Genomic DNA, 56,273 nt, shown 5'->3' with positions numbered 1-56,273 from the left:
GATACGGCCGTGGCCGAGCAACAGGCGATCGAAGACGCGGGAGGCGTGCAGGAAAGCCATCGTCTGTCGCCGGAAGAGATCGAGGCCCTCCGCGCAGCGAAGATCGCAAATGCGGCGCCCATCGGCACCGGGCTTGCCGTCTTTGCGGTGATGTTCGGACTGATCCTGTCGGTGGCGCGCGGGGTGTCGCCCTCGGCGAACCCGCTGCCGTTGCAGATCGGCGCGGCTGGCATCGTGCTGGGCCTCGTGGTCGACTGGCTGCTGATCGGGCCGACCTCTTCGTCGTCCTGGACAGTCGTTGCCATGCTGATCCCGTGGATCATCACGCTTTATGGGGTCGTCTACGCGTTCAAGCTTTTGGCGAAGAACGAACTTCTGCGCGTGGTCTTCCCGCCGCTGGTTCTGATCGTTGCGGTTCTGGGGTCCATCCTTGGTGGTATCACCAACCCGACGCCTGCGGCGGCACTGGGTGCAGCGGGTGCCATCATGCTTGCGGCCTATCGCAAGCTGGGGGATCAGGGACAATCGCCAAAGGTCATCATCTGGTCGACGCTGGCGACGATCGTGATGATCCTGATGGGCGTCAACTTCGACCTGCGGATTAACACCGACACCGTCAGCGTGGAAAGCTGGATCGCCTTTGTCTTTACCTATGCGCTGTGGCTCTATGCCCTTTTCGGGTTGTTCTTCAGCTGCTGGGTGCTGTTCAAGGCGGGCGTACTGACCCCGGCAGTGCGGGAAACGGCCAAGGTGACCTCGATGGTCTTCACCATCCTGATCGCCTCGCAGCTGCTGAACCTCGTGGTAATCTCCTTCGGGGGCGAAGAGTACATCCAGGACTTTCTGCGAAGCTTTGACGACGTGCGGACGGTCTTCATCATCGTGATGCTGGTGCTGTTCGTGCTGGGTTTCGTCCTCGACTTCCTCGAGATCGTGTACATCGTGATCCCCATTGTGGGTCCGGTGATCTACGGCGCGCATTTCGATCCGAAATGGGTGACGATCATGATCGCGGTGAACCTGCAGACGTCCTTCCTGACACCACCCTTCGGCTTTGCGCTGTTCTATCTGCGCGGTGTTGCACCGAAGGAAGTCACGACAGGCCACATCTACCGCGGCGTCATCCCGTTCGTGCTGATCCAGGTGGCCGCGCTGTTGCTGCTCTCGGTCTTCCCGGGGATTGTCACCATCGTGCCGAGCCTGCTGGGCGGCTAAGCGCCCCGTGGACCATGTAGCAAGGGCCGCGTCCGGTTGGGCGCGGCCTTTGTGGATCCGGGGCGGGGTCAGGCCGCCTTCATCAGGGCGGTGTCGATCCCGTCGAACATCTCTTGCAGCGTGGCGAATGTCTCCCCGCCTCTGAGGCCATCCTCGGCTTGCACGGTTTCAGCGATATGAACCAGGAGCGGCAGGACCAGCCCGCGGGCCAGCCGTATGCGTTCTTCCCTGGGCAAGAGCGACGTATCGATCCGTGCATGTTCAAGCATATCGGCGTAGGTCTGCATGATGTCCTGTATCCTTTCGCGGTTGCGACCCAGCCCGGGATATGGCCTTCCCGCGCATGATTCCGATGCGTAGAAGTGCGGTCTTGACGAGAACTTAACGCGCTGTTGTGCAATCGTCCGGCGCAGGGATGCAGTCGGGCCTGTCCATGTGCAGGCGATTGCAATTGCTGCACAAAATCGGATGCGAAGTCTTATGTCCCGCAGCCGATCCATAGGGTTAGGCGGCAAGCGGACGGCGCGGTCACAGGTGCAAAGGGAGAGGGTGCGGCCCGGACGCAACGCGGCACTACACCAATTGAGCGCGTGGTGCGGCGCTTCAGTTCCGGCTGTCGGGGATGGATATATTGGCGACCTGCTCCGCGATCGGATCGGTGGACAGCGGGTGGGTATCGGCCTCGAAATTGGCCGGGTCGTCCAGTGCCTGCCATTCGCCGCGGTGATAGATTTCAAACCCGGAAAATTGCGCTTTGTAACCCATCTTCTCTGAATTCGGCACCCAGTAACCAAGATAGACGTAAGGCAGCCCGGTTTCCTGTGCGATCTGGATGTGGTCAAGGATCATCCACGTGCCCAGCGAATTGCGGTGCAGTTTGGGATCGTAGAAGGAGTAGACCATGCTCAGCCCGTCATCGAGCATGTCGGTCAGGCAGGTCGCCCTCAGTTCGTTCGACTCCTCATCGAGGTATTCGATCACGCGCGAGCGGATCGGCGTCTCCTCGATCATCGCGGCAAACTCGAAGACATCCATATCCGCCATGCCGCCGTCGGCGTGCCGTGTGTCGAGATAACGACGGAAGAGGTCGTATTGTTCTTCGGTGGCCCAAGGGCTGGTTGCGCGGCGGACAAAGCGGGCGTTCTTCTTCAGCGTGCGCTTCTGCGACCGGGTCGGCGAGAAGCGGCTGACATCGATACGCGCCGACATGCAGGCGGCGCAATCGGAGCAGGACGGCCGGTAAAGGACGTTCTGCGACCGCCGGAAGCCCTGCTTTGACAGCGCATCGTTCAGCTTCTGGGCGCCGTCGCCCTGTAGCGCGGTGAACAGCTTGCGTTCCATCCTCCCGTCCAGATACGGGCAAGGCTGGGGCGCAGTGACATAAAACTGCGGAGCGAGCGGCAGCGAATGGCGCATGATCGTCTTTAACCCGGTGGAGTTTAATGAAACGGTAACAACGATGACCCCCGTCGCCAAGCCCCCCATTATGGGGAAGGCCCTGTCTTTGGGGCCTTTTCCGGGCGGACGGTTAACAAAGGCCGCAGAGAGGCCGAACAAGGACGGACTCTCGCGTGGCGGGAGCCCGATACCGGCTTCAGGTATGTCCTGCGCGGGCGGTCTCAAGGGGTCGGGATCCGAATGGCGGGATCACGATTCCGGTCTGGCACCCGAAAGCGTGGCCCCAGGGCGGCTCCAGACCGGTCAGGCCCGCCGGTTCAGCATCACGGTGCCCAGCACCATGTCGGTAAGCCCCCGCCCGCGCGCGTCTACGAACATGAGTACGACGGACACGCACTGGATCAGAACGGTCGACATGGAAACCACGTATCCCGCCACGTGCAGAAAGGCGAGGCCGGGGCTCAGGCGCTGGCCCCAGGCGTCGCGCAACTCGATCGACATCAGGCGCATGCCCCACGTGGCCGATCCGCGCGACAGCGTTGCCCAGCGATAGACAAACCCCACCAGCAGGTAGATCATAGGGATCATGAACAGGCCGACGATGGTGATGGTGGCCAGCACGGCGGTGGCAAGCGCGATCAGCACCGTATCGACCAGCCAGGCCAGGCCACGCTTCACGGTAACACCGTCGTAAAAGCCAGCCTGACGGTCGGGGTCGGGCAGGTGGCTCATCTCTTCGTAAAACATTGCGGTCCCTCGCGGTTCTTGTGTGGCCCTGTACGCGGTGCGATGGACAGGGAAACGGGGCCGACCTGCGGCCCCGTCCGAGTCTTGTTTCAGCTTACGCTTCTTCTTCCACCTTGGCCATTTCAGCGGCACGCTTTGCACGATCATCCATGAACTGGTCGAATTCGGCTTTGTCCTTGGCTTCGCGCAGACGCTCGAGGAAGGCCTCAAAGGCTTCCTGCTCATGCTCGAGCCGGCGCAGCGTTTCGGTCTTGTAGGCGTCAAAGGCACTGTTACCCGAGGGTTTCATGGCGGCCCATGCAGTGTGGCGGGCGGTGTGGTTGGTGCGGCGGTGCGAACAGCCTTTTCCGAACATGCGTTTGCTCCAGATCATGTAGCCCAGCAGGGCGAGGCCAACAGGCCAGAAGAAAATGAACCCAAGAACCATGGCCGCGATCCAGGCACCCTTGCCCTTGGAATCCAGCCAGGCCTCCGACCGGGAAAGCCAGCCGGCGGTGGCGGGCAATTCGGCGTGATATGCGGCGGTGGTCATGTCTCTCTCCGTTCAAAAGTTTATGTGAATGACTTTCACATTACAGGAGATCGGGACGCAGCGCCCGGCTTTCAAGAGCTGATGTGAACCTTTTTTACATTTTCGCTCTTGGCGGGCATTGCCGAGAATCTACTCGACGAAATCCGCCAGAACTGCGCCTATCAGGACCGGCAGTATGGCCGGGTCGACGTCAAAGAGATGGCGTGGTGTGCCTGCCGCCGCCCAAACCCTGTCGAAGGCCAGCAGTCGCGGGTCAAGCCACGCCCGGATTGGCGAAAGGTGACCCAGCGGCGAGACGCCTCCGATGGCGAACCCCGTCTGCGCCCGGATCAACGCGGCGTCGGCCTTCCCCAGCGGTTCACCTGCAAGGTCAGATGCTTTCCGGGCACAGACACGGTTGCCGCCCGCCGTCAGGAACAGAACTGCCTCGCCGGAGGTCTCCGCCTTGAAGATGATCGACTTGGCAATCTGGTCGAGGTCGCAACCCACCGTATCGGCGGCCTCCTGCGCGGTGCGGGCCTTGTCGACCTCCTGGATGGTGCTGGAAAGGTCTGCGGCCTCTATGGCCTTCCGGACCCGGGCGAGGCTTTTCGACATGGTTCAGGACTCCGTTGGAAAGAGGTGCTGCGCGGCGCGGTCAAGCTTTGCTTCGAAGCCTTTGAGGCGCATGTCGGTCATCGACTCGGCGCGGTAGAGCGAGAGCATGTCAAATCGTGCGCGCGGTGCGCAGGCGCGGATCAGCCCGTGTTTCAGCATACGCCGGACCGGCTGACGCATCACGAGATGATCATAGATGGGGGGGCTGCCCAGCGTGGTGACGGCAAGGACAGCCCGCAGAGCGGGCAGGGCAGGCTCTATCGTTCCGCGCGCCGGGTCGTGGTCAAAGGCCACCCCGGGCAGGAAACTCCGGTCGATCCAGCCCTTCAGGATGGCTGGCAGGCCGAACCACCATGTTGGAAAAACCAGCATAAGCCCCTCCGCCGTTTGCAGGCTGACGCGATCCTCGAACGGCGTGTCGTACCAGCCGCGGCGTTCCTGCGCGGTCAGGCGCGGATCGAAACCCTCTGCATACAGATCGTGTAAGACAATATCATGCCGCCGTGCGGTCAGGTCCCGTTGCAGCCGGTCCGCGAAACGGTGGCTGAGGCTGCCGGGTAGCGGATGGGCAAGGATCGTGAGTACGCGCATAGGCTTTTTCTCGCAGGCTTCGGGGGGCTTGCCAAGGGCGCGGACCCGTGGCCATCTGCGCGCATGACACTTGCCTCCCGCATTACGCGCCTCCCCCGTGCCTTTGACCCCGAACGGGGCGCAGAGGCCCAGAGTTTCGCCCCCTGGGCCAGCGGTGCGCTGGCCGATCTTCTGGAAGGAACAGCCGGGTCGAGTCCTTACCTCCACGGTCTGCTCCAGCGCGAAGGCGACTGGCTCGAAGGAGCCTGCGAGGATCCTGAGGCCACCCTGTCCGCCCTGCAACTGGCTTTGACGGAGGACGCGCCAGACACGCTCGCCGCAGAGCTGCGCCGCGCCAAACGGCGGATGGCTCTATTGGTGGCGCTTTGCGATCTTGCGGGCGTCTGGCCACTGCAGCGGGTCACCGGGGCGCTGACGGAATTCGCCGATCTCGCGGTGAGCCTCGCCATGCGGGCTTCCGTCGGGCAGGAGATCAAACGCGGCAAGCTGCCGGGCATGGGCGAAGACGACATCGCGACGGCGGGCGGCATGGTGGCGCTGGCCATGGGCAAGATGGGCGCGGGGGAGTTGAATTATTCGTCCGACATAGACCTGATCGTCCTGTTTGACGAAACGCGTTACGACCCCGACGACTACCACGAGGCGCGGCAATCGCTGGTGCGAGCGACCCGCAAGATGTCAGCCATGCTGAACGATCTGACCGCGGAGGGCTACGTCTTTCGCACCGACCTGCGGCTGCGTCCCGATCCGGCGGTGACGCCCGTCTGCATGGCAATGGAACCCGCCGAGCGTTATTACGAAAGTTTCGGCCGCACCTGGGAGCGCGCCGCCTACATCAAGGCGCGGGCCTGCGCGGGCGACATCGCAGCGGGCGAACGGTTTCTCAAGGCGCTCCGGCCCTTCGTCTGGCGGCGGCATCTGGATTTCGCCGCCATTCAGGACGCGCACGACATGCGCCTGCGCATCCGGGAGCACAAGGGGTTTCACGGCGCGATCACCCTACCGGGCCACAACATGAAACTCGGGCGCGGCGGTATCCGCGAGATCGAGTTCTTTACCCAGACGCGGCAGCTGATCGCCGGCGGACGCGACCCCTCTTTGCGGTTGCGTGGAACGGTGGAGGGGCTGCGGGCCCTGACCGCACGCGGCTGGGTGCCACAGGCCGTGACAGACAAGTTGGGCGATCACTACCGCGCCCACCGCGAGGTGGAGCACCGCATCCAGATGGTGAATGACGCACAGACGCACGACCTGCCCGGTTCGCGCGAGGGAATGGAACGGCTGGCCTGCCTCTCGGGGCGCGACCTCACGGAGATGAAAGCCGACCTGACCGCACGCCTGACGGAGGTGCACAGCCTGACAGAGGGGTTCTTTGCCCCGGATGCGCGGGACACCTCGGCGGTGCCGGAGGTCTTTGGCGACAGCGCGCTGGTGGATCGCTGGGCGACCTACCCCTGTCTGCGGTCGGCGCGGGCACAGGACCTCTGGCGGCGGGTACGCCCCGAGATCCTGAAACGCCTCGCCGGCACCGCGCGCCCGACAGAAGCCCTGTCCACCTTCGACAGCTTTCTGTCGAAACTGCCCGCCGGGGTGCAGCTGTTTTCCCTCTTCGATGCGAATCCCTCGCTGATGGACCTTCTGGTGGACATCGTGGGCACCTCGCCGGACCTCGCGGCCTTCCTCGCACAGAACGCCGCCGTTCTGGACGCTGTGATCGGCGGCGATTTCTTTGCTGCATGGCCGGGGCGGGCGGCTCTGACGGCGGATCTGTCGGCGGTGATGGCGCGCGAGGCGGATTACGAGCGCAAGCTCGATACCGCGCGGATCTGGGCCAAGGAATGGCACTTCCGGGTGGGTGTGCACCTCCTGCGCGGACTCATGCAGGCCGAGGAAGCGGGCAAGGCCTATGCCGATCTGGCCGAGGCGGTTCTGGCCGCCGTGTGGCCCGTGGTGCAGGCGGAATTCGCCCTGAAGCACGGCCCATGCCCGGGACGGGGGGCGGTGGTTCTGGGGATGGGATCGCTGGGCGCGCAGCGACTGCATGCGCGGTCCGACCTCGACGTGATCGTGATCTACGACCCGGAAGGGGAGGAGAACTCGGAAGGCCGTCGTCCGTTGCCGTCTCGACTGTATTACGCGCGCCTGACCCAGGCGCTGGTCACCGCGATGACCGCGCCGATGGCCGAAGGCAAGCTCTACGAGATCGACATGCGCCTGCGACCCTCGGGAAACCAGGGGCCGGTGGCCACTTCATGGGCCGCTTTCCAGAGCTACCAGACCACGGAAGCCTGGACGTGGGAACACCTCGCGCTGACGCGGGCGCGGGTGGTGGCGGGGCCGGCTGAACTGGCGGGCGAGGTGGAAGCGTTCCGTGCGGAACTGCTCGCTCGGCCGCGTGACCGCGCCGACGTGCTGGCTGCGGTGCGTGACATGCTGGCCAGGATCGCCGCCGCAAAGGGAGCGGGCAGCCCGTGGGAGGCAAAACTGGGACGCGGGCGTATGCAGGAAATCGACCTCGTGGCGCAGGCGGCTTCGTTGCTATCGGGAAAGGCCATCCGCCAGACACCCCGCGCGTTGCGACAGGGGGCGTGGTTCGACTCCGGACCCCTGGTAGAGGCCTACGAGCTGGCGTGGGCTCTGCAGATCGGCGCACGGCTGGTCAGTGACAAACCTTTGAACCCGGAGGCGCTGGGGGGCGGCGGTTGCGCCTTCCTGCAACGCTTGACAGGGTGCCCGGACATGGATCATTTGCGCGCGAAGCTGAACGACAGGACAGCCCGGTCTGCGGCGGTGATCGACGCCGTTCTGGCAACAGGAGAAACCGCATGAGCGACATGACCCAGGACGCAGCGGATCCCAAAGGCCTGATCCGCGAATCCTACCGTATTGATGGCATCGACGTCGAGGAATGCCGGGCGATCTTTCTCGATTGGGCGCTTTCGGTGCCGGTGGATGCTGACACGACGGCGCTGATCGGCACGTTGCTGGAACGTTACGGAAACGACGATCACCCGATGACGGCCGTGCTCAGGGATGGCCTGACAGCCATGAACCGCCCCACGCGGCGTGGCGGCTGGAAGGCGCGCCCGCGTCAGTAGGCACCAGCAGGCCCGGGCGGGTGTTGCGCGGCGTTCACCGCTTCTCCTTTGTGCAAATACTCACCTGAAATACATCAGTCTCAGCGCAGACCGTGTCAGGGGCGCGCCCGCGGCCAGACGGGGGCGCGTTGTTCCGAACGCTGCGGCCCCTTCGAAGCGGACTCGCAGCGTTCGGAAACATCAGGCGAGCGTGCGCGGCAGGGCGGCGGCCTCGCGGGCCAGTTCCTCGATCCGGGCCCAGTCGCCGGATCTTACCGCATCGGCAGGGGCCACCCAGCTGCCGCCGACGCACAGCGTGTTGGACAATGCGAGGTAGCTTTCGGCATTCTTCGGGCTGACGCCGCCGGTGGGGCAAAATTTGACCTGCGGGATCGGCGCACCGATGGACTTAAGGGCGGGCACGCCGCCGTTGGCCTCCGCCGGAAAGAACTTCTGAACCGTATAGCCGCGCTCAAGAAGTCGCATCGCCTCCGTCGCCGTGGCGGTGCCGGGCAGAAGCGGCAGGTCCGCCGCCTCGCAGGCGTCGAGCAGCCGGTCGGTCGCACCCGGAGAGACGCCAAAGCGCGCGCCCGCGGCCTTTGCCCGCTGCACGTCCTCCGGGGTCAGCAGGGTGCCCGCGCCGACCACGCCGCCCTCGACCTTGGCCATCTCCGCGATGGCGTCGAGCGCGGCGGGTGTGCGCAGAGTGACTTCGAGCACTGGCAAACCACCATTCACCAAGGCCTGCGCCAGCGCGCGCGCCTTTGATGCATCGTCGATCACGAGGACCGGGATGACGGGGGCGAGGCGGCAGAGGCGGTCGCTTTCACGGCTGGCGTCGAGCGGGGTCATGGAGAGTCCTTTTGAGTATTTCAACCAATAAGAAACGGTAGCGCGTGCGCCCTGAGGCGACCGGCGGCGGGGTCAGACCACCACGGCGGCGCCGTTGGACGCAAGCCCGACGTTTTCCCGAAAGGCGGCGAAAAGTTCGCGCCCGACGCCATGGCCATTACCGGAGAGATCGGCAGTGGCGGGCTGGCGGGCCTCGAAATCGGCGGCGAGGCAGTCGAGCGTGCCCTGCGTAGCGTCGAGCCGCAGGATGTCGCCATCCCGGACGCGGGCCAGAGGGCCTTGGTTGGCCGCCTCGGGCGAAACATGGATCGCTGCCGGAACCTTGCCCGATGCGCCGGACATGCGCCCATCGGTGACCAGCGCGACCTTCAGTCCGCGATCTTGGAGAACCGCAAGGGTTGGAGTCAGACCGTGCAATTCCGGCATGCCGTTGGACTTCGGCCCCTGAAAGCGGACGACGACGATGGTGTCGCCGGTGAATTCGCCGTTCCTGAAGGCGATCTTTACCGCCTCCTGATCCTGAAAAACGCGCGCGGGGGCCTCGATCACGTGACGATCGGCGGCGACAGCAGAGACCTTGATCATGCCGGTTCCAAGGTTTCCGATCAGTTCTTTCAGGCCGCCAGAGGGTTGGAAGGGAGCGCCAGCGGGACGCAGGATCTTGTCGTTCTGGCTGGTCTTCGGACCCTGACGCCAGGCCAGTGCACCATCGGCCAGCACGGGTTCCCTGGCGTAGAGATGCAGGCCATTGCCTGCGATGGTCTTTACGTCCTCGTGCAGAAGTCCCGCATCCAGCAGGTTGCCGATCATGTACTGAAGCCCGCCCGCGGCATGGAAGTGGTTCACATCGGCCAACCCGTTCGGGTAGACCTTGGCCATCAGCGGCGTCACGGAAGAAATGTCGTTGAAGTCTTCCACCTCGAGAGCGATGCCCGCAGCCCGCGCCATGGCGGGCAGGTGAAGCACGAGGTTCGTGGACCCGCCCGTGGCCATCAGCCCGACGATGCCGTTGACGAAGGCCTTCGCGTCGAGGATCTCCGAAACCGGGCGGTAGTCATTGCCCAGAGCGGTGATTTCCAAGGCGCGCTTTGTCCCGGCCTCCGTCAGCGCATCGCGCAGGGCGGTGTTCGGTTGCACGAAAGACGCGCCCGGCAGGTGCAGGCCCATGAACTCCATCAGCATCTGGTTGGTGTTGGCCGTACCATAGAAGGTGCAGGTGCCCGCCGCGTGGTAGGAGGCCATCTCGGCTTTCATCAGCTCGTCACGGCCGACGTGGCCTTCGGCGAACTGTTGACGGACCTTGGCCTTTTCATCGTTGGGAATGCCGGAAGGCATGGGACCGGCGGGCAGGAAGATACCAGGGATGTAGCCGAACGTGGCGGCGGCGATGATCAGCCCCGGAACGATCTTGTCGCAGACACCGAGATAGAGCGCCGCGTCAAAAACGTTGTGCGACAGGGCGATGCCCGCCGAAAGCGCGATCACGTCACGGGAAAAGAGCGAGAGCTCCATGCCGACCTGTCCCTGCGTGACGCCGTCGCACATGGCGGGCACGCCACCCGCAACCTGTGCGGTACCGCCGTTGCTGCGGGCGGCCGCGCGGATCAGATCGGGAAACCGCTCAAACGGTTGGTGCGCGGAGAGCATGTCGTTATAAGCGGTGACGATTCCGAGGTTCGGCGCCCGGGCCTCGGCGAGCGCATCCTTGTCGGCGCTCATGGCCGCATAGGCATGGGCCTGGTTGCCGCAGGTCAGGTGGGCTCGGCGCGGCCCTTCGTCGGCGGCGCGGGCCATGCGGTCGAGGTAGGTGGCGCGCGTCCGCGCGGAGCGCTCTTCGATGCGGGCGGTAACGCGGGCGAGGGTGTCGTTCAGGGCCATGGGTATCTCCCTTTGCAATGCCCATGGGGCGGTGCCCGGGCATCCTCTGCGGTTTGATCGTGACATAGCGCGGTTAGCGCTAACGGTAAACCCGTCATATCCGGTAATTGTATCGCGTCGCAGGATCGTGTGCGAGTATCGCGGATTGCGGCGGGCAGGTCTCCTTGGCGCGGAGGAAAAGGTGTCTCCCCCGAACGCCCCCGATCGGCAACCGTCCGGCTGCGGGAACGCACTGCCCCGGGCAGTGGGGCGCACCGAAATGGCTCGCGCCCTGTGCCGGGGCTGATGGGTGCCGTCGGGGCCTGCCCAGTCCATTGCGGAACCCTCCCAGACCGCTTTATTCCCGTGCAAAAGCGGGGTATGGCGGGGCCATGACAGCTCCTTCCTCACCTGATGGTGCCCGCCCTGATTCCCGGCCCGGTTCCCGGCCTGAGTCCCGGCCTGAGTCCCGCCCCGTGCTGCGCCTGAAACCGAAGGCGAATGTTCGCGCCATCCGGCACGGCAGCCCGTGGGTCTTTGACAACGAACTGGTGATGGATCGCCGGTCCAAAGCGATTGCACCCGGCACAATCGCGCTGCTGGAGGATCACGAACGCCAGCCGCTGGGCACCGTGGCGGTGAATCCCGAGAGTCGCATCGTGGCCCGGATGCTGGATCGCAACGCCGATGCGGATATCGACACCGCGTGGTTCGCGAAACGCCTGTCGAAGGCCCTGTCGCTGCGCGAGCGCCTGTATGACGCGCCTTTCTACCGGCTGGTCCATGCGGAGGGCGACGGCTTGCCGGGCGTGGTGATCGACCGTTTCGGCGACACCTGCGTGGTGCAACCCAACGCCGCCTGGGCGGAAACGCATCTGGACGCGCTGGTCGACGCGTTGGTTTCCGTCACCGGGGTCACCAACGTACTGAAGAACGCGGGCGGGCGGGGGCGCACGCTGGAAGGTCTCGACGCGGAGGATACCGTGCTGCGCGGCGCAGCGCCCGATGCGGCGGTCCCGGTAGAGATGAATGGCGCCACCTACATGGCGGACCTGACCGGCGGTCAGAAGACCGGCCTGTTCTTCGATCAGCGCGACAATCAGGCCTTCGTAGCCAGACTCGCGAAGGGAGAACGGGTGCTCGACGTCTTTTCCCATGTCGGCGGGTTCGGCCTGGCCGCGCTGGCGGGGGGCGCGGCCCACGCAACCTGCGTCGATGGTTCGGCGGCGGCTCTGGCGCTGGCGTCCGAAGGCGCGGCGCGCATGGGGGCGGCGGAGCGTTTTACCGCGCGGCAAGGCGATGCTTTTGATACGCTGGCGGAAATGGCAGGCGAGGACGCCCGCTTTGGCCTCGTGATCTGCGACCCGCCAGCCTTCGCCCCGGCCAAACAAGCGGTGGACAAGGGCCTGCGCGCCTACGAGCGCATCGCTCGGCTGGCCGCACCGCTGGTGGCGGAGGACGGTTACCTCGTGCTGTGTTCGTGCTCGCACGCAGCGGATCTGAACAGCTTCACCGGCGCCTGCCTGCGCGGTATCGGGCGGTCAGGGCGGCGTGCGCAGCTGCTGTATTCCGGGGCGGCCGGCGCAGACCATCCGCTGCTGCCGCAACTGGCGGAATCGGGCTACCTGAAAGCGCTGGTATTCCGCCTGTGAGCCAACCGGTCGAGCGGGTGAAGGTTGTCCTCGACACCTGCGTTATGTTCCCGACTGTCATGCGCGAGGTGTTGCTGGGCGTGGCGGCGGAGGGGCTGTACACGCCCCTCTGGTCGGCGCGCATTCTCGAGGAATGGGCTCGCGCGGCGCGCAAACTCGGCCCCGAGGGGGAGCCGCAGGCACGTGCCGAGATCGCGCTGGTCCGAGCCGCCTGGCCGCGGGCAGAGGTGGCGTGGAAACCTTCGCTGGAAAAGCGGCTCTGGTTGCCGGACGTGAACGACCGGCACGTGCTGGCGGCGGCGGTGGCGGGATCGGCCGATGTGATCGTCACGCTCAATGCGTCGGACTTTCCGCGTGGCACGCTGTCCGAGGAAGGGGTGTCGCGCATCGACCCCGACGCCTTTCTCATGGGCTACTGGCAGGCCTCTCCGGAGGTGGTCGCAAGCGTCTGCGCCCGCGTTCTGGACACGGCCCGGCGGCTGTCAGGCGAGGATTGGGAGATGCGCGCCCTCCTGAAAAAGGCACGCCTGCCGCGTCTCGCCAAGGCTCTGGCCCGCGCGTAACGCCCCTGTCACGAAGCCGCCAACCCCTTGAAACACGATTGTTACCCTGGGCAGCGGCGGGGCAGGGTGCGAGCAACACTATCACAAGAACAACCTTCAGAGGGATGCCATGATGTCTCCGATCCTGCTGCTGGCGGTCTTTGCAGCTCTGGCGCTGCTCAGCCTTGCCGCCGCGCCGCGCAACGCCACACTCGAAGGCTTCTTCGGAGGACAGAGCGACGGCCAGGCCCCGGGTCTTTGGGTACTGGTTCTGAGTCAGGTCACCACGTGGATCTTCGCCCGCTCATTGATGAACGCCGCGATTCTCGGCTTCTTCTACGGTATCGCGGGTGTTCTGGCCTACGCCGCTTACTACGCGTCCTTCCTGACGGGCGGTTTCGTCGTGGGCCGCCTGCGGGCCAGCGGCGCCACTTCCGTTCAGGACTGGCTGGGCGGGCGGTTCGGCGCGGCGGGGCACGCGAGCTATAACCTCGTGGTCGCTCTACGGCTCCTGTCCGAAGTCTTCGGTAATCTGATCGTCGTCGGCCTGATTTTCGAAGCCCTGCTGCCCGGATCACAGGTTTGGTCGGTCCTTGCCGTTGCGGCACTGGCGCTGGCCTATTCCGCGTGGGGCGGGCTATCGGCTGCGCTCAGGACGGATGTCGTGCAGATGCTCGTCTTCCTCGTGGTCTTCGGGGCGGCTCTGGGGGCATTATTCGCCTCACCGGGTTTCGACATGGTCGCCGCCCTCACCGCGACGGGGCAGTCGGGTGGTTACCTCGGCTGGGTGCTTCTGGCGGTGGCGGCGCTGCAGGTGTTTTCCTACCCCGTGCATGACCCGGTGATGATGGACCGGGGCTTTGTCGCGGATGCGCGCACGACGCGCCTGTCCTTCCTGCACGCCTTCTGGATCTCGACGCTCTGCATCCTCGCTTTCGGTCTGTTCGGCATCCAGGCAAGCCTGACGGGCGCCGCCTACGAGGGTGAACTGATCGGAACATGGGCGGCGATGTTTCCCGGCTGGATCTTTACCCTGCTCATGTTGTCGCTGCTGGTGTCGGCGCTCAGCACGCTCGATTCCGCGCTGGCCTCGGCGGCGCGGCTGATGGTGGAGGAGTTGCGCCTCGCCCCGCGCAGCCTGACTGGCGGGCGGGTCGTCATGCTGGTCTTCACGTTCGCAGGGGTGGCGTTGACGCTCTGGGGAAACCAGACGCTGTTCGACGCAGTGGCCGTCAGCGGCACCGCCAGCCTTTTCCTGACGCCGGTGCTGATCGCCGGACTCGTTCTGGATCGCCAGGTAGAGACATGGGCCTACCTGATGGCATGGGGCGCGGCGATGCTGGGGGCGTGGATCTACTTCGCCCGCGGCAATCCTTTCATCGCGGCGTGGCTGCCGGAGGGGCACAAGTACGAACAGCTTTTCGTGATCTGCCTCGCGGTCCTCGTGGTCGGGTCGGTCGCCGTCGCTACGGGCAGCCGCAGGGTTGCGGGGGCGCGCGTGGGCTGATACCCCGAAGCCAAATCCCGAGTGTTTCCCTCGGCGAGACGCTAGAGGCCCCGAGTGACCGCGACGACCCCTCCGCCCAGACTGGAAATCCGCAACCTTGTCCGCCGCTTTGACGGTCAGCCCGTTGTGGATGACGTATCCCTCAGCATCGCACCGGGGCAGGTGACCTGCCTGTTGGGACCATCTGGTTGCGGCAAGTCCACGACACTGAGGATGATCGCGGGGGTCGATCTGCAGGATAGCGGTACGATCCACGTCGATGGCAAACTGATCTGCGATACGGTGTTTCGCGTGCCGCCGGAACGGCGCGCCATCGGGCTGATGTTTCAGGACTTCGCTCTGTTCCCGCATCTGTCGGTGGGGGAAAACGTCGCATTCGGCCTCAAGGGATCCGACAAGCGCGGGACGGCAAAGCGATTGCTCGACCGCGTGGGACTGGCACATTTCATCGACCATTTCCCGCATCACCTTTCGGGGGGCGAACAGCAGCGCGTGGCACTGGCCCGTGCGTTGGCGCCACGACCGAAAATCATGCTGATGGACGAGCCCTTCAGTGGCCTCGACAACCGGCTGCGGGACGGCATCCGGGACGAGACCCTGGACCTGCTGAAGGAAGAAGGTGCCGCCGTCCTCCTTGTCACTCACGAACCCGAAGAGGCCATGCGCATGGCCGATGAAATCGCACTGATGCGCGCCGGTCGGATCGTGCAGCAGGGCGCGCCCTACAACATCTACAACAGTCCCGCTGACAAGGGAGCCATGGCATTTTTCAGCGATATCAATGTTCTGCAGGGACGTGTTCAAGGTGCTCTGACGGATACGCCCTTCGGCCGCTTTCTCGCGCCGGGCGTGGCGGATGGCAATGCGGTCGAAATCGTCTTCCGTCCGCAACATGTCTCCATCGACTTCGACCGCGCGGGCAAAGGGCCGAACCCGACCATCGCCGCCGGGACCCCGGCGCGCGGTATCGTGCAGCGTGCGCGCTTCATGGGGTCTGAAAGCCTCGTGGAATTCCGCATGGAGCACGATGGGCAGGTGCTAAAGGCTACCGTCCCGAACGTCTTTCTGCCAAAACCCGGCACACCCATGTGGCTGTCGCTCCGGCGCGACCGCTGCCACGTTTTTCCCGCGAAAAACTGATTGCTGTCAGTTCTCTACGGATCGGTCTTCAAGTAATCTGTTGAGGATGAAGACCCGGATGGACGAGGCCAGCCCCACCTCCGGATCGCGAGCCTCGTCGATGGCGGCGGCCAACTCGTTCAGCGCCATGCCTTCCTCTCCGGCAATGCGGCGGAACTCCGTCCAGAAGACATCCTCCAGCGAGACCGACGTGCGGTGGCCCTGCAGAGTCAGCGAATGCTTCACCGGGCGGCCGCTCATTCGGTATCCGGCTCCTTCCGGTGACCCTCCAGCGCCTTATCAGCCTTGTCCAGTCGTGCCTTGGCGAGCGACTTTTCTGCCTTGCTCTGGCCGTGCTTTGCGGCATTGGCGTCGCCTGCCGACCGTTTGCCGGCACGGGCCTTCTGCTTCCGAAAGGTGGTGAGGTTAACGATCTTCGCCATAGCGCGATCCTATCCGAAAACGGAATGCACAATCCATGCACAATCGATGCAAAGCCCCTGCTGCCCCATACGTGTGCCCCGCAGCGCCACGCCAGATCAATGCCGGTCACTGCAGACCAGGAACGCGCCGGGCTGGCGCGGCGCGTTCCTGCTTCTTTGGTTCAGAAATACCGCCGAGAGCGCGAGAGGCAGCGCCTCTCGCACCCAAAGGGTTACTTCGCCTTCGGACCGATCATATCTTCGGGACGGACGACGCGATCAAAGGTTTCCGCGTCGACGAAGCCCAGCGCGATAGCCTCTTCTTTCAGGGTGGTGCCGTTCTTGTGCGCGGTCTTGGCCACTTTCGTGGCGTTGTCATAGCCGATGGTCGGCGCCAGCGCCGTCACCAGCATCAGGCTTTCCTCCATCAGTTTCCGGATCCGCGGGCCGTTGGCCGCGATGCCGTTCAGCAGTCGTTTGGTAAAGCTGTCGGCGACGTCGCCCAGCAGCTGCATGGACTGCAGCAGGTTGTAGGCCATCATCGGGTTGTAGACGTTCAACTCAAAGTGCCCCTGGGAGCCGGCGAATTTGATTGCCGCGTCGTTGCCCATGACATGCGCCGCGACCTGGGTCATGGCCTCCGCCTGTGTCGGGTTGACCTTGCCCGGCATGATGGACGATCCAGGCTCGTTCTCCGGCAGGATCAGCTCGCCCAGGCCCGAGCGCGGGCCGGAACCGAGGAAGCGGATGTCGTTGGCGATCTTGTACATGGCCCCCGCCACGGTTGCCAGCGCGCCCGACATGAAGACCATGGCGTCATGCGCAGCGAGCGCCTCGAACTTGTTGGGCGCGGTGACGAAGGGCAGGCCGGTGATCTCCGCCATGTGCGCGGCGACGGCCTCGCCCCAACCTTGGGTGGTGTTCAGGCCGGTGCCCACGGCGGTGCCGCCCTGCGCCAGTTCGTAGATGCCGGGAAGTGCCGTCTCGATGCGCTTGATGCCGTTGCGAATCTGCATCGCATAGCCGGAGAATTCCTGGCCCAGCGTCAGGGGCGTCGCGTCCTGCGTGTGGGTGCGGCCGATCTTGATGATATCGTGGAACTCGGTGGCCTTGGCCTCCAGCCCCTCGGCCAGCGTGGCCAGTCCCGGTAGCAGCACGTCGCGCGCCATCATGGCGCTCGCGATGTGCATGGCGGTGGGGAAGGTATCGTTCGACGACTGGCCCATATTGCAGTGGTCGTTCGGGTGCACCGGGTCCTTCGATCCGATCACGCCGCCGAGGATCTCGATGGCGCGGTTGGCGATCACCTCGTTGGCGTTCATGTTAGACTGCGTGCCCGATCCGGTCTGCCAGACGACCAGTGGGAAATTGTCGTCGAACTTGCCGTCGATGACTTCACCGGCGGCCTGAACGATGGCATCGGCGAGGCGCCCGTCCAGAGCGCCTGTGGCCTTGTTCTCCAGCGCGCAGGCTTTCTTGATCACACCCAGCGCGCGCACGATGGCAACGGGCTGTTTCTCCCAGCCAATGGGGAAATTCATGATCGAGCGCTGCGTCTGCGCGCCCCAGTACTTGTCTGTGGGGACCTCGAGCGGGCCAAAGCTGTCGGTCTCGGTACGGGTTGCGGTCATGAGTCACTCCTGAAGGGTTGCCAGGGGGTTGTATGCGATTGCATGCCGATTAGCGGAAAGCCGGGTTCGGGGCAATCCGCGATTGCGACACGCCAGTTACGGACAGGGTTTACAGGCTGGATCGGGCCTGGCCCAGCCCATTGCCGCTGATGGTGGCGAATTGCCCCACGATAGCGCGGTCAGGCGGCGCCCTCGTCGGTCCCCGTTTCGGAGGTTCGGTGAGTGCCGGGCAGGTGAATGCGGAAACAGGTGCCGCGGTCGCGCGGGGACCATGCGTGCACCCGGCCGCCGCGCATTTCCACCAGACGACGGATGCCCAGAAGGCCAAAGCCGTTACCATAGCCGAATTGCCCCCCGTCGAGAAAGCTGAGATCACCGGACGGCAGACCCGGGCCGTCGTCGCAGATGACGAATGCGACCCCTCCGGGGCCGTCCTCCAGCGTGATTCGCAGATGTGTAGTCGGCTTGTCGTCGTGCTTGATCGCGTTGTCGACGAGGTTGCGCAGCACGATCTGGATCGCCGTCCGGTCACCATTCAGCCACCCCCGCTCCGCATCGAGGTCGTGACAGCCCATCGGATCCAGCACGGTGAAGATGTCGCGTGCCAGTTGTCCAAGGTCGAAGCATTCGATCTGATGCCCGGCATTGGCCGCTTCGGAAAAGCGCAGCACGTCGGAGATCAGCTCCTGCGCCTTGCGGCTCACCTGTTCCATCAGTTTGGCGATCTCGCGCGCCTCTGCGGCGTCGTCGGGCAGTTCCTCCTGGATCATTTCGGCCAGCCCCTTGATCCGGCGCATGGGGGCACGCAGGTCATGCGCGGCGAAGGCGAGGTATTGCTCCATTTCCGAACGGGCGCGTTCCACCACTCCAAGCGCCTTCACCTCGCGTTGCTGCGCGTTGCGGAGGGACGAAAGCACAACGGAAGAGCCCACCACCGCCAGAAGGGTTCCGTCCTCGGCCAGCACTGGGGACAGGGTGGTCTGGATCTCCTGCGGGGCGTCGTGGCCAAGGTTCAGCAAAACTTCGAAGGTGATCGTTTTCCCGCCTCGCATGGCCTCGAGATGGCGATCATAGGTGTGGGCGCCCAGCACATCACCGAAGAGTTCGATTGCTGTCTTGCCCAGCACATCCTGACGGTCACGGTTCCCGATCTGCTCGCAGGCACGGTTCCAGTAACGATAGACGGGTCGGCCGTCTTCGTCCGGGATGAGAACGAAGACAGGCCCTGCCACGTGATCAAGGATGTCCAAATGGCTGAGCATATGTCCCTGTGCGCCTTAAATGCGCCGAACCTAGTCAGCCGACCTTTACAAAAGGTTACTTGCGGAAACGGTCCAGTCGAACGACCTCGGCGTCGTGGTGTTCCTGCCCGTCGGGTTTGTCGGATTTGGGGGATGGCCCCTTTGGCCCGCCACCGGGGGGCGTGGGTTCATCGTCGTCCTCGTCGTCGTCCTCTTGGTCCTGGCTTTCGAAGCGCAGGCCGAATTCCACCGACGGATCGACGAAGGTGCGGATGGCGTCATAGGGGACGAACAGGCGCTCCGGCGCATCGCCGAAGTTCAGCGTGATCCCGAAGCCGGAGTTCCGCACCTCGAGGTCTTCGTACCAATGCTGCATGACTACGGTCATCTCGGACGGGTAGCGGTCCGCCAACCATTGCGCGATCTCCACGTCCGGGTGCCGGGTGTCAAAAGTCACAAAGAAATGGTGATCGCCCGGCAGGCCATTTTCCGCGACGTCCTCCAGAACCTCCTGAATGAGGCCCCGCATCGCGCGGTGCATGAGTTTGCCGTAGTCAATCGTTTCGGACATTTCAGGGGGCCCTTCGTCAGTTTGCCCACACCATATAAATTTTGGCGGGGAACGGAAGAGGGCACAGGGACACAGTGTTCCGGACCGTCCTGCGTGACAGCCACACGGGTCACGCAGAGGTCAGGCAGGCCAGTTGAGTGTCAGGAGCCAGGCGGCGGGAAGTGCTTCGAGCAGAAACCAGACAAATGCCTTCGGCTGCGGAGGGCGGTCGATGAAAATCGAAAGAACGCGGCCCGTCGCGGCGCCGGTGTAGGCGATGCCCAGCGCGGCCCAGGTCCAGTCGCCGACAATGAGACAGGCCAGGCCCATCGCCACAAAAAGTCCTCCGGCAGAGGCGCGCAATTCGGTCAGGCCCATGGTTGAGCCGGTAGGTGCGAGGTCCAGCGCGCGCGCGGCGTAGCCTGGAGCCGAAAAGGCCATGGCACCGAAGGCGATGGTCATCACGGCGATGATGATATTGACGGCGGTGAGCATGAGGCCTCCGGACACGGGTCTGCCGGGGAGGTAGCCGGGGAGGCGGCTCTTTCAACCGTAGCTGACAATGGTGCCGGCTCAGAGCAGGGACAACCGTTTTGAGGCTGGACAACGGTGCCTGTCGATCCGCAACCTGTCGGCGTCAAACTTTTTTTGGGGGGTAAGGTGTCGGATTCTGTTGCCAGGCTCCGACGGGCCCCGCCTTACGCTGCAAAGCATAAGGGCTTAAGTTTCGGTGTTACCAACCGCTTACGCGGCCAGTGCTACCGGAGCATGATTGTCGTTGGCAATTATGCAATGTGAACCGATAACGGTGGTATCTCACCGGGACAAAGCTACATCTTTACGCGTTCGTCGATCCTGTTTCGGCCCCAAGATCCCCCAACGACGGGATATATGGTGGAGCCGCCGGGTACCGCCCCCGGGTCCGATCCGTTTATTACATGCGCGTTTATGCCCATAGTCCCCCGAAGGGAACGAGACGAATATAGGGGTAGTCCGAGGCGGTGAAAAGGGGGGGGCGGACAAAAACCCTGAGAACGGATTTGTGAGAAAGAGCAGGAGCCGCCTGCATAATCAGATCGCTCGGGTGCTGTCGCGTACGACCAGCGACACATCCACGAGATCCACCGTATCCGCTGCCCTCAGAGGCCCGCCGTCGAGACGGTTCAGCAAACGCTCCGCCGCGCGGCGCCCCAGCGTCTGACGGTCCTGCCGGATCGTCGTCAGCGCGGGAATCGCGTATTCCGCAAGGTCAATATCGTCGAATCCGACCACGCTCATGTCGTCCGGCACCTGCACGCCCGCCGCATGCAGTCCCGCTATCAGGCCTAGCGCGGTTTCGTCCGAGGCGCAGAAAACGGCACTGGGGCGGTCGTTCGCGGACATGGCCAGCAGTCGTTCGGCCGCCGCGCGCCCGGAGGCAAGGCTGAAGTCACCGCGGACGATCCATTCGGGGCGCGCCGGCAGGTCAAGCTCCGCCCGCGCCGCCAGCACCGCGTCCCGCCGGACCTGAGTCAGCACGTTCTGGACCGGGCCGGTGACATGCGCGATGCGGCGGTGCCCGAGGTCGTACAGATGGCGCATGGCGAGCGTCGCACCCTTGTGGTTGTCAGAGCGGACGGAGGGCAAGTCCACACCTGCCACCCATTCGCAGGCGCACAGGATACGGTCCGACACGGCATTGCGTGCCATGAGGTCCAGCGTCCCGACCGAGAGCGACCCGTCGAGCGAGATCATCCCGTCGATGCGCTGATCGAGGAAGAAGTCGAGTAGCCCGTCCTGACGGGCCAGGTGGTTGGTGTCCTGTATCAGCACCGAATATTCGGATGCGGCAAAGACTTCGGACAGGCCCGAGAGGATCTGGCTGAAAAACGGGTTGCCGAGGTTCGGCACCAGCACGAGCACCGCGCCCGCACGCTGCCGGCGCAGGTTTCGGGCGGATTGGTTCACCCGGTAGCCGGTTAGGCGGATCGCCTCGAAGACCGCTTCGCGCGTGGTTTCAGACAACAGATCAGGCTTTGACAGGGCGCGGCTGACCGTGGCAGTCGATACGCCCGCCGCACGCGCGACGTCCTGAATGCGCGCCGTTCTCTGTCCCGTGCCCTGTGCCATGGCGGTCTTTGGTTCCTCTGTGCCAGTCCCCCCGGCGATGCAGTGCATTAACCGGGTTGACAGGAATCAACCACGGGGAAATGAATGATGTAATCGATTACAGAAAAGGCAAGATCGAATTTTGCGCATATGTAAACGATTACACGGGCAGGAGGAGAGGCCCGCCACAGAGCCGGGGGAGGCTCGCAGGGAAACCGTCGGGGTACGATCCCGGCGCAGGGAGGACTTGAGATGAAGGCACTTCACGGGATGCTGCTGGGCAGCACCATGTCGGTCGCGGCAATGGCGGGTATGGCGCAGGCCGCCGATATCGAGGTCATGCACTGGTGGACCTCCGGCGGGGAGGCCGCAGCCGTGGGCGAGTTCGCCAAGGCGTTCGACGCCACGGGAAACCACTGGAAGGACGCGGCCTTTGCCGGTCCGGGCGAGCAGGCGCGCGCCATCATGGTCAGCCGCATCACCGGCGGCGATCCCATGGGTGCCTTTCAGTTCAACCACGGCCGCCAGGCGGAGGACCTGATCGAAGCGGGTCTGCTGCGCGACATCACCGACATTGCCAAGGCCGAGGGCTGGGACCAGATGGTCAACCCGCAAAGCCTGCTGGCGGGTTGCACCAAGGACGGCAGGATCTACTGCGCACCGGTGAACATCCATTCGTGGCAGTGGCTCTGGCTGTCCAACAAGGCATTCGCCGACGTGGGTGTGCAGACGCCAACCACATGGGATGAGTTCGTCGCAGTCGCGCCGAAACTGCGCGAGGCGGGTATCCAGCCGCTGGCGGTGGGCCAGCAATCGTGGCAGCAGACCGGCCTCTTCAACGTGCTGATGGCGACGCTGGTGCCGGAGGAGGTTTTCCTTTCGGTCTATCAGGATCACGACGCCGATGTGGCCGCCGGGGCCGATGTGGCCAAGGTTTTCAAGGCGGCCGCCGACGCGCGTGAGATGTCGCAGGGGTCCAACCTGCAATCGTGGAACGAGGCCACCGCGCTGGTGATCAACGGCAAGGCGGGCGGTCAGATCATGGGCGATTGGGCGCAGGGTGAATTTAGCCTCGCGGGTGCCAAGGCGGGCGAGGATTACGAATGCCTCCCCGGTCTGGGAGTGACGGAGGTGCTGGGTACCGGCGGCGATGCCTTCTACTTCCCCGTGCTGGACGATCCTGATCTGGAGAAAGCACAGGCGGAACTGGCCGCGACACTTCTGAAGCCCGAGACTCAGGTGAACTTCAACCTCAGAAAAGGCTCCCTGCCGGTGCGTGGCGATATCGACCTTTCGGCCGCCAACGCCTGTATGCAGAAGGGTCTGAAGTTGCTGGCGGAGGGCAAGGTGCTGCCCGACACCAACCAGTTGATCACGCCGGACACGACCTCGCAGATCAACGACCTCTTCGCGGAGTTCTTCGCGGATGCCTCGATGACGCCGGAGGCAGCTCAGGCGCAGTTCGCCGATATCATCGCCAGCGCCGAGTGACGCCCGCAGGGCCGCTCCCGGAGTGGGGCGGCCCGTTTCCCCCATGACACCGTATTCACGCACGAGGCCACCCATGTCTTCGGAGCGCCCGTCCCGGCTATTCCGCAACATGTCGGCGAAGATCGCCGCCATCCCCATGGCGCTCACCGCGCTGGTGGTCTTCCTTGGCGGAACCGCCTGGACGGTCGCCTATTCATTCACCAAGTCGAAGCTCCTGCCCAAGTGGGACCTCGTCGGCCTAGACCAGTACGAACGTCTCTGGTCGACAAAACGATGGATGGTCTCCATCGAGAACCTCGCTGTCTACGGCGCGGGCATGCTGGTGCTGTCCTTCGTTCTGGGCTTCGTGCTGGCCTGCCTGATGGACCAGAAGATCCGCTTCGAGAACACCTTCCGCACCATCATGCTCTATCCCTTCGCGCTGTCCTTCATCGTGACGGGCCTGATCTGGCAATGGATCCTGAATCCCGATTTCGGCATCCAGCACATCGTGCGGAGCGCGGGCTGGGAAAGCTTCACCTTCGACCCGCTCTATACCGCCGACTGGGCCATCTTCGGCGTCATGCTGGCGGCGCTCTGGCAGGGGTCGGGGCTGGTGATGGTCTTGATGCTCGCCGGGCTGCGCGGCATCGACCAGGAAATCTGGAAGGCCGCCCGCATCGACGGCATCCCCGCCTGGAAGATCTACGTGATGATCATCATACCCATGATGCGCCCGGTCTTCATCACCGCGCTGGTGCTGGTGACCTCCGGCATCATCAAGGTCTACGATCTCGTGGTGGCGCAGACCTCCGGCGGCCCCGGGCTGGCGACCGAGATGCCCGCCAAATACGTCTACGATTACATGTTCCGCGCGCAGAACCTCGGGCAAGCCTTCGCGGCATCCACGATGATGCTGCTCGCGGTGATGATCGTCGTGATCCCATGGGCCATGATGGAATTCGGAGGAAAGCGCCGTGGCTGACGTCTACACAACCGCCCCCGCCAAGGTGGAGCCGATGCTGCAGGGCCCGACAGGCCGCAAGCCGCGAAAGGCGCTGACGCGGGGCAACATCATGCTCTACGGCACGCTGATCGTGGTGTCGCTCTACTACCTGCTGCCACTCTACGTGATGATCGTGACCTCGCTGAAGGGCATGCCCGAGATCCGCGTCGGCAACATCTTCGCTCCGCCGCTGGAGATCACCTTCGACCCCTGGGTGAAGGCCTGGGCCGAGGCCTGCACCGGCCTCAACTGCGACGGCCTCTCGCGCGGCTTCTGGAACTCCGTGCGGATCACGGTGCCTTCGGTGGTGGTCTCCATCGCCATCGCATCGGTCAACGGCTACGCGCTGGCGAACTGGCGCTTCAAGGGAGCGAACACCTTCTTCACCATCCTGATCTTCGGCGCCTTCATTCCCTACCAGGTGATGCTCTACCCGCTGGTGATCCTCCTGCGCGAGATCGGGCTATACGGATCGCTCACGGGACTGGTCATCGTGCATACGATCTTTGGCATGCCGATCCTGACACTGCTGTTTCGCAACTACTTCTCGTCGCTGCCGGAAGAACTGTTCAAGGCGGCACGGGTGGACGGCGCGGGTTTCTGGCGGATCTACTTCCAGATCATGCTGCCCATGTCGCTGCCGATCTTCGTGGTGGCGATGATCCTGCAGGTCACCGGCATCTGGAACGACTTCCTCTTCGGCACGGTCTACACGAAGCCCGACAGCTGGCCGATGACCGTGCAGCTCAACAACATCGTCAACTCCACCCAAGGGGTGAAGGAATACAACGTCAACATGGCCGCCACGCTGCTGACCGGGCTGGTGCCGCTGGTGATCTATTTCGCCTCCGGCAAGCTGTTTGTGCGCGGCGTGGCCGCCGGCGCCGTCAAGGGATGACCCAGATGAACGCGATGACCCCCTTGGAGCCCTCGGTCTCCGATCCCTCCGTCTCGATCCGCAGCCTCGACCTCAGTTTCGGCGCGGTGAAGGTGTTGCAGAACCTCAACCTCGAAGTGAGCCGGGGAGAGTTCCTCGTGCTGCTGGGGTCTTCGGGCTGCGGCAAGTCCACACTGCTGAACTGCATTGCGGGGCTGCTGGAGCTGACGGGCGGACAGATCCACATCGGCGGGCAGAATGTCACCTGGGCGGAACCGTCGGAACGCGGCATCGGCATGGTCTTCCAGAGCTACGCCCTGTATCCGCAGATGACGGTGGAGGGGAACCTGTCCTTCGGTCTGAAGAACAAGCGGATGCCGAAGGCGGAGATCGCCGAACGGGTAAAGCGCGCCGCCGGTATCCTCCAGATCGAACCGCTGCTGAAGCGAAAGCCTGCGGCGCTGTCGGGCGGACAGCGGCAGCGTGTGGCAATCGGTCGGGCGCTGGTGCGCGACGCAGAGGTCTACCTTTTCGACGAACCGCTGTCGAACCTTGACGCCAAGCTGCGCGCCGACCTGCGGGTGGAGTTGAAGCAACTGCATCAGGCGCTCGGCAACACGATGATCTACGTAACCCACGACCAGGTGGAGGCGATGACCCTGGCCGATCGCATTGCCATCATGCGCGGCGGCAAGATCATGCAGTTGGGCGCCCCGCATGAGATCTACCACAACCCCCGGTCGAAATACGTGGCAGGCTTCATCGGCTCGCCCGCGATGAACTTCGTTGAAGGGCGGCTTGAGGGCGGTACCTTCCACTGCGCGCTGGGGTCACTGGACATGGCGGGTTACGCTTTCGACCGCCCTCAAGACGGGCCTGCATGGCTGGGCATCCGGCCGGAGCATGTGGCGCCCTTCGATATAGCCGCCCACAAGCCCATCCAGCGCCAGGCGCGCATTGATCTGGTCGACCCGCTGGGGTCGGAGACGCTGGCGCGGGTCACGGTCGAGGGGCTGTCGCTCTGGGTGAAGATAGACGGCGAAACCGAGGTCCGTGCAGGCCAGACCATGCCCGTCGGATTTTCTCCGGAGCGGGTGCATCTATTTGACAAGGATAGCGAAGCGCGGCTGTAGGCCGGTTTGGGACTAAAGGGAAACGGGGCCGCGCGGGCGGTCCTTCGAGAGGGCAGGACATGGACGTTTCATTTCAGGTTTATTCCGCACGGGAAGCGACCCCGTGGGAGGATGTGGTCAAGGACATCGCGGATCTGGGGTATACGCAGGTCGAAGGCTTCGGCGGGGTCTACGGAGACGCGGGTGCCTTCCGCGCGCTGCTGGACGCGCATGGGCTGACGATGCCCTCGGGGCATTTCTTTCCGCTGGGGGCCTTCGAGGGGGATCTTGAAAGATCGCTGAAGGTGGCGAAGGCTCTGGGGATGCAACGGATGTTCTGCCCGGCGCCGGAGGATCTGTGGCGCAATGGCACCGATGCGGCGAACTGGATCGCACTGGCGGAGCGGCTGGAAACGGCCTGCAAAAAGGTGAACGACGCCGGTTTCGCCTTTGGCTGGCACAACCATCATTGGGAGTTCATGCCGCTGCCCGATGGCCGCATCGCCATGGATCTGCTTCTTGAGCACGCGCCGTCGATCGACTGGGAAATGGACGTGGCCTGGGTCGTGCGCGGCGGGGCCGACCCGCTGGACTACATCGCGCGCTACAAGGACCGGCTGACCACCGCCCACGTGAAGGACATCGCCCCCGAAGGGGACTGCGCCGACGAGGACGGCTGGGCCGACGTGGGTCAAGGCATACTGGACTGGAAGGGGCTGATGGCGGCTCTGCGTGGCGCGGGCGTGGATCTCTTCGTGATGGAACACGACAAGCCTTCGGATGCGAAGCGTTTCGCGGAACGCTCCATCGCGGCCTTCAAGGGGTACTGAGCCATGCAGAAACTGGGTATCGGCGTCATCGGTTGCGGCAATATCTCCACTGCCTACATGCGCCTTGCACCGCTGTTCAACGGTATCGAGATGCGTGCCTGCGCCGACATGAACGCCGAGGCCGCCAGGGCGCGGGCGGAGGAATACGGCTTGCGCGCGCTGACAGTGGAGGAGCTGCTGGCGGCCGACGACGTGGCCCTCGTGGTGAACCTGACCATCCCGGCGGCGCATTTCGAGGTCTCGAAGCGGGTACTGGAGGCCGGCAAGCACGTCTATTCCGAGAAACCCTTTGTCCTGACGCTGGAGGAGGGCGAGGCGCTGCGCGCGCTGGCCAGCCAGAAGAGCCTGCGCGTGGGTTCGGCGCCCGACACTTTCCTCGGCGCGTCGCACCAGCTGGCGCGGCAACTGGTCGACGATGGCGCGGTGGGAAAGATCACCTCCGGCACCTGCTTCGTGATGTCGCCGGGCATGGAGATGTGGCACCCCAACCCCGATTTCTTCTTCCAGGCGGGGGGCGGGCCAGTGCTGGACCTCGGGCCCTACTACGTCTCGAACCTCGTGCAGTTGCTCGGCCCGGTGAAGCGCGTCTGCGCCATGACCTCGATGGGGTCCGACTACCGCACCATCACCAGCCAGCCGCGCGCGGGCGAGCGGATCAAGGTGGAGACGCCCACCACGATCCACGCCGTTCTGCAGTTCCACTCCGGCGCGCAGGTGACCTTCATCTCCTCCTGGGACGTCTGGCAGCACGGCCATTCCAGCATGGAGCTTTACGGCCAGGCGGGGACGCTGCACGTGCCGGACCCGAATTTCTTTGGCGGCGAGGTGCGGATGACGGCGAAGCAGGGCTTCGTCAACGCGCCGGGCATGGACCATCCGCTGGGCGTCACCAACGCGGTGGACGGGCGCGGCGTGCCGCAGGCCAACTACCGCTGCGCCGGTCTGGCCGACATGGCGCAGGCGATCCTCGACGGGCGCGGGCACCGCTGCTCGCTGGAGTTCGCGCTGCACGTGGTGGACGTGATGACGGCGATCCTGCGGTCGGGCGAGATGGGGGCCTTCATCGAGATGACGACCACCTGCGAGCGGCCCGAGGCGCTGGGGCCCGACGCCGCCCGCGCGCTGATGGCGTGAGGGCGCGATGATCCGAAACCCGATCCTGCCCGGCTTCAACCCCGACCCGTCGATCTGCCGGGTGGGGGAGGAGTACTTCATCGCCACCTCGACCTTCGAGTGGTTTCCGGGCGTCCAGATCCACCGGTCGCGCGACCTGGTGAACTGGAGCCTCGCCTGCCGCCCGCTGAACCGGGCGAGCCAGCTCGACATGCGCGGCAACCCGGATTCGGGCGGCGTCTGGGCGCCCTGCCTCAGCCATGCCGACGGGCTGTTCTGGCTGGTCTACACCGACGTGAAGCGGCTCGACGGCAATTTCAAGGACACCCACAACTACGTGGTCACGGCACCTTCGGTCGAGGGGCCGTGGTCCGATCCAATCTTCATCAACTCGAAGGGGTTCGACCCCTCGCTGTTCCACGACGATGACGGGCGGCGCTACGTGCTGAACCTGCAGTGGAAGCACCTCTCCGGATCGGTCGGCGGCGCGCCGAAGCACCCGGCCTTCGACGGCATCTATTTGCAGGAATGGACGCCGGAGCACGGCCTGTTCGGGCCGGTGACGCTGCTGACAAAGGGTTCGGCCCTCGGGCTGACGGAGGGGCCGCACCTGTATAAACGCGGCGGCTGGTACTACCTGACCGTCGCGGAGGGCGGCACGGGCTATCGCCACGCGGTGACCATGCTGCGGTCGCGCGACATCCGCGGCCCCTACGAGATGCACCCCGACGTGCACATGATAACATCCAAGGACGCCCCGGAGGCGGAGCTGCAACGCGCTGGCCACGGCCAGATCGTCGAGACGCCGGAGGGGCTGACCTATCACACGCACCTCTGTTCGCGCCCGCTGAAAGGGCTGGCGGAGCGCAAGTCGCCGCTGGGGCGGGAAACGGCGATCCAGAAATGCGTTTGGCGCGACGACTGGCTGTACGTCGAGGGCGGGCCGGTGCCCAGCGTCGATGTGCCCGCGCCGGTGGAGGCGGAGCCGCAGGCGCCGCGCGCGCTGCGGCGGGTGTTCGACGACGAGGTGCTGCCGGAGGAATTCCAGTGGTTGCGCACGCCCTACCCGGAGCGGCTCTTCAAGCTGACGGGGCAGGCGCTGCGGCTGACCGGTCGGGAAAGCATCGGGAGCTGGTACGAACAGGCGCTGGTCGCGCGGCGGCAGGAGCACCTGGCCTACCGGGCAGAGACGGTGGTGGAGCGCTTCGCGCCCGAGACCTACCAGCAGGCGGCGGGGCTGGCGACCTATTACAACCGGCACAAGTTCCACCTTGCCTGCGTCACGACGATGGACGACGGCACCGGTCCGGGCGTACGTTGCCTGACGATCCTTTCGTGCCCTGGCGATTACCCCGACGGGCGGATGCAGTTTCCCTGCGATCCGGTGCCGATCCCGGAGGGACCGGTGGCGCTGGCAGTGGCGGTCGACCACGCGCGGCAGCAGTTCCTCTACGATACCGGCGACGGTTGGCAGCCGCTCGGGCCGGAACTCGATGCCTCCGTCATCTCCGACGAGGGCGGGCGGGGGGAGCATGGCTCCTTCACCGGCGCCTTCGTCGGGATGCTGGCCTTCGACACCTCCGGTATGGGAATGACGGCGGACTTCACGCGCTTCGACTACGTGCCGGCGGGTGGGCGGGAGGAGGCGTGATGCTCTGCACCATCGAGACCTTCGACATGGCCACGCGGCAGAGCCGCGTGGTCTTGCGCTCTGAGGCGCTGCTGGAGGCGCCCAACTGGGCCCGCGACGGTGCGCTGATCGTCAACGGGGAGGGTCTGCTCCACCGGCTGGCGGAGGACGGGCTGTCCGTGATCGACACCGGCGACTGCGACCTGCTGAACAATGACCATGGGCTGTCGCCGGATGGCGCGTGGTTGGCGATCTCGGACAAGACGGAGACGGGGAAGTCCTGCATCTACGTCCTGCCCGCGGACGGCGGCACGCCGCGGCGGGTGACGCAGGGCGTGCCCAGCTGGTTCCATGGCTGGTCGCCCGATGGCGCGCGGCTGGCCTACACGGCAGTGCGGGACGGGCAGTTCGCCATCTGCACCTGCCCGGTCGCGGGCGGCGAGGAGACGCGCGTGGTCACCTCGGCCCACCACTACGACGGACCGGACTACACGCCCGACGGTCAGTGGATCTGGTTCAACTCGGAGCGCGGTGGCCCGGCCTCCGACCTCTGGCGGGTGCGGCCCGACGGGTCCGACCTGCAGCAGATGACACGTGGCGAGCGCGTCGAGTGGTTCCCGCATCCCTCGCCCTGCGGGCGCCACGTCCTTTACCTCAGCTATCCGGAGGGTACGGAAGGGCATCCCTTCGGCCGTCACGTCGAGCTGCGCCTGATGCCCGCCGGGGGCGGCGCTCCAGAGACGCTCGTGAATCTCTACGGCGGGCAGGGCACGATCAACGTGCCCTGCTGGGCGCCCGATGGCAGCGCCTTCGCCTATGTCCGATACACCGAACCCCAGGAGTCCCCATGCCCGGTCTGATCAAAGGTCCCGCCCTCTTCCTCGCGCAGTTCGCGGGGGACGAGGCGCCGTTCAACACGCTCTCGGGTCTCGCCGGCTGGGCCGCGGGGCTGGGCTACAGGGGTGTGCAGATCCCCACCTTCGATGCGCGGCTCTTCGACCTCGACCGCGCCGCCGAGAGCCAGGATTACTGCGACGAGGTGAAGGGCGCCTGCGCCGAGGCCGGGGTGGAGATCACCGAGCTGTCGACCCACCTGCAGGGCCAGCTGGTGGCGGTGAACCCGGCCTACGACGAGGCCTTCGACGCCTTCGCCCCCGAAGCCCTGCGCGGCAACCCGAAGGCGCGCCAGCAGTGGGCGGTCGAACAGGTGAAGGAGGCGGCCGTGGCGTCGCGCCGGCTGGGGCTCAGGCACACGGTCAGCTTTTCCGGCGCACTGGCCTGGCCCTACCTCTACCCCTGGCCGCAGCGACCCGAGGGGCTGGTGGAGGAAGCATTCGCCGAACTGGCCCGCCGCTGGCTGCCGATCTTCGACCACTACGCGGAGAACGGGCAGGACATCGGTTTCGAGCTGCACCCCGGCGAGGACCTGCACGACGGCGCCACCTGGGAGATGTTCCTCGACGCGGTGAAGGGCCACGAGGCGGCGCGGATCAACTACGATCCCTCGCATTTCGTGCTGCAGCAGCTCGACTACCTGGCCTTCATCGACCTCTACCACGACCGCATCAGCGCCTTCCACGTGAAGGACGCGGAGTTCAACCCGGACGGGCGGCAGGGGGTCTATTCCGGCTTCCAGAAGTGGGTGGACCGAGCCGGGCGCTTCCGCAGCCTCGGCGACGGGCAGGTGGATTTCGGGGCGATCTTCTCGAAGCTTGCGCAATACGGCTACGAGAGCTGGGCGGTGCTGGAGTGGGAGTGCTGCCTGAAGTCGCCGGAGCAGGGCGCGGCGGAGGGCGCGCCATTCATCCAGAGCCATATCATCGAGGTGACCGACAAGACCTTCGACGACTTCGCGGGCGGGGCGGTGGACCGCGCACAGATCAACCGGATGCTGGGGATTTGAGGGGGATATCGCGATGCGGAAACTGAGGCTGGGCATGGTCGGCGGCGGGCAGGGCGCCTTCATCGGGGCGGTGCACCGCATCGCATCGCGTCTCGACGGTCAGTGGGATCTGGTGGCGGGGGCGCTGTCCTCGGACCCGGAGCGCGCCCGTGCCTCGGCCGCGGAACTGGGGCTCGACCCGGCGCGGTCCTATGGCTCCTACGAGGAGATGGCCCGCGCGGAGGCCGCCCGCGAGGACCGTATCGACGCGGTGGCGATCGTGACGCCGAACCACATGCACGCGGGCCCGGCGGTGGCCTTCCTCGACGCGGGCATCCACGTGATCTGCGACAAGCCGCTGGCGGCGACGCCGGAGGACGGGCAGCGCATCGCGAATGCCGTGCAGCGCTCAGGCAAGCAGTTCATCCTGACGCACAACTACACCGGCTACCCGCTGATCCGGCAGGCGCGCGCGATGGTGGCGCGCGGCGATCTGGGGAAGATCCGCGTGGTGCAGGTGGAATACGCGCAGGACTGGCTGGCGGAGGAGACCCAGGGCAAGCAGGCGGACTGGCGCGTGGACCCGGCGCGGTCGGGCGCGGGGGGGGCTGTGGGCGACATCGGCACCCATGCGCTGAACCTCGCCACCTTTGTCACGGGGCTGAAGCTGGCACGCATCGCCGCCGACCTCGACGCCTTCGTGCCGGGGCGACGGGTGGACGACAACACGCAGGTCCTGCTGCGCTTCGAGGGCGGTGCGAAGGGGGCGCTCTGGGCATCGCAGGTGGCAGTGGGGAACGAGAACGCGCTGCGCCTCCGGATCTATGGCGAAGAGGCGGGGATCGACTGGGCGCAGGAGACCCCAAACGTCATGAGGTTCGCCCGGTTCGGTAAGCCGGTGCAGCTGATCACGCGAGCAGGCGCCGGGGCGGAGGATGCGGCCAACCGCGTCAGCCGCACGCCGGGCGGCCATCCTGAGGGCTACCTCGAAGGTTTTGCCACGGTTTACAACGAGGCGGCGCACCTGATCCGGCACGCGGATCACGGCATGCCACCGCCCGAGGGCGTTCATGCGCCGGGGATAGAAGCGGGGCTGGAGGGGATGCGTTTCATCGCCGCCTGCGTGCACTCCTCCGCCAACGACGCGGCCTGGACGGAGGTCTGATCCACGGCAGGGCTGGGGTGATCGGCCTGGAGACCGGGCGAGAGACGGGCCGGGGGGCTGGCAGGGCACGGGGGTTTGGCGCTAGACAGGGCGCGAGACCCGCCAAGGAGCGCCCATGGACCTCTTCGACGCCACCCCCGGCCCGCGCCGCCGCCCGCTCGCGGATGTGCTGCGCCCGACCTCGCTGGACGAGATCATCGGCCAGCAGAGCCTCGTGGCCAAAGGCTCGTTGCTGCGCCGCCGGATCGCGGCCAACGCGCTCGGGAGTCTGATCCTTTTCGGGCCGCCGGGCATCGGAAAGACGTCGATCGCGCGAGCCATCGGCAACACGCTGGGCAAGGAATTTCGCGTCCTGCATGCGGCGGGCGTGCGCGTTCAGGATATCCGCAAGATCGCGGACGAGGCCCGGATGAAACCAATCCTGATGTTCGTCGACGAGGTGCACAGGCTGTCGGCCACGCAGGCGGACGACCTGCTGACGATCTGCGAGGAAGGCACGACCGATTTCATCGGCGCCACGACGGAGAACCCGTTCCACTCCATCCCGAAGGCGCTGATTTCGCGGTCACAGGTGCTGAAGCTGGAACCGCTGTCGCCCGGGGACATGACGCGCGTCATTGAACGCGGACTGGCGCATCTCGCGGCGCAGGGCCTGACGCTGGAGATGACGGCGGCGCAGAAGGCGCAGATAGCCGGACGGTCGGGTGGTGACGCGCGGCGCGCCCTGACCACGCTCGAAAGCCTCTCCCTGGGACATGACTGCGATCACGTCACCCTGACCGATGCCATGATCGAGGAAGCCTTTGCCGCGGCGCCCGTCGCCTTTGACCGGCAGGGGGATCAGCATTACGACGTGATGTCGGCCTTCATCAAGTCGATGCGTGGCTCCGACCCGGATGCCACGCTCTACTGGCTGGCGGTGCTGGTGCACGCGGGCGAGGATCCGCGTTTCGTTGCGCGGCGGATCATGATCCATGCGTCCGAGGACGTCGGGCTGGCGGACAACACTGCGTTGCAGACGGCGGTCGCAGCGGCGGAGGCGGTGGAGCGCATCGGCTACCCTGAGGCGCAGATCATCCTCGCCCATGCCGCGCTGCATATTGCCCGCGCACCCAAATCCAACGCCGCCTGCCGCGGTATAGGGGCAGCGCTGAGCCATGTGCGTGCACAGGGGCAGGTCACCGTCCCGCTGCACCTGCGCGACGCACATTACGCGGGGGCCAAGACTCTTGGCCACGTCGGCTACCGGTTTCCGCACGCCGATCCGCGCGGCTGGGTGGAGCAGGAGTACACCATCGGCATTCCGCGCGGCGCGTTCTACCAGAGCGACGCCCGCGAGGCCGCGACCTTCGAAAAGCGCGCCGACCAGCATTGGAATGACATCACCGGACGTCGGGCGGTGCGTACCTTCGACGACTGACGCGCGCTGGCCAGCCGGAATGCAGCGCTCCGGTCAGAAAATTACGCATTTATGCCCGGCAACTCTTTTGTTGACAGTTTTGGTGCGATATATCTGCGGGACGTTTCCAAAGGGGCGAGCGCATGCCCGACACTCTTCCGCCGACCCTCCCGGACTACATGAGCCGCGCCGCCACAGGGCTGGCGCCGGACCTGGCCGCCTATTTCCTGTCGGGGGCGGGCGGGGGCGCGGCCGAAGAGGCGAACGGGGGTGATCTGGCGCGCGTGACCTTGCGGCCGCGTGCCCTACGGGACATGCGCGGCGGGCATACCCGGCTCGACCTTCTGGGACGAACGCTGAACCATCCGGTGATCGTGGCGCCCTTTGCCTACCAGACCCTGCTGACCCCCGAGGGCGAGGTCGCAACAGCGCGAGGGGCAGAGGCGCAGGGCGCGCTGATGGTGCTGTCTGCGCAAAGCACGCGTGCCATGGCGGATGTGCGCGCCGCCGGGGCTACCTGCATGTGGTTCCAACTGTATTGGCAGTCTACCCTGGCGAATACCCTGGCGCTGGCAGAAAGGGCCGCGAACGCAGGTTTCTCAGCCCTCATCCTGACGGTGGACGCACCCGTACAGGGGGTTCGCGATGCCGAGATCCGTAGCGGCTTCCGCCTGTCCCAATGCCACCGTGCGATCAACCTGGACGGCATACCGCAGCCTGCCTTCGCTCCCCTACGGGAAGGTGAATCCCTTCTCTTTGACCGCGTGGCGCATGTGTTGCCCGATTGGAAAGATATCGCAGCCTTCTGCCGGGACGCGCCGCTGCCGGTGATCCTGAAGGGGATCATGACCGGCGAGGATGCGCGCGACGCGGTGGCCTGCGGCGCGGCCGGGCTTGTCGTGTCAAACCACGGCGGCCGCGTGCTGGAGGCGCTGCCCTCGACCATCTCCGTCCTGCCGGAGGTGGTCCGGGCTGTTGATGGCGCGGTGCCGGTACTGATGGACGGCGGCATCCGGCGTGGCTGGGACGTGTTTCGGGCGCTCGCACTCGGCGCGCGGGCCGTGCTGGTCGGGCGGCCCGCTGCCTGTGGGCTGAGCGTCGCCGGTGCGCTCGGCGTCAGCCACGTCCTGCGCCTGCTGCGAGACGAGTTGGAAAGCACCATGCTGCTGACCGGCTGCAGGACACTGGCCGAGATCACCCGGGACCGTGTCCGCGCCCCCTTCTAGCGGAAGCTGTAGCGTAGCGGCACCAGGAGCGTGAACTTCGTCCCCGAAAGATGCGAAGGCGGTGTCGGCAGCTTTTCTATATTGTCGAATACCTTCAGCGCCGCCTGATCCAGCACCGGCCAGCCGGAGGAAGTTTCGACCGCGCGGGACAGCACCGCGCCGTAGCGATCCAGCGTGAAACGCACGAGCACCTCGCCCTCGATCCGTTTCTTGCGCGCAAGGTCCGGATAACGTTTGGCTTTGGAAATGCGCACCACGGTGTCGCGCTGCCATTGAGTAACCTGCGCCATCTGCTCTGCCGTCAGCCCTTCGTCCTGCGCCTTTGCGGAGTCCGCCTGGCTCTCCGCCTCGACCCCGGATACGGAGGCCTGTGCGGCGTCCTGTGCTGTGGCCCCCATCTGGGTTTCCGCCTGCACCTTTTCCTCGTCGTACTCGGTCGCGGTCTCGTGCGCGACCTTGTCGGTCTCCACCTCGGGCTTCTGGCTGGCAACCGCGAATTTCAATTCGTCGTCCTCGACTTCGTAAGGGATCTGCTGGAGCGGCGGTTCGTCGGCCGCCTTGGCCGGGTCCACTGCTTCGGCGCTTTCGGTCACGGTGGGGGCGTCGATGGCGGCGGCGACCTCGGCGCTGTCCTCGCCCGCCTCGGATGGCGCGGCGATAATATCGGACAGATCAAACAGGATTGCCCCGGTCGCCCCGCTGGAGACTTCCGGCGCAGGGGCCGGGGCCTGGGTCAGTAGGCTCGCGGGGAGGACGATGTGCAGCGCAGCGCTGACCGCGACCACGCCGAGCCCGAGGACCGCACCGCCGATCCGTCCGCCGGCCGGGCTGCGATACATCAGGCTCATTGTGCCGCCTCCGCGCTGCCCAGTTCCGGCGGCGCACTCGCCTCGTCGAGACCGACCAGACCGACCTTCAGATAGCCCTCGCCGCGCAGGACGTTCATCACGGCGATCAACTCGCCATAGGGGATCGACTTGTCCGCCCGGATATAAAGGCGCGTGTCCCGGTCAAGCCGCGTGGCGATGCCGATCTCCATCGGCAGGCCCTCCCTGTCGGTTTCCACCTCGCCCACGGCGAGCGTCAGGTCCTCCTTGATGGTGACGAAGACGGGTTCCGACGGGCGCTGCGGCGGCACTGCCGTGGCGACGGGCAGTTCGACCGTAATGTCCACGGTCGAGAGCGGCGCCGCGACCATGAAGATGATGAGCAGCACCAGCATCACGTCAATGAACGGCGTGATGTTGATGTCATGGTTTTCCTCGAAATCGTCCGAGTCCGTGAGGCGTCCGGCCATGGTCGTTACTCCGCCGCCGCCGCTGCCGAGGCCGAGGCCAATGTCAGGCGCGGGTTCTCATCGGTCCGCTTGAGATCGAGGTCACGAGAAAGCGTGCGTTCCACCAGCGCCGCCGCGTCGCCCAGCATGACCTTGTAGCCACCCAGAGCACGGCTGAGGATGTTGTAGAAGATCACCGCGGGGATCGCCGCGACCAGCCCGATGGCCGTTGCCAGCAATGCCTCCGCGATGCCGGGGGCGACAACGGCGAGGTTCGTGGTGTTGCTCTCTGCGATGGAAATGAAGCTGTTCATGATCCCCCAGACGGTACCGAAAAGCCCGACGAAGGGCGCGACGGAGCCGATGTTGGCCAGAACGCCGGTGCCCGCGCCCATGCGTCGGGCGGCCCCGATTTCGATTCGCGAGAGGGTGGAGGCGGTGCGCTCCTTGATACCGGAATGCAGCCCGGTGGCGATGCCCGCCGATCCGGCCAGCGTGCGGTCACGCTCCTCGACCGCGGCGCGGGTCATGCGGCCCACAAGACCGCGCCCCTTGGCCAGCCGCCCGGTCAGCGCGTCGAGCGATCCGGCCCGCTCAAGCCGCCGGTACTGGCGCCGCAGCCCCGTTCGGCGCCAGGCCAGAACGACGACCTTCGCGGCAAGGATCGCCCATGTGAGGACGGAGGCCAGCGCCAGCGCGATCATCACCCCCTTCACCACCCAGTCGGCGGCCATGAACATGCCCACGGGCGACATGTGATCGGCCGCCCCGGCGTCGAGTACGGCCGACAGTTGAGCCTGCATCGCGGCGTAGTGGTTGAGGATTCCGGACAGGAGCGCAGCAGGCTCCGCTGCCTCGGCCAGACCAGGGACAAACAGGAAATACAGGAAGCAAACGCGCGACATGTCAGGTCTCCGCCCAGATGCGAATGAGGTTGTGATAGATCCCGGTCAGCCGCACGACCTCCGGGTCGTCCGCTCCGGCGCGCCCGGCCAGCGTCTGGATCGTCTGGTCGAGATCAAAGAGGACGGTGCGATACTCGTTCGAGCGGACCATGCTTTGCAGCCAGAAGAAGGAGGACACGCGCGCGCCCCGCGTCACCGGCGTCACCTGATGCAGGGAGGTCGAGGGGTAGAGCACCATGTCGCCGGCAGGCAGCTTGACCTTCTGGGTTCCGTAGTGGTCCTCCACCTCCAGTTCGCCACCGTCGTATTCGTCGGGGTCGGACAGGAAGAGCGTCATCGAGAGGTCCGTACGCAGGCGTTCCTGCGTCAACGGGTTCACCCGGATGGCATTGTCCACATGCAGGCCGAAGGTTTCGCCGACGCCGTAACGGTTGAACATCGGCGGCAGGATCTGCGCCGGCAGCGCCGCCGAAAGAAACAGAGGGTTCGCCGTCAAACCCGCAATAATGCGCGCGCCGAGCGTCTGCGCGACATCGCCTGTCGGCGGCAGCTGGTGGTTCATCTTGACGGCGGCCGACTGCGCCCCCGCCGTGGTGCGGCCGTCGTCCCAGTCGGCCGCGTCCAGCATGCGGCGAAACTCGGAGACCTCGGCCCGGGTCAGAACCCCGGGAATGGTGATGAGCATGGGCTACTCCCAAAGCAGCAATGGAAACAAGGTGCAGGCGGCCCGCTCGCCGCCTGCACCAGAGGGAAACGCCGAAGCGTATCCGGGGCGAGGTCAGAACTTTACGTCGACCGCAGCCCAGATTTCGCGGCCCGGGGCCACATAGGTGAAGGGCTCACCGGACCGGTAGGCCGTATCGTAGTAGGTCTTGTCGGTGGCATTCTTGACGCCAAACCGCACGTCCAGGCGTTCGTTCACGTCGTAGGACCCCACAAGGTCGAAGGCCCAGTAGGACGGCAGCCGGTTGTCGTTCGGCGTGAGCGTGCCGAGCTTCACCTCGCCCTTCCAGTTCGACTGCACGCCCAGCATCAGCTGATCGGTGACGTCGTAGGTGGCGAGAAGGTTGAACTGCTGGTGCGCGATGGTGGCGATCTCCTCACCCTCGTTCGCCGAGTCCATCGACTTGAGGATCTCGCTTTCCATGAAGACCGCGCCGCCATAAAGGCCGAGGCGATCGACCTTGCCGGAAACGCCCAATTCAACGCCGCGCAGTCGGTATTCCAGGGTGTCATGCGTGACGGACGACCCACGCGGGCCGACGTCCTCGCGGGCGTTCTTCTTCGTGGTCTGGAACAGCGCCGCCGTCAGGAGCAGGTGGTCGGTGAGCTCGTACTTCGTGCCCAGTTCGAAGGCGATGTTGCGCTCCGGCTTCAATCCGGCGCCGCCCGTGTCGAGGCCGCCGTAGAAGCCGCCGCCCGCGGCGATTTCCTGCCCCATTGGATTGGTGGAGGTCGCTGCCGCCGCGTAGAAGGTCAGCGCCTCGCTGGGCTTGTAGCTCAGCCCGAGGTTGCCGTTCCACATGGTATCCATGCGCGACAGTTCCGCGCCGTTCGACGAGATCCGCGAGATGTCGTAGTGGTCCACCCGCAGGCCGGCATCCAGCGTCCAGCCGGGCGCGAACCCGATGCGGTCCACGACGTAGGCCGAAACCGTCTTCACGTCGGTCTTCGTCGGCGTGCCGTTGCGTCCGGGCATGTTGCCGTCGAAACAGACGGAGGTATCGGGGTTCACCACGTCGACCGTGCAACCACGCGAGCCCACCGGAAAGTCCTCGGTCGATCCGGGATAGGAATCGGCGGAGACGTGTTCCTTCTGGACCAGCACACCGGCGACGAAGCTGTGGTCCATCCCGCCCCAGTCGGCCTCGCCGGTCAGTTCGGTGGTGTTGGAGAGTACCTCCGTCACCTGGTACTTCGACTTGTCGCGCACGCCGGTGGTCCAGTCGTCGGGATCGGTGGAGCCGTTCTCGTCCACGCTGCCGGGCGCGGTGAGGATGTAGTCGTTGATCGTGCGCGCGGCGCGCAGCGTATTGGCCAGCTGCAGAGTGCCGCCGAGGTCCCAGGTCAGGCGGCCGGTGGCCACGTGGCGCTCCGCCTTCTGGAAATCGCGGTCCGGAATGCCGTAGAAGGTCGCGCGATCGACACCGAATTCCGTCACCGGACCGGAGGCGCCGTCGGGACCGCTGGTGGTGAAGGGCACACCCCAGTCCGGCGTGCCCTCGAACTTTGTAAAGGAGTAGGAGCCGTCGAGCGTGACGTCATCGCTCAACTTGTAGCGGATCGCGGCGGCGGCGCCGTAGCGGTCGTCGGTGACATGATCGCGCCCGGCAACCATGCCATCCTGAAACAGCCCGTTGAAGCGTAATTGTACCCGGTCGTTGGTGGCGAGGTTCTGGTCAACGGTCGTGCGCAGGGTCCCGGCACTGGTCGCCTCCACAGTCAGGTGGGTGAAATCCACGTCCTGGGGCTGTTTCGTGGCGATGTTGATCGTGCCGCCCGTGGCACCGCGCCCGCCAACGGAGCCCGACGGACCCTTCAGAACCTCGACCTGCTCGGTATCAAAGGTTTCGCGCACGGAAGTGCCCGGATCACGAACGCCATCGACATAGACGTCGTTATTGGCCTTGAAGCCGCGGATATAGATGTTGTCGCCATAGGCGTTGCCGCCTTCACCGAAACCGAGGCTCATGCCTGGTGTCTGGCGCGCAATTTCGCGTACGGACGTCGTGTGCGTGGTCTCCAGGGTCTCCTTGGTGATCGCCGTGACCGTACGCGGCATGTCGCGGATCTCGCCGGACAGCTTCGAGTTCGTCAGGCGGTCGGCTTTGAAGGGCGCGTTCGGGTCGGCGTTGGGATTGCTGCCGGCACGGGCCTGACGGGCAGCCTCTGCCGCCACGCGCGCCGCTTCGGCCGCAGCTGCCGCTTCGGCGGCTTCCTGTGCGGCGCAGACCGGGGTTCCGGCCAGCTCCGAAGTGCAGACGGTCGGTGCGGCAGGCGCGCGCCGCACCGGCACAGCTGTGCGTTGTGGCGGGGCCGTGCGGGTGGGCACGGCGGCCTCCGTGGTTTGAATATCGACGGGGGGAAGCAGGATAGCGCCGGTATCGGCGTCCTGCGCGCTGACGGTTCCGGCCAGCAAGGTGACGGCACAGGTCGTTGCAAAACCTGCACCACGGCGAATGGAAAGAGGATCGGTCGCGGTGGAACGCGGTGCGACCCTCCGCAGGCGAAGAGAATCGTTCATGGATTTGGTCCCCAAGAGAAGGGCCCGGCGGCCCTTTGTATGTCAGAAAGCCTTTCGGGCTGGCTGTGCCTCTCGGGGAACGAGAAGGCATCGCTGGCATTTAGCGAGGCTGGAAGCCAATTGCCGACAATTTTGGTCAAGTTAAAGATGTAAAAGCTGATTACGTGACTCGATCATTTGTCGTGGTGCAAAATTGCAACAAAGCCCAACAAATAGGTCCGGTTGCCCGGGCGCGCGCGAATCCCTTCAACGTCGCGGACGCGGATGGTCGCGAAATTCTTGACCTTTTTTGTCGGCATTCTTAAACGCAGGTCATAGCCCGACAATTGTCGCTCCACAGTGCGCGCTGGTTGGGCGCCTCTCTGCCTCTTAACCTCGAACCAAAGATCTGATCATGACCGAACACGAAGAAACCACCCCGGACCAGCGACATTCAGTTCCCGTTTACGACGCCCGCGCCCTCGTCGCCGACGGGGTCAAGGCGGAGATCCGGCTGGACGGGCAGATCTACACGCTCCGCATAACGCGTGGCGGCAAGCTCATACTGACAAAGTAAGGCGCAAATTGGCGTTGCCGAACCGGGGCAGGGCGGATCAGTCCGCGCGCCCCAGCAGGTTCTGCTGCACTGTCAGAAGATGCGCCCGCATGGCGGCAGCGGCTTTCTCCGGGTGCCGGGCGTTGAGCGCATCAAGGATCGTTGCGTGTTCGTCGCAGTAATGCAGACGCCGTTGTTCCGCGAAACTCCGCGCTTTCATTTCGAACCAGCGTGGTTGATCACGCAGGATTCGCAGCACCCCGTGCATTTCGCGCAGAAGATCGTTCCGGGTGCAGGAAAAAATCCTGTGGTGGAACTCCGCATCCCAGAACTCGAATTCCGGCATATCCGTCGCGACCACTGAGCAGTCATGGGCCGCCGCGATGGCTGCGAGGTCAGGGGCGCTCGCGTTGGTCGCGGCAAAGCCCGCCGCAGCCGGTTCCAGCAAAAGCCGCACCTCCATCATGTCGGCGGGCGATGAGCCCTCCATCCGACGTACGATTTCGGAAATCCCATTGGCAGGGTTCTCCCGCAGAAAGGTGCCGCGGCCAACCTGCCGGGCCAGAAGCCCCTCGGTTTCCAGAAGGTCGAACGCGCGCCGAACGGTATTACGCGCGACACCGTAATACGCCGCCAGATCCCGTTCCGTCGGGAGACGCTTTCCCCCGACCCATTCACCCTCCGCGACGCGCCGACGAAGCGCCTCGGCTATGCTGTCCGCGTTGCCCCGCATCGCTGCCTCATGTGATCCAATTCTGATCCAATTTGGCAGAGCCATGCCGCCAGTGCAAGGCATCGGCGATTTTTCTTGCTATGTGGAATTTCGACTGTACCATTTATTGAACCAAAAAGAACCAATGCAGGGATGGGCGGTTGAGAGTAGCGACATACCATTACGGCGGCAAACGGCACGTGGGGGTGGTGGACCGGCGCGGCGGAACGGTCTCGCCTCTGGAGGTGCCCGAGGCGGACGCAGAGACCGGGATACTTTGCCTGATCGGGAAGGAAGCCTCCGGGATCGGCGCCCCTATAGCGCTGTCGGACGTTCGGCTGGAGGCCCCGATACCGCGCCCGCCGCGCAACATCTTCTGTGTCGGCAAGAACTACTTTGACCACGCCCATGAATTCGCCAGGAGCGGATTCGACTCCAGCTCAGCCAAGGGCGCGGTTCCAAGCGAGCCGATTATCTTCTCCAAGGTCCCGGAATGCGTGATCGGCCCGGAGGAAGACGTACTGATCGATCCGACCGTCTCCGAGTCGATCGATTACGAGGCGGAGCTTGCCGTCATCATCGGCACCGGCGGGCGCGGTATTTCCAAGGACCGCGCGGTCGACCACGTCTGGGGCTATACCATCGTCAACGACGTCACCGCGCGCGACCTGCAGGGGCGCTACAGCCAGTGGATCGTGGGCAAGTCCCAAGACACCTTTTGTCCGATGGGTCCATGGGCCGTGACCGCTGACGAAATCGATGTTGCCGATACTGCCATCCGCTGCCGGGTGAATGGCGAAACACGGCAGGATTCGAACACGGGCCTTCTGATATTTGACATTCCGACGATCATCGCAACGATTTCGCAAGGCGTTACACTCATCCCCGGCGATGTGATCGCAACGGGCACGCCCGCCGGTGTGGGGATCGGATTCGACCCGCCGAAATATCTCGAACCCGGCGACGTTATGGAGGTGGAGATCGACGGAATCGGCACGCTCAGGAACCGCTGCAAGCGCCGGGGTACCTGACCAAGGCCAGAGACACAGACCCCGGCAAACGGGGCGGACCAAGCGCGACGGCAGACGCCGTCGCAACATGTGGAGGAGAACACATCATGAGAAAGACACTTTTCGCCGTGTCCGCGGCGGCCCTGACGGCGCTCGCATCGCCCGGTCAGGCACAATCGACCGAAGTCGCCTGGGGCGGATCGAACCCCGGCGGCGTCATGTACTACATGGTCGGTGTTGCCGGCACCGAACTGGCCAAGGACCTGCCCGATGTCAACATCACGCAGGTGACGACCGGCGGCTCGACCGAGAATGCCAAACGGCTGATAAAGGGCGAGCTTGACATGGGGATCGTCTACGGCAGCCACGTATTCATGTCGCAAAAGCCCGAGGGGCCGTTCGAGGGCGGCGGCAAGGGCAACATGCTTCGCGGCGTGGCCATGGCTTACCAGGGGCCGACCTACTTCGTCACGCTTGGAGACAGCGGGATCGAGTCGCTCGACGATCTCGACGGCAAGAAGGTCGCGCTTGGCCCGCCGGGATCGGGGACGGTGTTCAACTGCTCCAACATCCTGACGGCGCTGGGACTGCTGGACAGCATCGAACCGCAGCTGATGACATTTGCCGACGCGGGCCGTGCGCTTGGGAATGGCCAGATCGACGCCTTCTGCCAGTCGTCCTCGCCGGCGGCGGCTGTTACGGAACTGGCGGAGACGCGCGAGATCACGGTGCTACCCTACTCCGGGGACCAACTGGCCAAGGTTGCAGAAACCTATCCCTTCTACCACACCGGCACCATGCCGGAGACGACTTACAAGGGCGTGCCGGCCACCGACATGCCGTTCACCACCGTCTACTGGGTCGCGCACGAGCGCGTGCCTGAAGATGTGGTCAAGCGCATGGTCGCGGCGGCCTACGACAAGCAGGACGCACTGGCGGCCGGGCACAAGGCCTGGGGGCAGATGAAGCCCGACACGGCCAACTTCCGTAAGCTCGGCGCTCCGATGCATCCGGGAGCAGAGGCCTATTACCGCGAAAACGGCAAATGGCAGGACTGATCCAGACCGCCCGATACGGCGCCTGACACGATGTCGTCCCGGCCTGCGTGGCCGGGGCGCATTCCGCTTCATCGCAGGACGAATACATGTTCGACTTCTCGTGGCTCTTCGTGGTGAAGGGCGCAAAGCGAAGCCTCGCCGGATTCTGGGCGGTGGCCTTCAACCTGACCGCCATCGGGTTCTCCTTGTTCTACCTTTACACCTCCGGCTTCGGTCTGGTTTCCACTCAAAGCAATCGCGGCATCTACCTGATGCTGACCTCGGTGCTGGTCTTCCTTGTTTTTCCGGCACATCGCCGGTCCCCGACACACCGCCCCAGCGTGATCGACCTTCTGTTGATCGGCCTCACCGTCCTTTCCATCGGCTACTGGATCGATCAATACGTTAGCTACGCGATCTTTCGGGTTTCCTCTCCGAACCAGTGGGACCTGGTGATGGCGGGCATAGCCATCGCGCTGATGCTGGAAACGAGCCGCCGCGTGCTGGGGCCGATCATCTCTATCCTCGCAGTGATCTTCCTGTTGCAACTTTTCTTCGGGCCTTACCTGCCGGGGCGGTTGGCGCATTCCGGCATGAGCGTGGAGCGCATCCTCGAATTCACCTATTCCACGCAGGAGGCGCTGTTCGGCGTCGTTACGGCCACCTTCGCCACCTTCGTCTTTCCGTTCATGATCTTCGGCGCGTTTCTGGAACGGTCCGGGGCAGGGGCCTTCTTCATGGATCTGGGCACCGCCGTGGCGGGCAAATGGCGCGGCGGACCTGCGAAGATCGCGGTAATGACCTCTGCGCTTTTCGGATCGATCTCCGGCTCCTCGGTGGCGAACGTGGTGACCACCGGCTCTTTCACCATCCCGCTGATGAAGCGCACTGGTTTCCGCCCGCACCACGCCGGCGCGATCGAGGCCATCGCATCGACCGGCGGGCAGTTCATGCCGCCGGTCATGGGGGCGGGCGTTTTCATCCTCGCGACCTTGACGGAAACGAGCTACCTGTACATCGCCCTGATCAACGTGATCCCGGCCTGCCTGTTCTTCCTGTTCCTGTTGTCCATGGTCGATCTCGAAGCGGTGGGACTCGGGCTCAAGGGCCTCCCGGACAAAGAAATCCCCAGCCTGCGCCGTGTTCTTGCCGAGGGCTGGCATTTCTTCCTGCCACTGGCGACGGTCATCGGCCTTCTCTTTTCGGGCTATTCGGCGGAGTTCTGCGCCTTCTGGGGCACCGTCGCTGCCGCCGTGCTGTCGTGGCGCACCAAGGCGACGCGGATGGGGCCAGGCGATATCGGGCAGGCGCTGGCGGCAGGCGCCACGAGCAACACCTCCGCGGGCGCGGCTATCGGCACTCTGGGTGTCATCATCGGTGGCATTGTGCTGGCTGGTTTGGGGCTGAAGTTCTCCGCCGTGCTGATCGACTTCTCCGGGGGGAGTCTGTTCGTCGCACTGCTGCTGGTGACGCTGGTATCGATCATAATCGGCATGGGGTCTTCGACGACAGGATCCTACATCATTCTTTCGGTGGTGGCGGCGCCCGCGCTGATCCAACTTGGCGTGCCCACGGTCGCGGCGCACCTCGCAGTGTTCTACGCTGCCTGCCTATCGAACATCACACCGCCAGTCTGTGTGTCGGCCTTTGCAGGCGCCGCCATTGCGGGCGCCCCGCCGATGAAGACCGGCTTTGCGGCGCTGAAGTTCGGTGCCACGCTGGTCCTGATGCCTTTCACCTTCGTTTACGTGCCCGAAATCCTGATGCAGGGCGACTGGCCCGCCATTGTCACCTCAAGCCTGTTGTATGCCTGTGGCAGCGTGGCACTGGCGATCTTCCTTCAGGGCAGCGCGCCGATTGGCGGTAGGATCGGCTGGGTGCCACGCGGACTTTTCGGAATTTCGGCCTTGCTGCTGCTGTTTCCAAGTTCGTGGATCATGGACGTCGCCGGTCTGGCGCTCGGTCTCGCCGGGGCACTGGTGGTTTCGCGCAAGGTCACCCCTCGCGCGAAACCACTTGACCCCTGTTGACCGGGTATCCGGGGACTGCGCCAATGAACGAGAGGCGTCGGCTGATGGCTCACTCGTCCTCCACCCGGCGCCAGCTGCGCTGGCTGACGGTAAACAGGTAGGTCGCAGACCAGGTCAGAAGCATGAATCCTCCGAGCGATTGCAGCATCGTCACGATCCGCACAGGCCCCGCCAGTTCGATCCGGGCATAACCCAGCGTGGTGAAATTCACCCCCGTCAGGTATAGAACATCCCCCCAGATCAATTGTTCATCAACAGTGCCGCCGAAGCCCTCCCATGTCAGCAGCCACCCGTTAGCGGCAGCGAGAACGAGGATCTCGACCACATGCAGCAGGAGCAGCCCAAGGAAGGTCAACTGAATCGTCAGGCTGGAATTGTCGTCGGGGCGGGGCACTGCGCTGCCCAGAGCATAGAGCGCATAGTGGTGAACACAGCCAAGGGCAGCGACCAGTGCCGTTCCGACTGCCAAGGCGGCAAGTATCATCGTGCGCTCCCGATCAGGCTTCGTCGACCGCGCGCACGAGCATATCCCGCACCTGGCCCGCGACGTCGTGCAGCCGGGTATTGTCGATGGCCGCCATGGAGGCCACCGGGTCGATGGCGCTGATTTCAGTGCCGCCGTCAACCTCGCGCAGGATGACGTTGCACGGCAGCATGGCGCCGACACGCGGTTCAATCCCGATCGCCTCATAGGCCATCTTCGGATTGCAGGCGCCAAGTATGCGATAGCTGCCCATCTCCGCATCGATCTTCTTTTTCATGGTTTCCTTGACATCGATTTCTGTCAGGATGCCAAAGCCTGCATTCGCAAGGGATTTCCGTATACGCTCGTCGGCAGTCTCGACAGAGACTCCTTCGAGCAGGCGATCGTGCGTGTAGTTCATGGACGTGATCCTTTCGGGATTGTTTCGAACCGGGCTGTCGCCCGGAACAACAGGACAACGCCATGGGTCGGAATTGGTTCTGCACCGATTCCCCTTAGTGACCGAACCGCACCACCCTCCCTGACGTAAATCGCCACAATCAGGCGCAAAGCGCCGCTTAGCCCCCCACATCGGCTGTGTGTTATTATGACAGAACGGTCCGTCCTGGCGGCTGTCGAACACGGAGTACATCAATCGCCGCATTACGGCACGGGAGGGTGGTCTACCGCTGCACGGACCGCCCGAGGTATTCGGTACGGATCAAGGGGGCCAGTTCACCAGTCCGGAGTTAGCGCAAACCCTCCCGGGTATGACTTGGATCGTCACGGCCGCTGGATCTCCTCTCTGACATAGCTTCGCAACGCCTTGCCGGGTCGCGGTCATTCGTCATGACCGAACGGCCATTCGGCCATCGGTGGCAGAATACTGGCAGAGGCTCATCAATTGCAGTCTCCATCAGTTTGAATAGCGGCCCAATTCAGCTCTCCGGCGTCTTCAGCCTCCGAAGCCATGCCACGACTTCTGGCGCGGACCAATCCAGGGCCCTCTCGCTAACCGCAAGAACCTGCCCGTCGCGCTGGAGAACGAGAGTGGTCGGCAAGACGGCGTTTCCCAACTGGTCGAGAAAGACGCCGCGTGGATCGAAGCCATAATTCAGGTCAGGCCGACCATGCTGCTCAAAGAAATGCCTGGTTTTCGGTACGCCGCCCCGATCAACCGAAAGCGCAAACACCTCGATTCCGTCCTGGGCGACAGCGCTGCGCAATTTGCCCAGACTGGGTAACTCCGTGACGCAAGGGACGCACCAGGTCGCCCACACATTCACAACGATCAGATCGCCGACGATGTCATTCAGATCATGCCGGTGGCCGAATTCGTCGAAATATTGCATCGCCACGCTTTGCACGGCCCCGGGGGGGGATATGCCATCGGGAAAGGAACTCTGTGCCTGCGCTTGACTGATCGCGACAAGGCCCGCCAAGAGACTAAGGTGTACGGTGGAGACCGCGTTCCAGAACCATGAAGGCTGCATTGTACCGCTCCTGTTGTTCTTTGTCCGGGGTGTCATAGAAGCGATTGCCCAGAGAGCCGCGAGACAGTGCCAAGGCCTCGGAGAGCACGCCAACATGACCGGCGCCGACCTCGACCTCAGAGTAGAGCGCGCGGCCGCTGGAATCCATTAGAACCGGGTATCCGCCCTCGATGGTCAGCAGAGGACGCTGGAGCGCAACGGTCGGCGCCGTCGGATCCGGGATCACCGGGTCAGGGGTGATGATGGCAGTCTCCGCCACCACCTGCAGGTCAAACGGACGCAACAGCACGTTGGCCATGGTATTCCGGTTCAGAAGGCTGTCGGTCACCAGTAGCGAACCGCCTCTGGAAACATACTCGAAGAGGCGCGTCGCCGTTGCCGGATCGAGGCTTTTCTCCGGGTTGAGGATGACGATCATCTTGGCCGTTTCCATCGCATCATCCAGACTCTCCGTCATGATCGGCTGAAATCCGACCCGTTGCACCACGGTGAAAAGCGTGTCGTAGGCATGAGGGTTCAGGGATTCATTTGTATCCAGAGAAGGAGGGAAGACCGCCGCCGTGATGCTTCGGTCAAAGGCGACCCTGGGGAGTTCCGTATGGGGTTGAGGGAAATCGACCTGCGCCTGGGACAAGGAATAGGTCAGCAACGAACCGGCCACGGCACCGACGGCGAGCCCAGCTGAGTTTGCCACGACCGTGCCGCGCCCGCGAAACGCGGTGGCCGCAACGAGCGCCAGACCGGCCGCGATGACAGCAAAACCTCTCAGAGACCGCAGGGGCCCCGGTTCCCGGCTGAGATAATCCACCGACGACAATGCAAGTTCCCAACGTCCCGGAAAGTAGAGTGAGAAATTGGAAAACGGCGTACTGTCGGAAAAGGCGACGACGCGCCCTTCGCCATGCCGCAGGGCAACGACTTGAGGAAAGAACCCAAGCCTGTCGCGCGGATCAAGATGGATATTTCCAAAAAAGCCGGGATTGTTGAAATCGGCCATTTCCGCGCCGAGGGCATGTCCTGCCATCACGATTTCGGCCCGCGGCGTCACGTCCAGGCTGGCAGATGTCTCGTAGTCGAAACTCTTGATATCCTTGACTATGGGATGCGGGAGAAACGCGCTGCGACGCCATTGCGAAGTGCCTTCATCATGCAGGCTGAACGTGTCGTCGGATCGGAACCGGATGCCGAAGCGCTTCGAAAGACGGTTCATGAATGTCGACATGCCGAACAGGTCAGTGTGGTCGCCGATAAGCAGCAATCCTCCGCCCTTCTGGACAAACGCCTCCACGCGATCGATTTCATCGTCAGAAAAGGGCACCGTTGGTGTTTTCAGGATCAATACGTCGATCCCGTCCAGCCGCTCTGGCGTGATCCGGCCTTCGGTGAACCGCTGGACATCGAAATATTGCCCCAGGAGCGCGTAGAGATTGCCATAAGAATAGGCATTGCGGCGGCCGAAATTGACCTTGTCAAAGGGAAGGTCGGTCGGTTCCCACCGGCCATGTGCATCCGCGAAAAGGATGCGGTCGCCACCGCGAATGCCCGGATCGACGAAACGCAGGGCGATGATGGCCATCAGCATCATCACGGCAAGTGTCACCGGCTGCACAACTGACCTGCGTGGTGGGTCAGACCGGGTCACCGGCATGTCCAGCGCGCAAAGCAGCACAAATGGAAGCGTGGTGACGAGGGTAAAGGCGGGGCTTGTCACCACACCTTGGTCAGGCAGGGTCGTGTGCAGCACGGCGAGCAGGGGGCCGCGAACCAGAAAGACTGCTGCCAAAAGGCCGGAAACCTTGAGCAGCCAGATAAAAGCACCGCGACCGCCTGTCAGAAGAAAGAACGTCGCCACGCCCGTGAAAGTCATCGCGAAGGGAAATGCCGCAAGATAGGGCAGACTTGGACGCCAGTCCATCAACGCCATCCCGTCGTGAACCATAATGCGACCGTCGTGAAATACCGGCGAAAGACCACCAAGCATCGACAGCCAACCGACCCCCCTGGTCAGTGGCGTGACTTCCTGCACCCGCGCAAACAACTCGACCAGTGCCAACGCAGAGAAACTGGTTACGGTGAATATTGCGATCATGTATCCCGCGACCAGTCTCGGGGACAGGCGCCTGAGGCCAACGAGCACAAGAAGAAGCCCGAGCACGACCAGCGCGGAACCAGGCCAGAACGCATCGGCTCGGGTCTCGCCCATCACCATTTGCCAGCCGAGTCCCAGTATGAACAGCCCAGAAAGGCTCCAACGCATTGCGATCATGGCCTTGTGTCCTCCATCGCGATTTGCTGATGATGGCGTCCAAACAGTCGATCAATAAGCCGAAGGTTTCCGGGATGATAATCCCGCTCTCCCTCGAAATACTCGTCGCGGAAGAAGCGGCTATCGCCGAGAGCAAGGCAGCGCCCCGCGCCGATCTGCGTTTCGGCCACCAGCGTCATGTTGCCAGCAGCCACCAGCGTTTCCATTGCGACGCCCGCTTTTGCTTCGAGGGGCCAGGCATCGACAAAGGCCGCGTTGAGGTCGTCTACCGTCACCTCTGCCGGACCCAGAGGAACGGGCCGGAGAGTCAGGCCGCAAACGTCGAGGATGTCCTTGGCGCCAGCGCGTGTCGGCCAACTGGCGGTAACGAAGACCAGCCCACCATCGGCGAGGTATTTTCTGATCCCTGAACGCCCCGCTTCTCCCAAGGGGCGCGCAGGATCGAGGAAGACGAGCATTCCGTAGTCCCCATAATCCTTCGGCGTGGCGGACCGGTCAGTGATTGGCAGGTAACCTGCCCTTTGAACGGCGGTGAAGAGGCCGCCGACGGCATCGGGAACAAAGAATGCAAGAGGCATGGCAGGGATATGCTGCGTGTCGATCAGCGCCCAGTTTCCCGTATGTCGCACCGTTGGTGCGCCGGGGCGCGGACCGAGCCCGACCGCCAACGCAGCCCCTCCCGCAAGGCCGAGACCAAGCGCGACGAAGCCGCCACGCCGTGCGAAGGCCATTCCGAGGATGAAGGTGGCCGCCATCAGCCACAGCCCGATTTCGCGCAATGTCAGGAAAGGCGGCCATCCCCCGGCAAGGTAACGGAACGATCTTTCAACAAAGCCGGCGGAAAATGCGACCGAGAGGACCTGGAAGCTCGTCGTGTCCCCCATCACCAGCACGCGTCCGGCGCCGTGTTCCGCCGCTGCAACGAGGACGACATCGCCCAGACGTTCGCCATGTTCATGCAGATAGTTTCCGAGGAAGGCGCCCGTGCCACTGTTCAAGCGGTTGCCGAAATCAGAGAAGCCGTAGCGCCCCGCCACGATCGGCTGGGCCGCGAGGCTGTCGAGTTCCAGTGACCCGCCTGTGCCGATCTGGAAGTCGAGGTTCGTCACGCCGGCTTGTGTCACCGGGTGCGGACGAAGTTCGAGACCATGTGCGAAATGGCGCCGCATCGGGTAGGCGCTGTCAAAGACGAAGCGCACACCGACAGGTTTCAAAAGGGCGTTCGTCGGCTCCATGAAGCCGAAGATATCGGTATGATCGCCCATTACCATGAGACCGCCACCCGCTTGGACAAAATCCCAGATCGCGGCAAACTCTGTGTCGCTGAACGCGTCCCGCAGGTTGATAACGACAAGCACGTCGAGTTTTTGCAGCGCATCGGTCAATCGGGCGGGTTGGACCCGTTCCACCGTGTAGCCCGTATCGCGTAGTAGGATTTCCGTAGAGCCATACATGCCGGCCTGGATCAAACCGTAGCGGCCCGGCTCCGGCACGGAGAAATCTAGATTGCTGTCGTAGAATCCGACCCTTGGATGTTCGAGCGGTTCTGAATTGGGAACAAATGTCAGGACCAGGGCTGAGGCCAGCGCCCCGGTTCCGACTGCGGCAAGGCCGCTGCGGATGGACGTGGTTGCGGGAAGGGGCGGTATGGGACGCCTCAACCCGAGGCCCGCCAAAGGGGCGACAGCAAGCAAAACGATGACCTGAGCCCATGAGCTGAGGACTGCGGGCGGTGTATTGATCGGCTGATCCGCATCAGCGAGATAGTACTGGGGCGGAGCAAAGAGCCATTGCAAGGCAGCACCCAACTGGAATGCGATCCAGGGGGCAAGTGCGCTCAGGAAAACCGCCATGGCTGGAGCCAAGGCCGCCATACACCATAGCGCGGGATTTTTCACGCCCCGCGCGAGTCCCAGAGCAGCGGTCGAAAACAGGAAGACCGACAACCATATACCACCATGAAGCGGACCGGTCACGCGGGCTACCCCTGCCAGAACGGTGGCCCCGGCGTTTGCCCAGCCGGTTGCGACTTGCGCTACGTGCCAAGCCCCGGGAACGTAAAGATAGGCCAGAAACATCGCCACCGATAGCGCTGCCGCATCAAGCGCCATGCCTGCGCTGGCAATTGCGCGATTGCGCAAGACCCAGGCAATCGCAAGAAACGAGACTGCATCAAAGACGGACCCGGAGAAGACGAATGCGCCCGCCATTGGAGATAGGGCGAGCGCATATAGAGCCACACTTTGCCACGCCCTCAACGAGGACTTACGGGCCAGTGCCACCAGGCCGAGAAGAACCATGATCAGCGCCAAGCGCCTGACATTTTCGGAAATCGGGCCCAGCAAGCCGCAGCTCAGCAAAAAGCCCATGCCGGACAGGACGAAGGTCAGAGAAACGGCAAGGGGATCGCGTAATCGGAGTATCTTCTTGGCGGTCATGCACCTCTACCCTTCAAATGTGTTCGCGCGCCCCGCAATGGTGGGCCGGTGCAGAAATCGGACTGTTCGGTGGCCCTATGGCCCGGCGGAACCTCAATTCGCCAATGTCTCCTGACGCCAAAGCAACTTGGTGCGGAGGTATTCGATACTTTGTTCCGTCAGATCGCGTGCTGCGGGACCCAACTCCACCTCGAAGGTGGCCGGATCGATCTGAGCGCCGATTTCATAGGCAATGCCGGTCGCCTGGTGGACCTGTGCGGCACTGTCGCCGGTGTCGGGATTGATCCGGTACGAGACATTCTCCATTCGCGCGACAAGATGCGTCTCGCGATCCACGTAGAGTATGACGTCCATGGCCGCGACGGGGCTAAGCGGAATGGTTTCGCGGCTGCGCATCTTCCACATCGCCTTGCCATGCAGGATAGCCTCGGACACGATCCATTGGGCTTCCATGAACTCCACGGGCAGCTCTGGCGCGGTAATCGGGTTGTGAAACCTCTGGCCGAAATGCTCGGGTACGCGGGCGAAGTCCACGAAGAATTCAGATACGATTGCCTCGCCGGTGATGCGGTCGTGGTTGATGTAACGGCTTTGCATGACCTGGTCGATCAGAGTCCAAAGCTGACTGTCCTGAACCGGGACCAAGGCATCGGGCTGACCCTTGCCGCCTTCATCGATCCGCATCGATCCGGGCGGTATCTCGAACCTGATCGCCTTCCCGTGTTGATCAACTTCTGCCCGGCTTTCGACGATCTGGTCGGGGCGACCGTGTTGCCGGGTCGTCGTGCGCGACATTAGGATCATGTGGCGCGGTAGGTCTGCGATTTCCTCGTAGGCTGAATTGATGCCCGCGAGAATGCTGCTGGTTTCAGGAATTGCGACGTCTTTGGCCGATGTTGCGGTTGACAGGATCATGACGACGGTAGCCGCCACGATCCTGTCGACACTCCGAAAGTGATGCTGTTTCATCTTGATCACGGCTCTTGATGGCCAACTGTCACTGCGGCAGCCAGGCCATCTCCAGGGTGGCCAGGGAGGAGGGTGCCGAAACTACAGGGTGGCGCGTCGTCTCCCCGTCGCTTGTCAGCACGGTTATCCACCCGTTGCTGTCCGCGATCTCGACGATGTAAGTCGCGTCCGCAGAAAGCACCGGCGCCGAAACTGTATGGACGATTCCGGTCTTCGCGTTGCCTTCCGAGATCACGCCCACACCCTCGGCGGTTTTCACGAGCACACGATAGCCCTCCACCGGACCACCAGTCGCGATCCAGGAAATCGAGACAGCGCCTCCGCTTTGTTCGATGTTGAAACCCGAAACCTGTACCGCTCCGAACTCGGCCGACCGGTTGAAGGGGCAAGCGCCCTGAACGATGTCGCCTTCGGCCATGGCGAGCCTGAGGCTTTGTTCGGTTTCAAGCAGCGAGTCATTGCCGCAGGATCCTCCACAGCCAGAGCCGACACAAACCGAACCGCCGCAACCGGAACCGGTGCAGACCGACCCAATGCACCCGGAGGCCGTGCAAGCCGACCCCACGCAGGCGGAAACCGCCTCGGATGGGAAAATGAAGGCCTGCTCTTCGCCAATGGCACTGCGTTCCCGACCATTCCCGATCGATATGCCGTCGAATTGAGCCGACATCTCGTGCAGGCGTTGCCCGAACAACGGCGTTTCCGCGATACCCTCTGCCGCAGCCGATTGTGCGACACCGAACACACCGAGTGCCAGGACGGCAACGCGTGCAAATCCAATCAATTTCGCAATCATAATCCTATCCTTTTTTCACTTGGCCATCTCGAGCACGTCAGAAGTAATGTCTCTTGCCGCTGCCATATTGTCGGTCATGAACGCCCCGTCGGGAATTTCGACGTCAAGCGTGTATTGCATGTCCGCTTCCATCATCACCGTTGCCTCGACACCGTCGGCATTCACCGAAGCCAGATCGACAACCATGTGCTCGACCAGATTGGTCTCCGCGTCGATCCAGAACTTGGCATCGGCCATGGTGCCGTTGCCTATCTCGAACGGGCTTGCAGAACGCAGAGTGACAGCCGGCCGGCCCTGGTAGAATTCGGAACGCGCAAATACTTCGCCTGCAAGCATGGCGTCGAAGAAACTGAGGGTCGCCATCGGACCCATCATCGCCATGCCCATATCGCCAAGGTCGCTTTCCTTGATGACAAAGGCTCCCTGGTCGCCGGAGACATAAAGCGCGTCTTCAGTCTGGATGATTTTGGTCGGGCCGGGGATGCCCAGAACTTCGTGATCGTCCGTTTCCGACAGGGCAACCACCGAATTCACCTTCAAGTCGCCGTCCAGGTTCTCGCCATGTTGGTGTACCGTAAGCGTCCCGATGGACAGGACGTCCGGCTGTCCCATGCTGCGGTTGGTGGTGTAAAACCGGTGTTCGATCCGCTGAGGCACCTCGAAGATTTCCGCGTAGGCTGCTTTCACGTTTTCGACTACGGAGGCCGCGTCCATCTCATGAGAAGCAGCATGGGAACTGAGTGGCAGGGCCGCCAACGCCGCAGCGCAGGCTAATTCGGTCCGAAAGGTGCGTAAATTCATGGTCGTTCTCCTAATACAGCAAGGGAATCGCCTATAGGTAGAACTATACTCGACTTACTGCCGAAAAATAAGAAAATTGTGTTAGGCGCAAGATTCACAGCCAACTGATGATGGTTTCGGCGAGAGCGATGAGGCCATCGCCCAGCTCCAGGAACGCCTGGGTGCTGCAGTGGCGAGCGCTGAGCGCCGTCAGCGCACGCTGCGGGCAGAGAATGCCCTCCAGGCCACAGCCGAACGGGCAAAGCTGGCGGCTGCCGTGGACAACGCGCTCTCCACACTGTCCGCAGCGTGGCGCGCCGATGTGGACGCGCTCCGCAAGGACCTCGGGGCCACGTCCGCCGCCGGGGGCGACCTGACGGCCGTCGATCGCTCCCTGACCAACAACCGCGCCGCCGAGCCGCTGGTCAAAGCGCTGATCCACGCCGGCGACCTGACGATGACGCGTGCCCTCGGGATCAAGACGCCGATCCGGCCGCGCCATGCCATCAGCTTGGCAGCCGCTGAGGAACGGGTCGCGGAAAGCCTGCGAGCCGAGCTGCACCGGGTTCGGACCGATAGCCCGCAACCGAACGTGGCCCGCGAGGGAAAGCGGGAACTGGAACAGATGGAGAAGGCCGGATGACCCAGGATGGACAGCGCCACGCCGCGAAACTGAAGCGGCTAGAGAATCGCAAGAAGGAAATGGAGGACGCCCTCGGACGCCTGACGCGGGACGAAGCCGATGCCGATGCCGAGGAAGCTATGGAGCTCGCGAAAGAGGTCGAGCTCATCGAACAACAGGTCGCGACAGCCCGCGCAGCCGTGTAATCACAGGAAACCGACATGACGAAGACCCACGATGTGCGGAAGGCCGCCGCCGCGAACCGGGAGGCTAGGCTACGAACATCAGGACTCACAACCAGAACATGACAGTTGCGGCGATGCAGATTGCGGAGAGGAAGAGCTCGCCGCATCTGTCGTAGCGGGTGGC

Annotated in this window: 54 protein-coding genes and 1 other RNA gene (1 of these 55 running past the window's edge); 25 read left to right on the top strand and 30 right to left on the bottom strand. The window is 64.2% G+C overall.

The genetic code is table 11. From position 1 onward, the window contains the following. Positions 1-1,215: the 3' portion of a TRAP transporter large permease gene (locus J5474_RS10085; protein WP_209360788.1), read on the top strand. The gene continues 1,140 nt to the left of window position 1, outside the view; the window shows 1,215 of its 2,355 coding nt (coding positions 1,141-2,355); its start codon lies off the left edge, out of view; the stop codon is at positions 1,213-1,215. Between the two features lie 68 nt (positions 1,216-1,283). Here the strand turns inward: J5474_RS10085 and J5474_RS10080 are convergent, their stop codons facing one another. The 6 genes from J5474_RS10080 to J5474_RS10055 form a co-directional block, all read right to left on the bottom strand. Next, positions 1,284-1,502 (bottom strand): hypothetical protein, encoded by a 219-nt coding sequence (locus J5474_RS10080; protein WP_209360787.1) that lies wholly within the window; start codon positions 1,500-1,502, stop codon positions 1,284-1,286. A 316-nt stretch (positions 1,503-1,818) separates the two neighbouring features. Beyond that, a complete protein-coding gene (locus tag J5474_RS10075) occupies positions 1,819-2,631 on the bottom strand; it encodes an arginyltransferase (protein WP_209360786.1) in 813 nt (270 codons plus the stop codon). Between the two features lie 285 nt (positions 2,632-2,916). Next, on the bottom strand, positions 2,917-3,360 hold the full coding sequence (locus J5474_RS10070) for an RDD family protein (RefSeq protein WP_245216379.1): 444 nt from the start codon (positions 3,358-3,360) through the stop codon (positions 2,917-2,919). Between the two features lie 94 nt (positions 3,361-3,454). After that, positions 3,455-3,892: a DUF2852 domain-containing protein gene (locus J5474_RS10065; protein ID WP_209360785.1), complete on the bottom strand. Its 438-nt coding sequence runs from the start codon at positions 3,890-3,892 to the stop codon at positions 3,455-3,457. A gap of 129 nt (positions 3,893-4,021) precedes the next feature. Beyond that, the gene (locus J5474_RS10060; protein WP_209360784.1) at positions 4,022-4,489 is read right to left on the bottom strand and encodes a YbaK/EbsC family protein; all 468 of its coding nucleotides are present in this window, start codon (positions 4,487-4,489) and stop codon (positions 4,022-4,024) included. Between the two features lie 3 nt (positions 4,490-4,492). Further along, on the bottom strand, positions 4,493-5,080 hold the full coding sequence (locus J5474_RS10055) for an NAD(P)H-dependent oxidoreductase (protein ID WP_209360783.1): 588 nt from the start codon (positions 5,078-5,080) through the stop codon (positions 4,493-4,495). A 63-nt stretch (positions 5,081-5,143) separates the two neighbouring features. Between J5474_RS10055 and J5474_RS10050 the strand changes: the two genes are divergently transcribed. Both J5474_RS10050 and J5474_RS10045 read left to right on the top strand, forming a co-directional pair. Then, positions 5,144-7,909: a [protein-PII] uridylyltransferase family protein gene (locus J5474_RS10050; RefSeq protein WP_209360782.1), complete on the top strand. Its 2,766-nt coding sequence runs from the start codon at positions 5,144-5,146 to the stop codon at positions 7,907-7,909. Next, on the top strand, positions 7,906-8,178 hold the full coding sequence (locus tag J5474_RS10045) for a hypothetical protein (RefSeq protein WP_425342879.1): 273 nt from the start codon (positions 7,906-7,908) through the stop codon (positions 8,176-8,178). The genes J5474_RS10050 and J5474_RS10045 overlap by 4 nt, the downstream gene beginning before the upstream one ends. Before the next feature lie 180 nt (positions 8,179-8,358). On the opposite strand, the gene J5474_RS10040 is transcribed toward J5474_RS10045, so the two are convergent. Together J5474_RS10040 and edd are read right to left on the bottom strand one after the other, a co-directional pair. Beyond that, the gene (locus J5474_RS10040; protein WP_209360781.1) at positions 8,359-9,009 is read right to left on the bottom strand and encodes a bifunctional 4-hydroxy-2-oxoglutarate aldolase/2-dehydro-3-deoxy-phosphogluconate aldolase; all 651 of its coding nucleotides are present in this window, start codon (positions 9,007-9,009) and stop codon (positions 8,359-8,361) included. 72 nt (positions 9,010-9,081) lie between these two features. Beyond that, positions 9,082-10,887, bottom strand: coding sequence for a phosphogluconate dehydratase (edd, locus tag J5474_RS10035; RefSeq protein WP_209360780.1), 1,806 nt, complete (start codon positions 10,885-10,887; stop codon positions 9,082-9,084). Positions 10,888-11,345: 458 nt separating this feature from the next. Between edd and J5474_RS10030 the strand changes: the two genes are divergently transcribed. The 4 genes from J5474_RS10030 to J5474_RS10015 all read left to right on the top strand — a co-directional run bounded on the left by J5474_RS10030 (position 11,346) and on the right by J5474_RS10015 (position 15,707). Continuing rightward, a complete protein-coding gene (locus tag J5474_RS10030; protein WP_425342883.1) occupies positions 11,346-12,518 on the top strand; it encodes an RSP_2647 family RNA methyltransferase in 1,173 nt (390 codons plus the stop codon). Between the two features lie 17 nt (positions 12,519-12,535). Next, a complete protein-coding gene (locus tag J5474_RS10025) occupies positions 12,536-13,081 on the top strand; it encodes an RSP_2648 family PIN domain-containing protein (protein ID WP_209361011.1) in 546 nt (181 codons plus the stop codon). 112 nt (positions 13,082-13,193) lie between these two features. After that, the gene (locus J5474_RS10020; protein WP_209361010.1) at positions 13,194-14,567 is read left to right on the top strand and encodes an SLC5/6 family protein; all 1,374 of its coding nucleotides are present in this window, start codon (positions 13,194-13,196) and stop codon (positions 14,565-14,567) included. Between the two features lie 54 nt (positions 14,568-14,621). Further along, on the top strand, positions 14,622-15,707 hold the full coding sequence (locus J5474_RS10015) for an ABC transporter ATP-binding protein (protein WP_209360778.1): 1,086 nt from the start codon (positions 14,622-14,624) through the stop codon (positions 15,705-15,707). Positions 15,708-15,713: 6 nt separating this feature from the next. Here the strand turns inward: J5474_RS10015 and J5474_RS10010 are convergent, their stop codons facing one another. The 8 genes from J5474_RS10010 to J5474_RS09975 form a co-directional block, all read right to left on the bottom strand. Beyond that, positions 15,714-15,947 carry a ribbon-helix-helix domain-containing protein gene (locus tag J5474_RS10010; RefSeq protein ID WP_209360777.1) on the bottom strand — a complete coding sequence of 78 codons (234 nt, stop codon included), beginning with the start codon at positions 15,945-15,947 and terminating at the stop codon, positions 15,714-15,716. Then, the gene (locus J5474_RS10005; RefSeq protein WP_209360776.1) at positions 15,944-16,129 is read right to left on the bottom strand and encodes a DUF4169 family protein; all 186 of its coding nucleotides are present in this window, start codon (positions 16,127-16,129) and stop codon (positions 15,944-15,946) included. Before J5474_RS10005 ends, J5474_RS10010 begins: the two co-directional genes overlap by 4 nt. Before the next feature lie 212 nt (positions 16,130-16,341). Beyond that, positions 16,342-17,739, bottom strand: coding sequence for a class II fumarate hydratase (gene fumC, locus J5474_RS10000; protein ID WP_209360775.1), 1,398 nt, complete (start codon positions 17,737-17,739; stop codon positions 16,342-16,344). A 179-nt stretch (positions 17,740-17,918) separates the two neighbouring features. Continuing rightward, positions 17,919-19,001 (bottom strand): PAS domain-containing sensor histidine kinase, encoded by a 1,083-nt coding sequence (locus J5474_RS09995; protein WP_209360774.1) that lies wholly within the window; start codon positions 18,999-19,001, stop codon positions 17,919-17,921. Between the two features lie 55 nt (positions 19,002-19,056). After that, the gene (locus J5474_RS09990) at positions 19,057-19,551 is read right to left on the bottom strand and encodes an SspB family protein (protein ID WP_209360773.1); all 495 of its coding nucleotides are present in this window, start codon (positions 19,549-19,551) and stop codon (positions 19,057-19,059) included. A 120-nt stretch (positions 19,552-19,671) separates the two neighbouring features. Further along, positions 19,672-20,025, bottom strand: coding sequence for a DUF4345 family protein (locus J5474_RS09985; RefSeq protein WP_209360772.1), 354 nt, complete (start codon positions 20,023-20,025; stop codon positions 19,672-19,674). A gap of 164 nt (positions 20,026-20,189) precedes the next feature. Then, positions 20,190-20,542: a transfer-messenger RNA gene (gene ssrA, locus J5474_RS09980) on the bottom strand. Between the two features lie 59 nt (positions 20,543-20,601). Further along, a complete protein-coding gene (locus tag J5474_RS09975; RefSeq protein ID WP_209360771.1) occupies positions 20,602-21,639 on the bottom strand; it encodes a LacI family DNA-binding transcriptional regulator in 1,038 nt (345 codons plus the stop codon). 231 nt (positions 21,640-21,870) lie between these two features. On the opposite strand from J5474_RS09975, the gene J5474_RS09970 reads away from it, so the two are divergent. The 12 genes from J5474_RS09970 to J5474_RS09915 all read left to right on the top strand — a co-directional run bounded on the left by J5474_RS09970 (position 21,871) and on the right by J5474_RS09915 (position 35,328). After that, complete coding sequence (locus J5474_RS09970; protein WP_209360770.1) at positions 21,871-23,109, top strand: ABC transporter substrate-binding protein; 1,239 nt, start codon at positions 21,871-21,873, stop codon at positions 23,107-23,109. A 73-nt stretch (positions 23,110-23,182) separates the two neighbouring features. Continuing rightward, the gene (locus J5474_RS09965) at positions 23,183-24,073 is read left to right on the top strand and encodes a carbohydrate ABC transporter permease (RefSeq protein ID WP_209360769.1); all 891 of its coding nucleotides are present in this window, start codon (positions 23,183-23,185) and stop codon (positions 24,071-24,073) included. A 34-nt stretch (positions 24,074-24,107) separates the two neighbouring features. Then, on the top strand, positions 24,108-24,992 hold the full coding sequence (locus tag J5474_RS09960; RefSeq protein WP_209361009.1) for a carbohydrate ABC transporter permease: 885 nt from the start codon (positions 24,108-24,110) through the stop codon (positions 24,990-24,992). A 5-nt stretch (positions 24,993-24,997) separates the two neighbouring features. After that, positions 24,998-26,104: an ABC transporter ATP-binding protein gene (locus J5474_RS09955; protein ID WP_209360768.1), complete on the top strand. Its 1,107-nt coding sequence runs from the start codon at positions 24,998-25,000 to the stop codon at positions 26,102-26,104. A gap of 59 nt (positions 26,105-26,163) precedes the next feature. Beyond that, entirely contained in the window at positions 26,164-26,913 is a 750-nt protein-coding gene (locus J5474_RS09950) for a sugar phosphate isomerase/epimerase family protein (RefSeq protein WP_209360767.1), read from the top strand. Between the two features lie 3 nt (positions 26,914-26,916). After that, entirely contained in the window at positions 26,917-28,047 is a 1,131-nt protein-coding gene (locus J5474_RS09945) for a Gfo/Idh/MocA family protein (protein ID WP_209360766.1), read from the top strand. Between the two features lie 7 nt (positions 28,048-28,054). Continuing rightward, a complete protein-coding gene (locus tag J5474_RS09940) occupies positions 28,055-29,677 on the top strand; it encodes a glycoside hydrolase family 43 protein (RefSeq protein ID WP_209360765.1) in 1,623 nt (540 codons plus the stop codon). After that, complete coding sequence (locus J5474_RS09935) at positions 29,677-30,516, top strand: TolB family protein (RefSeq protein ID WP_209360764.1); 840 nt, start codon at positions 29,677-29,679, stop codon at positions 30,514-30,516. The genes J5474_RS09940 and J5474_RS09935 overlap by 1 nt, the downstream gene beginning before the upstream one ends. After that, positions 30,504-31,559 (top strand): sugar phosphate isomerase/epimerase family protein, encoded by a 1,056-nt coding sequence (locus J5474_RS09930; RefSeq protein ID WP_209360763.1) that lies wholly within the window; start codon positions 30,504-30,506, stop codon positions 31,557-31,559. Before J5474_RS09935 ends, J5474_RS09930 begins: the two co-directional genes overlap by 13 nt. 13 nt (positions 31,560-31,572) lie before the next feature. Next, positions 31,573-32,703 (top strand): Gfo/Idh/MocA family protein, encoded by a 1,131-nt coding sequence (locus tag J5474_RS09925; protein WP_245216378.1) that lies wholly within the window; start codon positions 31,573-31,575, stop codon positions 32,701-32,703. A 115-nt stretch (positions 32,704-32,818) separates the two neighbouring features. Then, on the top strand, positions 32,819-34,123 hold the full coding sequence (locus J5474_RS09920) for a replication-associated recombination protein A (RefSeq protein WP_209360762.1): 1,305 nt from the start codon (positions 32,819-32,821) through the stop codon (positions 34,121-34,123). A 122-nt stretch (positions 34,124-34,245) separates the two neighbouring features. Beyond that, on the top strand, positions 34,246-35,328 hold the full coding sequence (locus J5474_RS09915; RefSeq protein WP_209360761.1) for an alpha-hydroxy acid oxidase: 1,083 nt from the start codon (positions 34,246-34,248) through the stop codon (positions 35,326-35,328). On the opposite strand, the gene J5474_RS09910 is transcribed toward J5474_RS09915, so the two are convergent. The 5 genes from J5474_RS09910 to J5474_RS09890 all read right to left on the bottom strand — a co-directional run bounded on the left by J5474_RS09910 (position 35,325) and on the right by J5474_RS09890 (position 40,753). Beyond that, the gene (locus J5474_RS09910) at positions 35,325-36,176 is read right to left on the bottom strand and encodes an energy transducer TonB (protein ID WP_209360760.1); all 852 of its coding nucleotides are present in this window, start codon (positions 36,174-36,176) and stop codon (positions 35,325-35,327) included. The two genes, J5474_RS09915 and J5474_RS09910, sit on opposite strands and share 4 nt — an antisense overlap. Continuing rightward, positions 36,173-36,625 carry a TonB system transport protein ExbD gene (gene exbD / locus J5474_RS09905; protein WP_209360759.1) on the bottom strand — a complete coding sequence of 151 codons (453 nt, stop codon included), beginning with the start codon at positions 36,623-36,625 and terminating at the stop codon, positions 36,173-36,175. The genes J5474_RS09910 and exbD overlap by 4 nt, the downstream gene beginning before the upstream one ends. 5 nt (positions 36,626-36,630) lie before the next feature. Continuing rightward, complete coding sequence (gene exbB, locus J5474_RS09900) at positions 36,631-37,509, bottom strand: tonB-system energizer ExbB (protein WP_209360758.1); 879 nt, start codon at positions 37,507-37,509, stop codon at positions 36,631-36,633. A gap of 1 nt (position 37,510) precedes the next feature. Beyond that, positions 37,511-38,194 carry a Fe2+-dependent dioxygenase gene (locus J5474_RS09895; protein WP_209360757.1) on the bottom strand — a complete coding sequence of 228 codons (684 nt, stop codon included), beginning with the start codon at positions 38,192-38,194 and terminating at the stop codon, positions 37,511-37,513. A gap of 93 nt (positions 38,195-38,287) precedes the next feature. After that, complete coding sequence (locus tag J5474_RS09890) at positions 38,288-40,753, bottom strand: TonB-dependent receptor (RefSeq protein WP_209360756.1); 2,466 nt, start codon at positions 40,751-40,753, stop codon at positions 38,288-38,290. 394 nt (positions 40,754-41,147) lie between these two features. On the opposite strand from J5474_RS09890, the gene hemP reads away from it, so the two are divergent. After that, entirely contained in the window at positions 41,148-41,309 is a 162-nt protein-coding gene (gene hemP, locus J5474_RS09885; protein WP_209360755.1) for a hemin uptake protein HemP, read from the top strand. A gap of 37 nt (positions 41,310-41,346) precedes the next feature. Here hemP and J5474_RS09880 read toward each other — a convergent pair whose 3' ends face one another. Continuing rightward, positions 41,347-42,021, bottom strand: a complete 675-nt coding sequence (locus J5474_RS09880) for a FadR/GntR family transcriptional regulator (RefSeq protein ID WP_209360754.1) — start codon at positions 42,019-42,021, stop codon at positions 41,347-41,349. Positions 42,022-42,161: 140 nt separating this feature from the next. On the opposite strand from J5474_RS09880, the gene J5474_RS09875 reads away from it, so the two are divergent. From J5474_RS09875 to J5474_RS09865, 3 genes are all read left to right on the top strand, one after another. Next, positions 42,162-43,031, top strand: a complete 870-nt coding sequence (locus J5474_RS09875; protein ID WP_209360753.1) for a fumarylacetoacetate hydrolase family protein — start codon at positions 42,162-42,164, stop codon at positions 43,029-43,031. Between the two features lie 86 nt (positions 43,032-43,117). After that, positions 43,118-44,068 (top strand): TAXI family TRAP transporter solute-binding subunit, encoded by a 951-nt coding sequence (locus tag J5474_RS09870; RefSeq protein WP_209360752.1) that lies wholly within the window; start codon positions 43,118-43,120, stop codon positions 44,066-44,068. Positions 44,069-44,154: 86 nt separating this feature from the next. Continuing rightward, positions 44,155-46,077 (top strand): TRAP transporter permease, encoded by a 1,923-nt coding sequence (locus J5474_RS09865; RefSeq protein WP_209360751.1) that lies wholly within the window; start codon positions 44,155-44,157, stop codon positions 46,075-46,077. A gap of 49 nt (positions 46,078-46,126) precedes the next feature. Here the strand turns inward: J5474_RS09865 and J5474_RS09860 are convergent, their stop codons facing one another. The 8 genes from J5474_RS09860 to J5474_RS09825 form a co-directional block, all read right to left on the bottom strand. Continuing rightward, on the bottom strand, positions 46,127-46,561 hold the full coding sequence (locus J5474_RS09860) for an ion channel (protein WP_209360750.1): 435 nt from the start codon (positions 46,559-46,561) through the stop codon (positions 46,127-46,129). Between the two features lie 13 nt (positions 46,562-46,574). Then, on the bottom strand, positions 46,575-46,961 hold the full coding sequence (locus J5474_RS09855) for a DUF302 domain-containing protein (RefSeq protein ID WP_209360749.1): 387 nt from the start codon (positions 46,959-46,961) through the stop codon (positions 46,575-46,577). 517 nt (positions 46,962-47,478) lie between these two features. After that, positions 47,479-47,892, bottom strand: a complete 414-nt coding sequence (locus J5474_RS09850; RefSeq protein WP_209360748.1) for a TlpA disulfide reductase family protein — start codon at positions 47,890-47,892, stop codon at positions 47,479-47,481. Between the two features lie 94 nt (positions 47,893-47,986). Next, on the bottom strand, positions 47,987-50,299 hold the full coding sequence (locus tag J5474_RS09845) for a DUF4350 domain-containing protein (RefSeq protein ID WP_209360747.1): 2,313 nt from the start codon (positions 50,297-50,299) through the stop codon (positions 47,987-47,989). Further along, positions 50,296-52,737 carry a DUF4350 domain-containing protein gene (locus tag J5474_RS09840; RefSeq protein ID WP_209360746.1) on the bottom strand — a complete coding sequence of 814 codons (2,442 nt, stop codon included), beginning with the start codon at positions 52,735-52,737 and terminating at the stop codon, positions 50,296-50,298. The genes J5474_RS09845 and J5474_RS09840 overlap by 4 nt, the downstream gene beginning before the upstream one ends. Before the next feature lie 93 nt (positions 52,738-52,830). Further along, entirely contained in the window at positions 52,831-53,706 is an 876-nt protein-coding gene (locus J5474_RS09835; protein WP_209360745.1) for a hypothetical protein, read from the bottom strand. Positions 53,707-53,734: 28 nt separating this feature from the next. Beyond that, positions 53,735-54,502, bottom strand: a complete 768-nt coding sequence (locus J5474_RS09830) for a hypothetical protein (protein WP_209360744.1) — start codon at positions 54,500-54,502, stop codon at positions 53,735-53,737. Positions 54,503-54,517: 15 nt separating this feature from the next. After that, the gene (locus J5474_RS09825; protein WP_209360743.1) at positions 54,518-55,303 is read right to left on the bottom strand and encodes a hypothetical protein; all 786 of its coding nucleotides are present in this window, start codon (positions 55,301-55,303) and stop codon (positions 54,518-54,520) included. Positions 55,304-55,472: 169 nt separating this feature from the next. Here J5474_RS09825 and J5474_RS09820 point away from each other — a divergent pair, with 169 nt between their 5' ends. Together J5474_RS09820 and J5474_RS09815 are read left to right on the top strand one after the other, a co-directional pair. Continuing rightward, complete coding sequence (locus J5474_RS09820; RefSeq protein WP_209360742.1) at positions 55,473-55,925, top strand: hypothetical protein; 453 nt, start codon at positions 55,473-55,475, stop codon at positions 55,923-55,925. After that, a complete protein-coding gene (locus J5474_RS09815; protein ID WP_209360741.1) occupies positions 55,922-56,110 on the top strand; it encodes a hypothetical protein in 189 nt (62 codons plus the stop codon). Before J5474_RS09820 ends, J5474_RS09815 begins: the two co-directional genes overlap by 4 nt. The last annotated feature ends 163 nt before the right edge of the window (positions 56,111-56,273 follow it).

The sequence above is a fragment of the Sagittula salina genome (genome assembly GCF_017813235.1).
Lineage (GTDB): Bacteria > Pseudomonadota > Alphaproteobacteria > Rhodobacterales > Rhodobacteraceae > Sagittula > Sagittula salina.
The sequence above is the reverse complement of the archived record's forward strand: the minus strand, read 5'-3'. Positions and strand labels throughout refer to the sequence as shown.

Excerpts from the sequence above, each read along its gene's own strand:
- J5474_RS10080 (WP_209360787.1), bottom strand. The coding sequence starts at position 1,502 with ATGCAGACCTACGCCGATATGCTTGAACATGCACGGATCGATACGTCG.
- J5474_RS10075 (WP_209360786.1), bottom strand. The coding sequence starts at position 2,631 with ATGCGCCATTCGCTGCCGCTCGCTCCGCAGTTTTATGTCACTGCGCCC.
- J5474_RS10070 (WP_245216379.1), bottom strand. The coding sequence starts at position 3,360 with ATGTTTTACGAAGAGATGAGCCACCTGCCCGACCCCGACCGTCAGGCT.
- J5474_RS10065 (WP_209360785.1), bottom strand. The coding sequence starts at position 3,892 with ATGACCACCGCCGCATATCACGCCGAATTGCCCGCCACCGCCGGCTGG.
- J5474_RS10060 (WP_209360784.1), bottom strand. The coding sequence starts at position 4,489 with ATGTCGAAAAGCCTCGCCCGGGTCCGGAAGGCCATAGAGGCCGCAGAC.
- J5474_RS10055 (WP_209360783.1), bottom strand. The coding sequence starts at position 5,080 with ATGCGCGTACTCACGATCCTTGCCCATCCGCTACCCGGCAGCCTCAGC.
- J5474_RS10050 (WP_209360782.1), top strand. The coding sequence starts at position 5,144 with ATGACACTTGCCTCCCGCATTACGCGCCTCCCCCGTGCCTTTGACCCC.
- J5474_RS10045 (WP_425342879.1), top strand. The coding sequence starts at position 7,906 with ATGAGCGACATGACCCAGGACGCAGCGGATCCCAAAGGCCTGATCCGC.
- J5474_RS10040 (WP_209360781.1), bottom strand. The coding sequence starts at position 9,009 with ATGACCCCGCTCGACGCCAGCCGTGAAAGCGACCGCCTCTGCCGCCTC.
- edd (WP_209360780.1), bottom strand. The coding sequence starts at position 10,887 with ATGGCCCTGAACGACACCCTCGCCCGCGTTACCGCCCGCATCGAAGAG.
- J5474_RS10020 (WP_209361010.1), top strand. The coding sequence starts at position 13,194 with ATGTCTCCGATCCTGCTGCTGGCGGTCTTTGCAGCTCTGGCGCTGCTC.
- J5474_RS10010 (WP_209360777.1), bottom strand. The coding sequence starts at position 15,947 with ATGAGCGGCCGCCCGGTGAAGCATTCGCTGACTCTGCAGGGCCACCGC.
- J5474_RS10005 (WP_209360776.1), bottom strand. The coding sequence starts at position 16,129 with ATGGCGAAGATCGTTAACCTCACCACCTTTCGGAAGCAGAAGGCCCGT.
- fumC (WP_209360775.1), bottom strand. The coding sequence starts at position 17,739 with ATGACCGCAACCCGTACCGAGACCGACAGCTTTGGCCCGCTCGAGGTC.
- J5474_RS09995 (WP_209360774.1), bottom strand. The coding sequence starts at position 19,001 with ATGCTCAGCCATTTGGACATCCTTGATCACGTGGCAGGGCCTGTCTTC.
- J5474_RS09990 (WP_209360773.1), bottom strand. The coding sequence starts at position 19,551 with ATGTCCGAAACGATTGACTACGGCAAACTCATGCACCGCGCGATGCGG.
- J5474_RS09985 (WP_209360772.1), bottom strand. The coding sequence starts at position 20,025 with ATGCTCACCGCCGTCAATATCATCATCGCCGTGATGACCATCGCCTTC.
- J5474_RS09975 (WP_209360771.1), bottom strand. The coding sequence starts at position 21,639 with ATGGCACAGGGCACGGGACAGAGAACGGCGCGCATTCAGGACGTCGCG.
- J5474_RS09970 (WP_209360770.1), top strand. The coding sequence starts at position 21,871 with ATGAAGGCACTTCACGGGATGCTGCTGGGCAGCACCATGTCGGTCGCG.
- J5474_RS09965 (WP_209360769.1), top strand. The coding sequence starts at position 23,183 with ATGTCTTCGGAGCGCCCGTCCCGGCTATTCCGCAACATGTCGGCGAAG.
- J5474_RS09960 (WP_209361009.1), top strand. The coding sequence starts at position 24,108 with ATGCTGCAGGGCCCGACAGGCCGCAAGCCGCGAAAGGCGCTGACGCGG.
- J5474_RS09955 (WP_209360768.1), top strand. The coding sequence starts at position 24,998 with ATGAACGCGATGACCCCCTTGGAGCCCTCGGTCTCCGATCCCTCCGTC.
- J5474_RS09950 (WP_209360767.1), top strand. The coding sequence starts at position 26,164 with ATGGACGTTTCATTTCAGGTTTATTCCGCACGGGAAGCGACCCCGTGG.
- J5474_RS09945 (WP_209360766.1), top strand. The coding sequence starts at position 26,917 with ATGCAGAAACTGGGTATCGGCGTCATCGGTTGCGGCAATATCTCCACT.
- J5474_RS09940 (WP_209360765.1), top strand. The coding sequence starts at position 28,055 with ATGATCCGAAACCCGATCCTGCCCGGCTTCAACCCCGACCCGTCGATC.
- J5474_RS09935 (WP_209360764.1), top strand. The coding sequence starts at position 29,677 with ATGCTCTGCACCATCGAGACCTTCGACATGGCCACGCGGCAGAGCCGC.
- J5474_RS09930 (WP_209360763.1), top strand. The coding sequence starts at position 30,504 with ATGCCCGGTCTGATCAAAGGTCCCGCCCTCTTCCTCGCGCAGTTCGCG.
- J5474_RS09925 (WP_245216378.1), top strand. The coding sequence starts at position 31,573 with ATGCGGAAACTGAGGCTGGGCATGGTCGGCGGCGGGCAGGGCGCCTTC.
- J5474_RS09920 (WP_209360762.1), top strand. The coding sequence starts at position 32,819 with ATGGACCTCTTCGACGCCACCCCCGGCCCGCGCCGCCGCCCGCTCGCG.
- J5474_RS09915 (WP_209360761.1), top strand. The coding sequence starts at position 34,246 with ATGCCCGACACTCTTCCGCCGACCCTCCCGGACTACATGAGCCGCGCC.
- J5474_RS09910 (WP_209360760.1), bottom strand. The coding sequence starts at position 36,176 with ATGAGCCTGATGTATCGCAGCCCGGCCGGCGGACGGATCGGCGGTGCG.
- exbD (WP_209360759.1), bottom strand. The coding sequence starts at position 36,625 with ATGGCCGGACGCCTCACGGACTCGGACGATTTCGAGGAAAACCATGAC.
- exbB (WP_209360758.1), bottom strand. The coding sequence starts at position 37,509 with ATGTCGCGCGTTTGCTTCCTGTATTTCCTGTTTGTCCCTGGTCTGGCC.
- J5474_RS09895 (WP_209360757.1), bottom strand. The coding sequence starts at position 38,194 with ATGCTCATCACCATTCCCGGGGTTCTGACCCGGGCCGAGGTCTCCGAG.
- J5474_RS09890 (WP_209360756.1), bottom strand. The coding sequence starts at position 40,753 with ATGAACGATTCTCTTCGCCTGCGGAGGGTCGCACCGCGTTCCACCGCG.
- hemP (WP_209360755.1), top strand. The coding sequence starts at position 41,148 with ATGACCGAACACGAAGAAACCACCCCGGACCAGCGACATTCAGTTCCC.
- J5474_RS09880 (WP_209360754.1), bottom strand. The coding sequence starts at position 42,021 with ATGCGGGGCAACGCGGACAGCATAGCCGAGGCGCTTCGTCGGCGCGTC.
- J5474_RS09870 (WP_209360752.1), top strand. The coding sequence starts at position 43,118 with ATGAGAAAGACACTTTTCGCCGTGTCCGCGGCGGCCCTGACGGCGCTC.
- J5474_RS09865 (WP_209360751.1), top strand. The coding sequence starts at position 44,155 with ATGTTCGACTTCTCGTGGCTCTTCGTGGTGAAGGGCGCAAAGCGAAGC.
- J5474_RS09860 (WP_209360750.1), bottom strand. The coding sequence starts at position 46,561 with ATGATACTTGCCGCCTTGGCAGTCGGAACGGCACTGGTCGCTGCCCTT.
- J5474_RS09855 (WP_209360749.1), bottom strand. The coding sequence starts at position 46,961 with ATGAACTACACGCACGATCGCCTGCTCGAAGGAGTCTCTGTCGAGACT.
- J5474_RS09850 (WP_209360748.1), bottom strand. The coding sequence starts at position 47,892 with ATGCAATATTTCGACGAATTCGGCCACCGGCATGATCTGAATGACATC.
- J5474_RS09845 (WP_209360747.1), bottom strand. The coding sequence starts at position 50,299 with ATGATCGCAATGCGTTGGAGCCTTTCTGGGCTGTTCATACTGGGACTC.
- J5474_RS09840 (WP_209360746.1), bottom strand. The coding sequence starts at position 52,737 with ATGACCGCCAAGAAGATACTCCGATTACGCGATCCCCTTGCCGTTTCT.
- J5474_RS09835 (WP_209360745.1), bottom strand. The coding sequence starts at position 53,706 with ATGAAACAGCATCACTTTCGGAGTGTCGACAGGATCGTGGCGGCTACC.
- J5474_RS09830 (WP_209360744.1), bottom strand. The coding sequence starts at position 54,502 with ATGATTGCGAAATTGATTGGATTTGCACGCGTTGCCGTCCTGGCACTC.
- J5474_RS09825 (WP_209360743.1), bottom strand. The coding sequence starts at position 55,303 with ATGAATTTACGCACCTTTCGGACCGAATTAGCCTGCGCTGCGGCGTTG.
- J5474_RS09815 (WP_209360741.1), top strand. The coding sequence starts at position 55,922 with ATGACCCAGGATGGACAGCGCCACGCCGCGAAACTGAAGCGGCTAGAG.